The 55268-nt window shown below is 66.7% G+C and carries 57 protein-coding genes and 3 pseudogenes (1 of these 60 running past the window's edge); 33 read left to right on the forward strand and 27 right to left on the reverse strand.

Features of this window, described 5'->3' with window-relative positions:
- The coding region (locus RM531_RS13320) for an ABC transporter ATP-binding protein (protein WP_311659896.1) at window positions 1-430 on the forward strand (430 nt) is incomplete at its 5' end.
- A gap of 53 nt (window positions 431-483) precedes the next feature.
- Window positions 484-1191 carry a hypothetical protein gene (locus tag RM531_RS13325; RefSeq protein WP_311659899.1) on the forward strand — a complete coding sequence of 236 codons (708 nt, stop codon included), beginning with the start codon at window positions 484-486 and terminating at the stop codon, window positions 1189-1191.
- A 144-nt stretch (window positions 1192-1335) separates the two neighbouring features.
- Here the strand turns inward: RM531_RS13325 and ycaC are convergent, their stop codons facing one another.
- Both ycaC and RM531_RS13335 read right to left on the reverse strand, forming a co-directional pair.
- Window positions 1336-1959, reverse strand: a complete 624-nt coding sequence (gene ycaC, locus RM531_RS13330; protein WP_311659901.1) for an isochorismate family cysteine hydrolase YcaC — start codon at window positions 1957-1959, stop codon at window positions 1336-1338.
- Window positions 1960-2066: 107 nt separating this feature from the next.
- The gene (locus tag RM531_RS13335; protein WP_311659904.1) at window positions 2067-2960 is read right to left on the reverse strand and encodes a LysR family transcriptional regulator; all 894 of its coding nucleotides are present in this window, start codon (window positions 2958-2960) and stop codon (window positions 2067-2069) included.
- 97 nt (window positions 2961-3057) lie between these two features.
- Between RM531_RS13335 and RM531_RS13340 the strand changes: the two genes are divergently transcribed.
- Window positions 3058-3930 (forward strand): pirin family protein, encoded by an 873-nt coding sequence (locus RM531_RS13340; RefSeq protein ID WP_311659906.1) that lies wholly within the window; start codon window positions 3058-3060, stop codon window positions 3928-3930.
- 206 nt (window positions 3931-4136) lie between these two features.
- A pseudogene (locus RM531_RS13350) lies at window positions 4137-5076 on the forward strand (pirin family protein).
- A 54-nt stretch (window positions 5077-5130) separates the two neighbouring features.
- Here the strand turns inward: RM531_RS13350 and RM531_RS13355 are convergent.
- Window positions 5131-5607, reverse strand: a complete 477-nt coding sequence (locus RM531_RS13355; protein WP_311659910.1) for a DUF2147 domain-containing protein — start codon at window positions 5605-5607, stop codon at window positions 5131-5133.
- A gap of 117 nt (window positions 5608-5724) precedes the next feature.
- Between RM531_RS13355 and RM531_RS13360 the strand changes: the two genes are divergently transcribed.
- Together RM531_RS13360 and RM531_RS13365 are read left to right on the forward strand one after the other, a co-directional pair.
- Window positions 5725-6507, forward strand: a complete 783-nt coding sequence (locus RM531_RS13360; RefSeq protein ID WP_311659911.1) for a crotonase/enoyl-CoA hydratase family protein — start codon at window positions 5725-5727, stop codon at window positions 6505-6507.
- 66 nt (window positions 6508-6573) lie between these two features.
- Window positions 6574-7329, forward strand: coding sequence for an NYN domain-containing protein (locus RM531_RS13365; RefSeq protein ID WP_311659912.1), 756 nt, complete (start codon window positions 6574-6576; stop codon window positions 7327-7329).
- A gap of 178 nt (window positions 7330-7507) precedes the next feature.
- Here the strand turns inward: RM531_RS13365 and RM531_RS13370 are convergent, their stop codons facing one another.
- Window positions 7508-8152 carry a superoxide dismutase family protein gene (locus RM531_RS13370; protein ID WP_311659913.1) on the reverse strand — a complete coding sequence of 215 codons (645 nt, stop codon included), beginning with the start codon at window positions 8150-8152 and terminating at the stop codon, window positions 7508-7510.
- Window positions 8145-8555, reverse strand: coding sequence for a DUF3015 family protein (locus tag RM531_RS13375; RefSeq protein WP_311659914.1), 411 nt, complete (start codon window positions 8553-8555; stop codon window positions 8145-8147). The genes RM531_RS13370 and RM531_RS13375 overlap by 8 nt, the downstream gene beginning before the upstream one ends.
- A 122-nt stretch (window positions 8556-8677) precedes the next feature.
- Between RM531_RS13375 and RM531_RS13380 the strand changes: the two genes are divergently transcribed.
- Window positions 8678-9565 (forward strand): haloalkane dehalogenase, encoded by an 888-nt coding sequence (locus RM531_RS13380; RefSeq protein ID WP_311659915.1) that lies wholly within the window; start codon window positions 8678-8680, stop codon window positions 9563-9565.
- 39 nt (window positions 9566-9604) lie between these two features.
- Here RM531_RS13380 and RM531_RS13385 read toward each other — a convergent pair whose 3' ends face one another.
- On the reverse strand, window positions 9605-10339 hold the full coding sequence (locus RM531_RS13385; RefSeq protein WP_311659917.1) for a ParA family protein: 735 nt from the start codon (window positions 10337-10339) through the stop codon (window positions 9605-9607).
- Between the two features lie 73 nt (window positions 10340-10412).
- Window positions 10413-10733: a DMT family transporter gene (locus tag RM531_RS13390; RefSeq protein WP_311659918.1), complete on the reverse strand. Its 321-nt coding sequence runs from the start codon at window positions 10731-10733 to the stop codon at window positions 10413-10415.
- A gap of 11 nt (window positions 10734-10744) precedes the next feature.
- Between RM531_RS13390 and RM531_RS13395 the strand changes: the two genes are divergently transcribed.
- Genes RM531_RS13395 through RM531_RS13405 form a run of 3 tightly spaced genes read left to right on the forward strand, consistent with a single transcriptional unit; the run spans window position 10745 to window position 12596 of the window.
- Window positions 10745-11275 carry a metallophosphoesterase family protein gene (locus RM531_RS13395; protein ID WP_311659920.1) on the forward strand — a complete coding sequence of 177 codons (531 nt, stop codon included), beginning with the start codon at window positions 10745-10747 and terminating at the stop codon, window positions 11273-11275.
- Window positions 11275-12111 (forward strand): DNA ligase, encoded by an 837-nt coding sequence (locus tag RM531_RS13400; protein ID WP_311660006.1) that lies wholly within the window; start codon window positions 11275-11277, stop codon window positions 12109-12111. Before RM531_RS13395 ends, RM531_RS13400 begins: the two co-directional genes overlap by 1 nt.
- Window positions 12111-12596, forward strand: a complete 486-nt coding sequence (locus tag RM531_RS13405) for an NlpC/P60 family protein (RefSeq protein ID WP_311659922.1) — start codon at window positions 12111-12113, stop codon at window positions 12594-12596. The genes RM531_RS13400 and RM531_RS13405 overlap by 1 nt, the downstream gene beginning before the upstream one ends.
- 53 nt (window positions 12597-12649) lie before the next feature.
- Here the strand turns inward: RM531_RS13405 and RM531_RS13410 are convergent, their stop codons facing one another.
- The 5 genes from RM531_RS13410 to RM531_RS13430 form a co-directional block, all read right to left on the reverse strand.
- The gene (locus RM531_RS13410) at window positions 12650-12922 is read right to left on the reverse strand and encodes a hypothetical protein (protein ID WP_311659923.1); all 273 of its coding nucleotides are present in this window, start codon (window positions 12920-12922) and stop codon (window positions 12650-12652) included.
- Between the two features lie 162 nt (window positions 12923-13084).
- Complete coding sequence (locus tag RM531_RS13415; protein WP_311659925.1) at window positions 13085-13924, reverse strand: aldo/keto reductase; 840 nt, start codon at window positions 13922-13924, stop codon at window positions 13085-13087.
- On the reverse strand, window positions 13924-14334 hold the full coding sequence (locus tag RM531_RS13420; RefSeq protein ID WP_311659927.1) for a YbaN family protein: 411 nt from the start codon (window positions 14332-14334) through the stop codon (window positions 13924-13926). The genes RM531_RS13415 and RM531_RS13420 overlap by 1 nt, the downstream gene beginning before the upstream one ends.
- On the reverse strand, window positions 14331-15827 hold the full coding sequence (locus RM531_RS13425; RefSeq protein WP_311659928.1) for an SLC13 family permease: 1497 nt from the start codon (window positions 15825-15827) through the stop codon (window positions 14331-14333). The genes RM531_RS13420 and RM531_RS13425 overlap by 4 nt, the downstream gene beginning before the upstream one ends.
- 16 nt (window positions 15828-15843) lie before the next feature.
- Window positions 15844-17985, reverse strand: coding sequence for a S9 family peptidase (locus RM531_RS13430; RefSeq protein WP_311659929.1), 2142 nt, complete (start codon window positions 17983-17985; stop codon window positions 15844-15846).
- Between the two features lie 142 nt (window positions 17986-18127).
- Here RM531_RS13430 and RM531_RS13435 point away from each other — a divergent pair, with 142 nt between their 5' ends.
- Together RM531_RS13435 and RM531_RS13440 are read left to right on the forward strand one after the other, a co-directional pair.
- Window positions 18128-19711: an FAD-binding oxidoreductase gene (locus RM531_RS13435; protein WP_311659931.1), complete on the forward strand. Its 1584-nt coding sequence runs from the start codon at window positions 18128-18130 to the stop codon at window positions 19709-19711.
- A 13-nt stretch (window positions 19712-19724) separates the two neighbouring features.
- Window positions 19725-20258, forward strand: coding sequence for a macro domain-containing protein (locus tag RM531_RS13440; protein ID WP_311659933.1), 534 nt, complete (start codon window positions 19725-19727; stop codon window positions 20256-20258).
- Between the two features lie 32 nt (window positions 20259-20290).
- Here RM531_RS13440 and RM531_RS13445 read toward each other — a convergent pair whose 3' ends face one another.
- A complete protein-coding gene (locus tag RM531_RS13445; protein WP_311659935.1) occupies window positions 20291-20914 on the reverse strand; it encodes a TetR family transcriptional regulator in 624 nt (207 codons plus the stop codon).
- Window positions 20915-21092: 178 nt separating this feature from the next.
- Here RM531_RS13445 and RM531_RS13450 point away from each other — a divergent pair, with 178 nt between their 5' ends.
- From RM531_RS13450 to RM531_RS13480, 7 genes are all read left to right on the forward strand, one after another.
- Complete coding sequence (locus tag RM531_RS13450; protein WP_311659937.1) at window positions 21093-22205, forward strand: ferredoxin reductase; 1113 nt, start codon at window positions 21093-21095, stop codon at window positions 22203-22205.
- A gap of 128 nt (window positions 22206-22333) precedes the next feature.
- Window positions 22334-23434 carry a fatty acid desaturase family protein gene (locus RM531_RS13455; protein WP_311659939.1) on the forward strand — a complete coding sequence of 367 codons (1101 nt, stop codon included), beginning with the start codon at window positions 22334-22336 and terminating at the stop codon, window positions 23432-23434.
- A gap of 4 nt (window positions 23435-23438) precedes the next feature.
- Window positions 23439-23654, forward strand: coding sequence for a hypothetical protein (locus RM531_RS13460; protein ID WP_311659940.1), 216 nt, complete (start codon window positions 23439-23441; stop codon window positions 23652-23654).
- 9 nt (window positions 23655-23663) lie between these two features.
- Window positions 23664-24092, forward strand: a complete 429-nt coding sequence (locus tag RM531_RS13465; protein WP_311659941.1) for an acyl-CoA thioesterase — start codon at window positions 23664-23666, stop codon at window positions 24090-24092.
- Between the two features lie 122 nt (window positions 24093-24214).
- Window positions 24215-24910 carry an SDR family oxidoreductase gene (locus RM531_RS13470; RefSeq protein WP_311659942.1) on the forward strand — a complete coding sequence of 232 codons (696 nt, stop codon included), beginning with the start codon at window positions 24215-24217 and terminating at the stop codon, window positions 24908-24910.
- Complete coding sequence (locus tag RM531_RS13475) at window positions 24907-26118, forward strand: saccharopine dehydrogenase family protein (RefSeq protein ID WP_311659943.1); 1212 nt, start codon at window positions 24907-24909, stop codon at window positions 26116-26118. Before RM531_RS13470 ends, RM531_RS13475 begins: the two co-directional genes overlap by 4 nt.
- 145 nt (window positions 26119-26263) lie before the next feature.
- Window positions 26264-27289, forward strand: a complete 1026-nt coding sequence (locus RM531_RS13480; protein ID WP_311659944.1) for a class I fructose-bisphosphate aldolase — start codon at window positions 26264-26266, stop codon at window positions 27287-27289.
- Between the two features lie 43 nt (window positions 27290-27332).
- On the opposite strand, the gene RM531_RS13485 is transcribed toward RM531_RS13480, so the two are convergent.
- A complete protein-coding gene (locus RM531_RS13485; RefSeq protein ID WP_311659946.1) occupies window positions 27333-28253 on the reverse strand; it encodes a LysR family transcriptional regulator in 921 nt (306 codons plus the stop codon).
- Between the two features lie 159 nt (window positions 28254-28412).
- On the opposite strand from RM531_RS13485, the gene RM531_RS13490 reads away from it, so the two are divergent.
- From RM531_RS13490 to RM531_RS13510, 5 genes are all read left to right on the forward strand, one after another.
- On the forward strand, window positions 28413-29864 hold the full coding sequence (locus RM531_RS13490) for a ribulose-bisphosphate carboxylase large subunit (RefSeq protein ID WP_311659948.1): 1452 nt from the start codon (window positions 28413-28415) through the stop codon (window positions 29862-29864).
- Between the two features lie 12 nt (window positions 29865-29876).
- Window positions 29877-30299, forward strand: coding sequence for a ribulose bisphosphate carboxylase small subunit (locus RM531_RS13495; protein WP_311659949.1), 423 nt, complete (start codon window positions 29877-29879; stop codon window positions 30297-30299).
- A 100-nt stretch (window positions 30300-30399) separates the two neighbouring features.
- Window positions 30400-31338, forward strand: coding sequence for a CbbX protein (gene cbbX / locus RM531_RS13500; RefSeq protein WP_311659950.1), 939 nt, complete (start codon window positions 30400-30402; stop codon window positions 31336-31338).
- 114 nt (window positions 31339-31452) lie between these two features.
- Window positions 31453-33357 (forward strand): propionyl-CoA synthetase, encoded by a 1905-nt coding sequence (locus RM531_RS13505; RefSeq protein ID WP_311659951.1) that lies wholly within the window; start codon window positions 31453-31455, stop codon window positions 33355-33357.
- 55 nt (window positions 33358-33412) lie between these two features.
- Complete coding sequence (locus RM531_RS13510) at window positions 33413-34267, forward strand: class I SAM-dependent methyltransferase (protein ID WP_311659953.1); 855 nt, start codon at window positions 33413-33415, stop codon at window positions 34265-34267.
- Window positions 34268-34279: 12 nt separating this feature from the next.
- Here RM531_RS13510 and RM531_RS13515 read toward each other — a convergent pair whose 3' ends face one another.
- On the reverse strand, window positions 34280-35131 hold the full coding sequence (locus tag RM531_RS13515) for a helix-turn-helix domain-containing protein (RefSeq protein WP_311659955.1): 852 nt from the start codon (window positions 35129-35131) through the stop codon (window positions 34280-34282).
- Window positions 35132-35235: 104 nt separating this feature from the next.
- On the opposite strand from RM531_RS13515, the gene RM531_RS13520 reads away from it, so the two are divergent.
- From RM531_RS13520 to RM531_RS13530, 3 genes are all read left to right on the forward strand, one after another.
- A complete protein-coding gene (locus RM531_RS13520) occupies window positions 35236-35601 on the forward strand; it encodes a hypothetical protein (protein WP_311659957.1) in 366 nt (121 codons plus the stop codon).
- A 187-nt stretch (window positions 35602-35788) separates the two neighbouring features.
- Window positions 35789-36943 (forward strand): acyl-CoA dehydrogenase family protein, encoded by a 1155-nt coding sequence (locus tag RM531_RS13525; protein WP_311659960.1) that lies wholly within the window; start codon window positions 35789-35791, stop codon window positions 36941-36943.
- Window positions 36944-37004: 61 nt separating this feature from the next.
- Entirely contained in the window at window positions 37005-37493 is a 489-nt protein-coding gene (locus RM531_RS13530) for a DUF488 domain-containing protein (protein ID WP_311659961.1), read from the forward strand.
- Here RM531_RS13530 and RM531_RS13535 read toward each other — a convergent pair.
- Together RM531_RS13535 and RM531_RS13540 are read right to left on the reverse strand one after the other, a co-directional pair.
- Window positions 37469-37996: a GNAT family N-acetyltransferase gene (locus tag RM531_RS13535; RefSeq protein WP_311659962.1), complete on the reverse strand. Its 528-nt coding sequence runs from the start codon at window positions 37994-37996 to the stop codon at window positions 37469-37471. The genes RM531_RS13530 and RM531_RS13535 overlap by 25 nt on opposite strands.
- Window positions 37989-38366, reverse strand: a complete 378-nt coding sequence (locus tag RM531_RS13540) for a DnaJ family domain-containing protein (RefSeq protein ID WP_311659963.1) — start codon at window positions 38364-38366, stop codon at window positions 37989-37991. Before RM531_RS13540 ends, RM531_RS13535 begins: the two co-directional genes overlap by 8 nt.
- 48 nt (window positions 38367-38414) lie before the next feature.
- On the opposite strand from RM531_RS13540, the gene RM531_RS13545 reads away from it, so the two are divergent.
- Together RM531_RS13545 and RM531_RS13550 are read left to right on the forward strand one after the other, a co-directional pair.
- On the forward strand, window positions 38415-39359 hold the full coding sequence (locus tag RM531_RS13545; RefSeq protein ID WP_311659965.1) for an alpha/beta fold hydrolase: 945 nt from the start codon (window positions 38415-38417) through the stop codon (window positions 39357-39359).
- Between the two features lie 12 nt (window positions 39360-39371).
- The gene (locus RM531_RS13550) at window positions 39372-40931 is read left to right on the forward strand and encodes a cation:proton antiporter domain-containing protein (RefSeq protein WP_349255446.1); all 1560 of its coding nucleotides are present in this window, start codon (window positions 39372-39374) and stop codon (window positions 40929-40931) included.
- Between the two features lie 8 nt (window positions 40932-40939).
- Here the strand turns inward: RM531_RS13550 and RM531_RS13555 are convergent, their stop codons facing one another.
- Window positions 40940-41980, reverse strand: a complete 1041-nt coding sequence (locus RM531_RS13555; protein WP_311659969.1) for a phosphotransferase family protein — start codon at window positions 41978-41980, stop codon at window positions 40940-40942.
- Between the two features lie 85 nt (window positions 41981-42065).
- On the opposite strand from RM531_RS13555, the gene RM531_RS13560 reads away from it, so the two are divergent.
- Together RM531_RS13560 and RM531_RS13565 are read left to right on the forward strand one after the other, a co-directional pair.
- Window positions 42066-43217 (forward strand): CaiB/BaiF CoA transferase family protein, encoded by a 1152-nt coding sequence (locus RM531_RS13560; protein WP_311659970.1) that lies wholly within the window; start codon window positions 42066-42068, stop codon window positions 43215-43217.
- Between the two features lie 22 nt (window positions 43218-43239).
- Window positions 43240-43779, forward strand: coding sequence for a DUF2058 domain-containing protein (locus tag RM531_RS13565; RefSeq protein WP_311659972.1), 540 nt, complete (start codon window positions 43240-43242; stop codon window positions 43777-43779).
- Window positions 43780-43786: 7 nt separating this feature from the next.
- Here RM531_RS13565 and RM531_RS13570 read toward each other — a convergent pair whose 3' ends face one another.
- From RM531_RS13570 to RM531_RS13585, 5 genes and pseudogenes are all read right to left on the reverse strand, one after another.
- A complete protein-coding gene (locus tag RM531_RS13570; protein WP_311659973.1) occupies window positions 43787-44593 on the reverse strand; it encodes an acyl-CoA thioesterase in 807 nt (268 codons plus the stop codon).
- A gap of 65 nt (window positions 44594-44658) precedes the next feature.
- Window positions 44659-45489 (reverse strand): annotated as a pseudogene (locus RM531_RS16105) (PA0069 family radical SAM protein); the annotation flags it as partial.
- A 207-nt stretch (window positions 45490-45696) separates the two neighbouring features.
- Window positions 45697-46788 (reverse strand): annotated as a pseudogene (locus RM531_RS16110) (LAGLIDADG family homing endonuclease); the annotation flags it as partial.
- Between the two features lie 60 nt (window positions 46789-46848).
- Window positions 46849-47757, reverse strand: coding sequence for an alpha/beta fold hydrolase (locus RM531_RS13580; RefSeq protein ID WP_311659977.1), 909 nt, complete (start codon window positions 47755-47757; stop codon window positions 46849-46851).
- Window positions 47758-47788: 31 nt separating this feature from the next.
- Entirely contained in the window at window positions 47789-48562 is a 774-nt protein-coding gene (locus tag RM531_RS13585; RefSeq protein WP_311659979.1) for an SDR family NAD(P)-dependent oxidoreductase, read from the reverse strand.
- Window positions 48563-48659: 97 nt separating this feature from the next.
- On the opposite strand from RM531_RS13585, the gene RM531_RS13590 reads away from it, so the two are divergent.
- Complete coding sequence (locus tag RM531_RS13590; protein WP_311659981.1) at window positions 48660-49682, forward strand: DUF5924 family protein; 1023 nt, start codon at window positions 48660-48662, stop codon at window positions 49680-49682.
- A 10-nt stretch (window positions 49683-49692) separates the two neighbouring features.
- Here RM531_RS13590 and RM531_RS13595 read toward each other — a convergent pair whose 3' ends face one another.
- The 3 genes from RM531_RS13595 to RM531_RS13605 form a co-directional block, all read right to left on the reverse strand.
- Complete coding sequence (locus RM531_RS13595; RefSeq protein WP_311659982.1) at window positions 49693-50655, reverse strand: acyl-ACP desaturase; 963 nt, start codon at window positions 50653-50655, stop codon at window positions 49693-49695.
- A 161-nt stretch (window positions 50656-50816) separates the two neighbouring features.
- Complete coding sequence (gene gloA, locus RM531_RS13600) at window positions 50817-51296, reverse strand: lactoylglutathione lyase (protein ID WP_311659983.1); 480 nt, start codon at window positions 51294-51296, stop codon at window positions 50817-50819.
- On the reverse strand, window positions 51296-52597 hold the full coding sequence (locus RM531_RS13605; RefSeq protein WP_311659985.1) for a lactate 2-monooxygenase: 1302 nt from the start codon (window positions 52595-52597) through the stop codon (window positions 51296-51298). Before RM531_RS13605 ends, gloA begins: the two co-directional genes overlap by 1 nt.
- A gap of 176 nt (window positions 52598-52773) precedes the next feature.
- Between RM531_RS13605 and RM531_RS13610 the strand changes: the two genes are divergently transcribed.
- Window positions 52774-55161, forward strand: a complete 2388-nt coding sequence (locus RM531_RS13610) for a bifunctional metallophosphatase/5'-nucleotidase (protein ID WP_311659987.1) — start codon at window positions 52774-52776, stop codon at window positions 55159-55161.
- 80 nt (window positions 55162-55241) lie between these two features.
- On the opposite strand, the gene RM531_RS13615 is transcribed toward RM531_RS13610, so the two are convergent.
- A protein-coding gene (locus tag RM531_RS13615) for an MBL fold metallo-hydrolase (RefSeq protein ID WP_311659989.1) crosses the window boundary here: on the reverse strand, window positions 55242-55268 show its 3' end. The gene runs 795 nt beyond the window's last position; 27 of the gene's 822 nt are visible here — the last part of the coding sequence; its start codon lies beyond the right edge, outside the window — the gene reads right to left on this strand; the stop codon is at window positions 55242-55244.

Below are 55268 nucleotides of genomic sequence, written 5' to 3' on the forward strand. Positions count from 1 at the left end.
AATATTAGAGGTGTGCCGGCTGGATTTCAGGGTTGAGCCTCCTCCCTTACACGAAGTTGGCTCATACGAGCCGAAGTTGACTAAACTTTCGTCCGAAGTTGAGATGAGGTTTCAAGACCTCTCTTCTGGTGAGAAAGTACTGATGTCCTTTGCTCTTTGCCTATACAACGCAACTGACGCCAGGCAGGAGAAGCCATTTCCTAAGCTTCTTCTGTTAGATGAAGTTGACGCGCCATTACACCCATCTATGGTTGTTTCTCTTATAGATACAGTGAGAGAAGTTCTGGTGGAGGGGAAAGGCGTTTCTGTCATCATGACAACCCATAGTCCGTCGACCGTTGCTCTCGCTCCTGAGGAAGCTTTGTATGAGATGAATTCAGCCGGTCCGAAGGTCGAAAAATATCAAAAAGTAGAGCGGTTTCTGTCCTAACATTCGGCGTGCCCACTCTTTCAGTATCGCTTGAAGGGCGAAGACAAGTGTTCGTGGAAAGTAAGACCGATGCTCGCCTATATGAGAGGCTTTACCAGAGTTATAAGGAGCACCTGTCTTCCGAAAGATCGCTGATTTTTATAGAAGTGGGAAATACAGGGGCATCGGGTGGTGAGAGTAACGCTGGCTGCGCGCAAGTAGACCGATTGGTAAAGAACTTGAGGGACGGAGGGAATGTGTCAGTGTTTGGGCTCACTGACTGGGATGGCTCCAGACGCTCAACATCTAGGGTTCACGTCCTGTCGCCGGAAATCAGGGACGGGCTAGAGTCAGTCCTTTTGGATCCGGTGCTGTTATGCGCAGCAGCAATACGTGAGAATATGCCTTTTTGTCGCGATAAGGCGATTATTGAGTCAGAGGAGCGGTACACGGACCTTGGTGGCTGGAGTGGCGAGAAATGGCAAAATATTGTTGATAGATTGCAGGCTTACGTACTAGATCGAGACGTTAAAAATGATCAGCGCATAACCATTCAATACTTAAATAATATGAGTCTCAATATATCTAAAAGTTATCTTCACTTAGACGACCACGCTCTCGAGGAAAGAGTGTTAGATAAATTCGGATTCTTTCGGCCGCGCAATAATAATTCTGGTGATTTAATGAAATATATTGTGTCTACCGTGTTGAATGACTACCCTCTCTTGGTGCCTTTAGACTTACTTGAAAGCTTTGGGTCACTACTTGAATCTGATAGTTAAACGTTGTCTCGATAGCTTCAAGAGTATGTGCTTGGAGCTTTTGGGGCCGGCGATGAGCAACAAAAACTGACGTGGGTGGATAACACGCATTACATCGTCGCAGAAAGGGCTCTGATCGTAAGCTTCCCCCGGCAGACGTGACAGTTACTGCCGAGCCGCATAACTGGTCATCAGATTGCGGTAGTTGGGGATGTGCTGGGAGAACAGCGCGCCCAGCCCCTCGATATCGTTGCGCCAGTCACGGTGCAGTTCGCCGGCCATGGCGAACCAGTTCATGAGCTGCACGCCGGACTGCTGCATGCGCAGCCAGGCGGAATGGCGGGTGACCTCGTTGAAGGTGCCGGAGGCGTCGGTGATCACGAACACCTCGTAGCCTTCCTCGATTGCCGATAGCGCCGGGAAGGCCACGCACACCTCGGTGACCACGCCGGCGATGATGAGCTGCTTCTTGCCGGTGGCCTTGACCGCGTTGACGAAGTCTTCGTTGTCCCAGGCGTTGATGTTGCCGGGGCGGGCAATGTAGGGGGCGTCCGGGAAGGTCTCGATCAGTTCCGGCACCAGCGGGCCGTTGGGGCCTTCCTCGAAGCTGGTGGTCAGGATGGTGGGCAAGCCGAAGTACTTGCCGCAGGCGGCGGTGGCCAGCACGTTGTTCTTGAACTCGCCGGGCGAGAAATCCTGTACCAGCGAGATCAGCCCGGACTGGTGATCCACCAGCAGCATGGCGGCGTCGTTCTTGTCGAGGCGGCGATATTGGTATTCGGCAGTCATGAGAATCCCCGTCATCGGTGAATGGCAGGGATAACTGTGCCGGCATTGCGCGGTCGCGGGAAGTCGGATTACCGCAACGCGGCGTTCGCGGTGGACGAACGCTGGTGTCAGATCGTCTGCAACGTTCGCTGCAGGTACTCGATCAGCGCGCGCACCTTGCGTGCCGGCTGGCGCTGGTAGGGATAGAGGGCGTGGATGCCGTAGGACTCGGGCCTTGCATCGGGCAGCACCGCCACCAGGCGGCCGTCGGCCAGGGCATCGGCGAGGATGAAGCGGGGCAGCAGGGCCAGGCCCAGCCCGGCGAGCACGGCGTCGCGCATGGCCTCGCCATTGTTGACCACCAGCCGGCAGGTCATGGGCACGTGCCGGGCGGGGCCGTCGTCGCCATGGAATCGCCACAGCTCGGTGGCGGCGACATGGGTGTAGCCGATCGCCGGATGCTGCGGCAGTTCGTCCAGGCTGGCGGGCAGGCCGTGGGTGTCGGCGTAGTCGCGACTGGCGACGATCACCCGCTCGACGGTACCGAGCTTCCGCGCCACCAGATTGGAGTCGCGCAGGTGGCCGATGCGGATGGCCAGGTCGAAGCCGCCCACGGCGATGTCGGCGGCGCGGTCGTCCAGGTCCAGGTCGAGTTGCAGGCCAGGGTGATCGCGCAGGAAGGCGAACAGGGCGGGGCCCAGAATCAGGGTGGAGAAGCTCATCGGCGCGGCGATACGCAGGCTGCCGCGCAGGGCCTGTTCGTCAGTGGCCAGGTCCTCGCCCGCGGCGTCCAGTTCCGCCAGGGCGGCGCGGGCCCGCCGGTAGAAGTCGCGGCCGGCGTCGGTGGCGGTCATCCCGCGGGCCGAGCGGTGCAGCAGGCGCACGCCGAAGGCGGCTTCCAGCGCGCTCACCCGCTTGCTGACCACCGACTTGGTCCGCTGCAGGCGCCGGGCAGCGGCGGAGATGCTGCCGGTTTCCACCACCCGCAGGAAGGCTTCGATGTCGTCGAGGGCGTACGCCATCGTTGCATCATAACGAACACTGCGTTCGCGGTGACGGCCCTTGCTCGCCGCCGGTTCGTCCCGATTATGATGGCCAAAGCGAACGCAGGAGAACGCCATGACCACAACCGCCGAGATCAACGATGTGCGCACGCCGCGTCCGGTGACCCGGGTGATCACCGGCCAGCCCACCACCGAGGGTGGCGGGGTCAATCTCACCCGCGTGCTGGGCCAGCCGGCTTTGTCCGAGCTGGATCCGTTCCTGTTGCTCGACGAATTCCGCTCGGACGATTCGGCCGACTATCTGGCCGGTTTTCCGGAGCACCCGCACCGCGGCTTCGAGACGGTGACCTACATGCTGGCCGGGCGCATGCGCCACGGCGACAACCACGGCCACAGCGGGGTGATCGGCCCCGGCGGGGTGCAGTGGATGACCGCCGGCCGCGGCATCGTGCATTCGGAAATGCCGGAGCAGGACGAGGGCCTGATGTGGGGCTTCCAGCTCTGGGTGAACCTGCCGGCGGCCGACAAGATGGGCGAGCCCGGCTATCAGGAGCACGCCGCGGACGCCATTCCGGAGGTCGGCCTGCCGGGCGGTGGGGAAGTCCGGGTGATTGCCGGGCGTTTCGGCGATGCCGTGGGCCCGGTGGCCGCGGCGGCGACCGCGCCGGTGTATCTGGACGTGCGGCTTGATGCGGGCGAAACGTTCTCGACCGCCGTGCCGGCCGGCCACAACGCCATGCTGTATGTCTATGACGGTGCGGTGGACGTGGCCGGGCAGTCGCTGACCCGCGGTCAGTTGGCGCAACTCGGCCAGGCCGCCGGCAGCGAGGATGGTGTGGCGTTCACCGCCGGCGACGACGGTGGCCGGGCGCTGCTGATTGCGGGGGCGCCACTCAACGAACCGGTGGCTCGGTACGGGCCCTTCGTGATGAATCACGCCCACGAAATCCGTCAGGCGGCGCTGGATTTCCAGGCCGGACGGTTCTGAGGTGCGGGCCCCTCGTCCGCTTGCGGGCGAGCTTTGCGAGGGGAGCGAAGCGAACCGGGGTTGGGGAGAGGGCGCCCGGATTGTCGCCCCTCGCCCTGGCCCTCTCCCCCGTTGTCGGGGGAGAGGGATGGTGGTGATCGGCCTTTTCGTTCGGTCGCCGGGGATGGCGCTATGGCTGGGTTAAGCTTGCGACAGGAGGTGGACCCATGAGCAACATCGAACCCCAATGCCGGCTGTCCGACTCGCGGGACTGCCCCGCGGCCGCGGGTGCACCGGTCAGCGAAATTATCGCGGCGCGCGAGGCGGTGCTCGGCAGGGACATGGTCATCCGGCGCGCGCTGCCCACCCGGCACCGGCGCATGATCGGGGCCTGGTGTTTTCTCGACCACGCCGGGCCGGCGGATGTGTCGGCCAATCCGGTCGACGTGGGCTCGCATCCGCATATCGGGTTGCAGACCTTCACCTGGCCGGTGTCGGGCCAGTTGCTGCACTAAGGATTCGCTGGGCAGCAATCAGGTGATCGATCCGGGGCAGGTCAACCTGATGACCGCCGGGCGCGGGATCACGCATTCCGAGGAATCTCCCCATGGCGGCCCGGCCTGTTTCGAGGGGGCGCAGCTATGGATTGCCCTGCCCGATGCCAATCGCCATATCGAACCGGCGTTCGAGAACTATCCTAAGCAGCCGCAGTTCGACCGCGACGGCTTCCGGATCACGGTGCTGGCCGGCGAGGCCTTCGGCGAACGGGCGCCGGCGCGCATCTATTCGCCGCTGGTCAGCGTGGACTTCACTACGGACGGCGACGCCGCCACCGACCTGCCGCTACGCAGCGATTTCGAGTACGGCCTGCTGGTGCTGCAGGGTGCGCTGACGGTCGCCGGGCAGGCGCTGGTGCCGGGGCAGTTGCTGTATCTCGGCCGCGGCCGGGAATCCCTGCCGGTGCGGGCCGATGGCGCCGCCCGCGTGCTGCTGATCGGCGGCGAACCCTTCGGCGAGGAGATTCTGCTGTGGTGGAATTACGTGGCGCGCACGAAAGCCGAGATCGCCGAGGCGGACGCGGCCTGGAAGCGTCATGACGCCCGGTTCGGTGAGGTGCCCGGTTATGCCGGGGCGCCGCTGACGTCGCCGGCGCTGCCCTGGCGATAGGGCGATCTGAAGACGGCTTGAAAGCCGCCCTACTGGCGGAATCGGCCGGGCCGCCTATTCGGTTTCGACCAGTACGCTCTGGTCCACCCCTTCGGCATCGCGACCGGCCCGGGTCCAGATTTCGGTGCGGCCCAGCAGCGAAATGCCGATGTAACCGCGCAGCTTGAGCTTGTCCGGTTCCGGCGTTTCCATCCACGCGGAATAGGTCTTGCCATTGTTGGGGTCGTAGGCCTCGCCATCTTCCCAGCGGCGCTCGCCGTTGTATTCGAAGCCCTTGAGAATGCGGATGCCCAGCAGGGACCGGTCGCGTTTCGCCGGGTCCGGGTTGTTCACATCCTTCTCCGGACCGTCGTTGTCGCCGCTACCGGGCGGCTCGCCCACGGTCTTGCCGAAGTAGGCGCCGTTTTCCTCGAATACCTGGATGTAACCGTCTTCCGCGGCGGTCAGCCACACGCCGGTGATGGCGTCCGCCTCGGGCTGGGCGCTGGCAGCGGTGGCCAGCGCGAAAAGCAGGGCGGCGACGAGGGGCATCGGCTGTCGGGTGATCAATGCAGTCATGTCGGGGTGCGGCGGTTTCAATGTCGGTGCCGATATTCTAGCCTGCGGCCAGTAGCCCGCATCATCAAACGCCCGTCAGCAGGAGTGGCCATGTCCAACATCAGCGTCGAAACCCGGGGGCACGTGCTGTGCATCGGCATCAACCGGCCGGACAAGCGCAATGCGTTCAGTCTGGATATGTACCGGGACATGGCGGCCGCCTACGGCCGGCTCGACCGCGATCCGGAACTGCGCTGCGGCCTGCTGTTCGCCCACGGCGACCATTTCACCGCCGGGCTGGATCTGTCGGAGTGGGCCTCGGAGTTCGCCGCCGGCCGGTTTCCGCCCATTGATGACGACGCCGTCGAGCCTTTCGGCCTGGATTCCGACAACCGGCTGAGCAAGCCGCTGGTGGTGGCCACCCAGGGCATCTGCTTCACCGCCGGCATCGAGTTCATGCTGGCCGGGGACATCCGCGTGGCTGCGGACAACACCCGCTTCGGCCAGATCGAGATCAAGCGCGGCATCTACCCGGTGGGCGGCGGCACCATCCGTTTCATCCAGAGCATCGGCTGGGGCAACGCCATGCGCTATCTGCTGACCGGCGACGAGATCAGCGCCGACGAGGCGCACCGGATGGGCCTGATCCAGGAACTCACGCCGGTGGGCCAGCAGTTCGACCGCGCCTTCGAGATTGCCCGGCGGGTGGCGGCCCAGGCACCGCTGGGGGTGCAGGCTACGCTCAAGAGTTCGCGGCTGTCACTGGATTCCGGCGAGCGCGCCGCCATCGAAAAGCTGCTACCGGACCTGATCCCGATCATGAACAGCGAGGACGCCCGGGAGGGTGTGCAATCGTTCGTGGAGCGGCGCGAGGCGGTCTTCAAGGGGCGCTGATAGACTGCCGCCAAGGCATTCCGGTGGGATGGCATTCGCTGCCCGCCTCGTCAACAAGGAACCGCAATGGCCGACGAACCGCTGATCGCCGTCTTCGTCGATTTCGAGAATCTGGCGCTGGGCGTCAAGGACGTGCCCGGCGGCGATTTCCAGATGGAACTGGTCACCAAGCGTCTGCTGGAAAAGGGCCGCATCGTGTTCAAGCGGGCCTACTGCGACTGGACCCGCTACAAGAACACCATGCACGCGTTCCACGCGATGGGGGTCGAGATGATCGACATTCCCCAGTCACGCGTGTCCGGCAAGAACAGCGCGGATATCCGCATGGTCGTGGATGCCATCGACATGTGCTATGCCAAGAGTCATATCGACATCTTCGCGCTGGTGTCGGGCGATTCCGATTTCTCGCCGCTGGTGTCCAAGCTCAAGGAGAACGACAAGCGGGTGATCGGCTGCGGGGTGAAGTCGTCCACCTCCGATCTGCTGGTGGCCAACTGCGACGAGTTCATCTACTACGACGATCTGGTTCAGACCGCCCGCAAGAGCGGTTCGCGCCGGGCCAAGCGTGGCAACAAGCCGACCGACAAGAGCGCCGAGGCGCGCGAGAAGATTCTCGAGATCGTGCAGTCGCTGGAGTCGGATTACGACCCGGTCTGGGGCTCGCAGATCAAGCAGACGATCAAGCGCGTGTACCCGAGCTTCAACGAGACCCACTACGGCTACAAGGGCTTTTCCGAACTGCTGCAGGACGCGGAAAAGCAGAAGCTGCTGGCGCTGGAATACGACGCCGACCGCGGCAACTACAAGGTGCGCTCGATCTGACGCAGGTTGGTATGCCGGCTGGCCGCTTGAAAGCGGCCCTACGCAGGAATCGGGTTATTTCGCCAGCCGTTACCTCGAGGTAGGGCGCGATTCATCGCGCCGGTTCAGCCGCAGCGCCACGAAAAAGGGCCCGCAGCGCGGGCCCTTCTCATTGCCGATAAAGGCAAAGCCAGTGTGGCTAGTTGATCACACCGCAGGCAATCCGCCCGCCGGCGGCGCCGGCCGGGGGTTCCGTGGGATCGTTACCCTTGGCATGCACGACCACGGCCTTGCCGCGGACCGCGTCCAGTGACAGGCCTTCCAGGGTGATCAGTTCGTTGTCGCTGCCGGTGTCGGCCACGTTGAACTCGCCCAGATTGCCGTGGATCACGTCGTCCCCGTCGGTGGGGAACTTGAGATGTGGGCCGGCGGCCTGGGCGTTGTCGCCGCAGTCACCATTGGCGTGGACGTGGAAGGCATGCTTGCCCGCGCTCATGCCGCTGGCCTCGGCGTACACCTGGATGTCTTCACCCATCGCGGTGAACTCGACCTGGCCGGTTACGCCGCTGCCGTCCACTTCCTCGAGCGTGGCGGTTACCTGGTTGTCGCTGGCGGTCGGCTCTTCGGCCATCGCCTCGTCGGCGGCATCGTCCATGTCGTCCATGGCTTCGCCGGCGTCATCCATGGCCTCTTCCGTTGCCTCGGCGGCATCGTCGGCCGCTTGTTCGGCGGTGGCCTGGGCGTCTTCCATGGCCTCTTCGGCCTGTTGCTGATCGCCCTCGCTGCAAGCGGTGATGGTGAAGGCGCCCGCGCAGAGGGCGGCGATCATCCAGAAATTACGCATTGTCCTGGCTCCCGATTGGTTCGAGCTTGGCACGGTGAGCGCTGATGCGCGTCACCAGGTCCCCGTGATTTTCGAGGTCGGAGAATAACACTCCGTAGTTGTTCTGCATCCAGTCACCGAAGGCCTGCGGGTCGTTTTCCCCCATCAGGCGGGCCAGTGCCGCGGTGTGTTCACCGCCACCGGCGGCGGCCTCGCGGCGGACGATGTGGAACTGGGAATCCACGAACTCACGCGCCTGGGCGTACTCGGTATTCGGGCCTTCGGTGGTGGCGTCCGAACTCTGGGACGTGGTGTCGGTGACCTGTTCCAGCGCCTTGGCGGCCGTATTGGTGGTACTGGTGACGGCACTGCAGCCGGCCACGATCGGCAGCGTGAACAGTAGGGAAAGAAGTACGCGTTGCATCGGCTTGTCCTCGCGTTGGGGAGGTTCCGAGTCTAGCCCTGTTGGGCCGTCCGCGTCGAAGGAATTTGACCGGACGGGAAGGATGCCCGATTTTCGGGGCAGGATTTCACTGCCGATTTGCCATGGACGTTCTGCGAACTCCCGACGAATGCTTTGCCGGCCTGCCCGGTTACCCCTTCGAGCCCCGTTATGCCACTGTTGGCGACCTGCGGCTGCACTACCTGGATGAAGGCAATCCGGATGGCCCCGTGGTGCTGCTGATGCACGGCGAACCGAGCTGGTCGTATCTGTATCGCACCATGATCCCGCCGCTGGTCGGCGCCGGCTGTCGCGTGTTGGTGCCGGACCTGATCGGCTTCGGCCGCTCGGACAAGCCGGCCGCGGTGGACGATTACAGCTACCAGCGGCACGTCGACTGGATGCTGGACTGGTTGCGGCAGCTCGATCCCGACCGGGTCACGCTGTTCTGCCAGGACTGGGGCTCGCTGATCGGCCTGCGGCTGGTGGCCGCCGAGCCGGATCGGTTCGCCCGGGTGTTCGTGGGTAATGGCGGGCTGCCCACCGGCGACGAAAGAGTGCCGGCCGCGTTCAAGCTCTGGCGGGCGTTCGCGTTGTACAGCCCGATCTTCCCGGTCGCCGGGATCATGCGCGTGGCCACCCGCGCGCCCATGGACAAGGCCACGGCGCGTGGCTACGCGGCGCCATTTCCCGACAAACGCTATCTGGCCGGCGCTCGCGCCTTCCCCGCGCTGGTGCCGATCACGCCGGACGACCCGGCCAGCGAGCCCAACCGCGAGGCCTGGACGGTGCTCAGGCAATTCGACAAGCCGTTCCACACCTGCTTTTCCGATGGCGATCCCATCACCCGCGGTCTGGACCGTGGCCTGCGCCGCCGGGTGCCGGGCGCGGAAGGTGTGGAGCACACCACCATCGAGGGGGCCGGCCATTTCCTGCAGGAGGACAAGGGACGCGAAATCGCCGCCTTCATGCGGCGGCAGATGGGTTGTTGAGCAGTCGTCTCTCGGCTGGAATGGTTGCCGAGTCCCGATCTATGCCAGTGCCTTCCAGAGCGCTCTGAACTGTGTCGCCGCGCGCGACCTTGGCGCGAAGCAGGCAACCGGCGCCTGGTATTCGCCCATGCGTTCCACGTCCGCCGAGTAGCCGATCCACGCGGTCGGCGCGTCGCGCATGATGGCCGGTGGGTCGCTGAGCATGTCCCGGTGCAGCCCCTTGCGGCGGTCGACCATGGAGAAGAACGGCTGCACCCGGGCGGCCTTGCGGCCTTCCTTGCCGGCCAGCGTCTCGATCTGATCCAGCGCCCGGAGTGACAGGGGGCTGGGCACGACGGGCACCACCAGGGTATCCGCCGCCCGCAGTACGGCGGTGGCGAGGCTGCCGAGACCCGGTGGGCAGTCGAGTACCACAAGCGTGTAGGTCTCTGAGAAGGGTTCGATCAGGTCGGCCAGCCGTTTCTTGCTGCCGGACGCGGCTCGCAGCAGGGCGTCCATGTGGCGGAAACTGGTATCGCCGGGGATCGCGTGCAGCCTTTCATGATGCGCGGTTCGCCGTACGAAGCGCCCCAGCGGGCGGTCGCCGTCCACCACCTTCCGGGCGGCCAGCTTGCGGTCCGTATCCACCTGCAGGTACCAGCTGGCGGCTGACTGCGGGTCCAGATCCCAGAGCAGCACGTGCTCACCGGCCCGGGCCGCCTCCCAGGCCAGATTGACGGCGGCGGCGGTCTTGCCGACGCCGCCCTTGGCGCTGTGCAGGGCCCATATATGCATGGCGGCAGCCTCGCGTCGGAATGTGACAAAAAGATGACAGTCGGGTTTCGGCGACCACCGCGCCGGGCGGCGTTCAGTCGCCGGCGGTCAACTTCAGGCCGATCACCGCGATGATCAGCAGCGCCAGACACAGCAACCGCGCGGTTTCGCGCGGCTCGTCGAAAAGCAGCATGCCCAGGATGGTGGTGCCGGCGGTGCCGATGCCTACCCATACGGCATAGGCGGTGCCCAGCGGCAGGGTCCGTACCGCCAGCGCCAGCCCGTACAGGCTTGCCACCATCGCCAGACCGGTGAGCAGACTGGGCAGGGGGCGGGTGAATCCGTCGGTGTATTTCAGTCCGATTGCCCAGGCAATCTCGAAGACTGCCGCGATGATGAGAATGAGCCAGGCCATGACGCGCAAGGATGACGCGCCGCCCCGGATTTGCAAGCGCTGCGTGGCTACTCAATCATGCCGCCATGCGCGTGGCACTGATCAGCGATACCCATGGCCATCTCGATGACCGGATCGCGGCGGTTCTGACCGATTGCGACCGGATCGTGCACGCCGGCGATGTGGGCGCCGGAGTGGCCGACATTCTTGCTGCCCTGGATCTGCCGGTGACGGTGGTGACGGGCAACAATGATCCGGCAGACGCCGGGTGGCCGGTCTCGGCCGAGCTCGATCTGCCCGGCGGCCGGCTGGTGGTGATCCATGGGCACCAGTGGCCGGCGGCCCGGCGTCATCAGCGCCTGCGCGCGGCGTACCCCGGGGCCCGCGCGGTGGTCTGCGGGCACAGCCATCGCCAGGTGGTGGATCAGGACGAGTCCCCCTGGATTCTCAACCCGGGCGCCGCCGGCCGCACCCGGACCTACGGCGGCCCCGGTTACATCATTCTCGACGCCGACGCGCAGGGCTGGCGGGTTGACGCCCGGCAGTTGTCCCGCCAGCCGTGATGCGGTGGGCCGGGTTGCTCGGGCTCGCGCTCTGGTGCCTGGCCGGCGCCGCCGAGCCGCCGGCGCTGACGCTGGCCGAGGATTACGAGCGGGGACCGGATGTCGCCGACTACTGGGTCAGCGAGAAACTCGATGGCGTGCGCGGCTACTGGACCGGCGAGCGGCTGATCACTCGCGGCGGGCATCCGGTCCATCCGCCCGACTGGTTTGTGGCTGATTTCCCGGACGTGCCGCTGGACGGCGAACTCTGGCTCGGCCGCGGCCGTTTCGCCGAAACCTCGGGCATCGTGCGCACGGAGGAACCCGTGGATGCCGAGTGGCGGGGCATGCGTTTCATGGTGTTCGATCTGCCGGCGCACGATGGCCGTTTCACCGAGCGGCTGGCGGCGCTTGAATCGCGTATGAATGAACTCGACATCGACTGGCTGCAGCCGGTGAAACAGTTTCGGGTGGCCGACCACGCCGAACTGCAACGGCGGCTCGAGGCCGTGGTAGACCGCGGCGGGGAAGGGCTGATGCTGCGCCGGGCTGATTCGCGGCATGAAAGCGGTCGCAGCGACGATCTGCTCAAGGTCAAGATGCATCGGGATGCCGAGGCCCGCGTGATCCGGCACCTGCCGGGCGACGGCAAATACGCGGACATGATGGGCTCGTTGCTGGTGGAAACCCCGGACGGCCGACGCTTCCGGCTGGGCACCGGTTTCACCGACGAGCAGCGGGCTGACCCACCGCCGGTGGGAAGTTGGGTAACCTATCGCTTCAACGGCTTCACCACCAACGGACTGCCACGATTCGCCCGCTTCCTGCGCGTTCGTCCCGGTTACACACCGCCCTGATGCGCCAGCTCGCCGCCGCGGGTCTGATACTGCTGGTCGGCGCCTGCAGCAGCACGCCGGATCACCGGGTGCCGGCGGTGCGGGTGTCCGATGCGGGGGTGGCGATGGACGACACCGCCGCGGTACGCGAAACGCTGTATGCGCAGCTGGATGACTGGCGTGGCACGCCCTACCGGCTGGGCGGCATGACTCGCGACGGGGTGGACTGCTCCGCCTTCGTGCTGCGAGTGTTCCGGGACGCTTTCGGCATCCGGCTGCCGCGCACCACCGAGTTGCAGGCCTTCGTCGGCCAGCCGGTCGAAGATCACACCGCCGGGGATCTGGTGTTCTTCAAGACCGGCTGGAAGCAGTGGCACGTGGGGATTTATGTGGAGGAATACCGGTTCGTCCACGCCTCGACCAGCCAGGGCGTGATTCTCAGCGATCTGCGCAACCCCTACTGGGCCGGCCACTACTGGCATTCGCGACGTCTGCGCGTGGATTGACCGCCCCCGGCGACGCGGCCGGGGACGGTCGGGCCGTCAATGCATATGACCGATCAGTAGGCGCCGGAATCGTCCTTTTCGGCGTCCTCGACGACGTCCTCCTGGTGTTCGGAGGCCGGCATTTCGCCGGTCGAACGCTCGCCTTCGCTGCGTTCGGCTCCTTCGGCCTTGTCGGTCACACCCTTGGTGGCTTCCGCCTGGTGCTCGCTGGCCGGCATCTCGGTTTCCTTGTCCCGATCACCGGCCCAGGCCGGGCTCAGGGTCAGGGCGCTGCCGAACAGCAGCGTGGCGATGGTGGTCTTGATGGCATGCTGTTGCTTGAACATGTTGGCGAACCTCTCTTCAGAAGCGAATGTCGGTTTGCCCTCGTACACAACACACCCTGCGGACGATGGTGGCGTTTTAAAGGGGCGGCATACCGATAACAAATCCGACATGCCGGAGCGCCGGTGAAAGCGGCGGATTGAAGTCCGCCCTGCAACGCGACGCTAGACGATATCCAGCGCCTGCTTGCGCGTGGGCGGCGGGAAGCAGGTTTCCAGCGCCGCCAGGGTTTCCGGGGCCAGTTGCAGCCCGGCGGCGCCGGCGTTGTCGGCCACATGGTCGAGCGTGCCGGCCTTGGGGATGGCTATCACATCCTTGTTGCGCATGACCCAGGCCAGCATCAGCTGCGCGGGACTCATGTCGGCTTCGGCGGCCAGTCGTTGCAGGCGCGCATCCTGCAGCGGGCCACGGCCCTGGCCCAGCGGGCAGTAGGCCATGACCGGCAGCGCCTGGTCGCGGCACCAGGGCAACAGGTCGTATTCGATGCCGCGGGAGCCGAGGTGGTACAGCACCTGGTCGGTGGCGCAGGCACTGCCACCGGGCAGGTCGAACCAGTCGCGCATGCCGCCCACGTCGAAGTTGGACACACCCCAGCGGCGGATCAGCCCGTCGTCCCGCAACCGCTCGAAACCGGCCAGGGTGTCGGCCAGCGGCACGCCGCCCGGCCAGTGCAGCAGGTAGAGGTCGATGCAGTCCGTGCCCAGGCGCTGCAGGCTGGCCTGGCAGGCCGCGCGCATGCGCTTCAGATCCGCGTTGTGCGGGAATACCTTGGACACCAGGAACACCTCGTCACGGCGGCCGGCGATGGCCTGGCCGGTGACGCGCTCGGCGCCGCCGCTGCCGTACATTTCGGCGGTGTCGATCAAGGTCAGGCCGTGATCGATGCCGGCCTGCAGGGCGTAAACCTCGGCGGCGCGGGCGGCTGCGTCCTCGCCCATGTGCCAGGTGCCCTGGCCGAGCGCCGGGACGGCGGTCCCGTCCGGCAGGGTGACGGTTGCGGTCATCAGCGGTCCTGTGCGGTTGCGCGCGGTTGCTCGGGGCGGGTGGCCAGATACAGGCCGACGCCGGTCAGCGTGACGGCCACCACCGGCGGTACCCACCACACCGGTGCGGTCAGCCAGACGATCACCCAGCTCAGTGCCATCAGGGACAACGACATCAGCTTGGCGCGGCGTGAAATCACCCGATGATCCTGCCACGCCACCAGCGCCGGCCCATAGGTGGGGTGTTCGCGCAGACGGCGGCGCAGCTCGGGCGAACTCTTGCCGGCGGCCCAGGCGGCAACGATCAGGAACGGGGTCGTGGGCAGCACAGGCAGTACTGCACCCACGGCCCCGAGTGCCACGAACAGCATTGCCACGCCCAGCCAGATCCGGCGCGTCAGCGCGGATGACGCGCCGCCGTCGTTGCTCACGGCCCGCTCGCCCACGCCGGGACCTGTCCGAATACCACCCCGAACAGCAGTGGCAGCAGGCTGTAGACCAGCGCCGTGATCAGCACCAGAAAACCGATGTTCAACCACAGCCCGGTGCGTGCCATCTGCGGCAGCGAGACATGCCCGCTGCCGAAGGCGATGGCATTGGGCGGCGTGGCTACCGGCAGCATGAACGCGCAGGAGGCCGCCAGCGCGGCCGGCACCGCCAGGGTCAGGGGGTTCTCGCCCAGGCCAATGGCCAGTGCCGCCAGCACCGGCAGGAAGGCCGCGGTGGTGGCGGTGTTACTGGTCAGTTCGGTGAGCAGCAGGATGGTGGCGGCCGCGGCCAGCAGTACCAGCACCAGCGGCAGTTGATCCAGGCCGCCGAGCAGATTACCGATGTAATCCGCCAGCCCGGTGGCCTGGACCGCGGCCGCCAGCGACAGCCCGCCACCGAACAGCAGCAGCACGCCCCAGGGCAGGTCGGCGGCGGCGTTCCAGTCCAGCACCGGCCGCCACGGCCGCCGCTGCGCCGGCAGAATGAACAGCAGCAGCGCCCCGGCCATGGCGATGCCGGCGTCGGACAGCCCCGGTACGTAGGCGGTTATCAGCGGGGCCGAAATCCAGGTTGCCGCCACCCCGCCGAATACCACGGCCACCGTGATCTCCGGGTCAGTCACCGGGCCCAGTTCGCGCCGCCGGGCGGCGATGGCATCCCCGCCTTCGGCCAGCATGACGCCGCGCAGCGGGTAGCAGCGCATCAGCACCGCGAACACCAGCGGCAGCCCCAGGCCCACCAGCGGCAGACCGAAGGCCAGCCACTGGGCGAAGCCGATCTCGACCCCGTAGGTCTTGCGGAAGAAGCCGGCGAGCAGGGCGTTGGGCGGGGTGCCGATCAGCGTGCCCAGGCCGCCGACGTTGGCGCCGTAGGCGATCGCCAGTACCAGGGCAGTGGCGAAAGCGCGGCCGCCGGCCTCGCCGGTGGCTGCCAGCCCGGCCACGCTGACCGCGATGGGCAGCATCATCATGGCGGTGGCGGTGTTGCTCACCCACATGGACAGAAAGCCGGTGGCCAGCACGAACCCCAGCACGATGCGCTGCGGCCCGCTGCCCACCGCGGCTACGATTGCCAGCGCCAGCCGCCGGTGCAGGCCGTGGCGCTGCATGGCCAGGGCCAGCAGGAAACCGCCCAGGAACAGGAAGATGATGGGGTTGGCGTAGGGCCGCGCGGCGGCGTCGATGTCGGCCACGCCCAGCAGCGGGAAGGCGGCCAGCGGCACCAGCGCAGTGGCCGGAATCGGGATCGCCTCGGTGATCCACCAGGTCGCCATCAGCAGCGCGACCACCGCGCAGTGCCAGCCGGCGGCCGACAGGCCCGCGGGCGCCGGCAGTGCCAGCAGCAGGGTGGCTCCGACCAGACCGCCGACCAGGCCGGCGAGGCTCAGGCGCCTTGTGGAATCGGGTTCGGATCGGTCCGGAGGCGACGCCGGCATGGCGGTGATCCGGTGGTCAGCGCCCGGCCGTGGCCGGCTCTCCCGCGCGCTGCCGGTTGGCCGCCAGGGTGTCCAGCAGGAAGGCGTAGATCAGTGCGGTTTCGTCCAGCGCCTCGAAGCGGCCGGGCCGGCCGCCGTGGCCGGCGGCCATGTGGGTCTTGAGCAGCAGGACGTTGTCGTCGGTCTTGGTGGCGCGCAGTTTCGCCACCCACTTGGCCGGCTCCCAGTAGGTCACCCGCGGGTCGGAAACCCCGGCGATGGCCAGGATCGGCGGATAGGCCTGGGTGGTGACGTTCTGGTAGGGGCAGTAGCCGCGAATGGTGGCGAAGGCCTCGGGATCCTCGATCGGATTGCCCCATTCCGGCCACTCCGGCGGGGTCAGGGGCAGGCTGGGATCGAGCATGGTGTTGAGCACGTCCACGAACGGCACGTCGGCCACCGCCGCGCCCAGCAGGTCGGGCCGGCGGTTTAGCACCGCGCCCACCAGCATGCCGCCGGCGGAGCCGCCCAGCGCGGCGATGCGCCCGGCGCGGGTGTAGTCCTGCGCGATGAGGTATTCGGCGGCCGCGGCATAGTCGTCGAAGGTGTTGGTCTTGTGGGCCGCCTTGCCCTGGCGGTACCAGGCATAGCCCTTTTCCATGCCGCCGCGGATGTGGGCGGTGGCGTAGACGAAGCCGCGGTCGACCAGCGACAGCCGGTTGCCGGAAAACGCCGCCGATTCCGACACCCCGTAGGCGCCGTAGCCGTACAGCAGGCAGGGGACGCTGCCGTCGATGGCGGTGTCGCGGTGATGCAGGATGGTCACCGGCACCGTCTCGCCGTCGGCGGTGGGCGCGGCCAGGCGGCGCACCACGTAGGCATCCGGATCGTGGCCGCTGGGAATTTCGCGGCGCTTGCGCAGCACGCGCTCGCGGCTGGCCATGTCGTAGTCCCAGGTCTCCGGCGGCCGGGCCGGGGAGGTATAGACGAAGCGCAGGTCGTCGGTGTCGTATTCCAGACCCGGGGCCATGCCCAGGGCGTAGGCGGCTTCGTCGAAGGCGATGGCATGTTCGTCGCCGCTGGTCTTGGCCGTGATCACGATGCGCGGCAGCGCGTCCACCCGTTCCAGCCGCACCCGGTGGCGGGCGAACTCAACGTTGTCCAGGATCAGCCGGCCCGGCTGGTGCGGGACGAGGTCGGTCCAGTTGGCCCGGCCAGGATCGGCCAGCGGGGCGGTGACCAGCTTGAAGTCCTCGGCGTCGTCGGCGTTGGTGACGATCACCAGCCGCCCGGCCTCGCGGTCGTGGTCGACGTCGTATTCCACCCCCGGATCGCGCGGCGCGACCACCCGCGGCGCGGCGGTCGGATCGCGGGCGTCGATCAGCCGGACCTCGCTGGTCTCGTGATCGTGGGCGTCGATGAGCAGGAAGTCCCCGCTCTGGGTTTCGCCCAGGCCGACGAAGAAACCGGCGTCGGCCTCCTCGTAGACCAGCGTGGCCGATTCGGGCGGATCGCCCAGCGCCAGCCGCCAGATGCGGCAGGGCCGGTGGTTGTCGTCCAGGGTGGTGTAGAACAGCCAGTTCGAGTCGGCCGACCACAGCACGTTGCCGGCCGTTTCCGGCACCGGCGGCTGGATTTCCTCGCCGGTCGCCAGGTCGCGCACGTGCAGGTTGAACACCTCGGCGCCGGACTCGTCGACGGTAAACGCCAGCTTCGCGTGGTCGTTGCTGTGGGCCACCGTGCCGATGTTGAAGTAGTCGCGACCGGCGGCCTCGGCGTCGCCGTCCAGCAGTATCTGTTCGCCGTCGTCGGCGTCGCGTGGCCGGCGGCAGAACACCGCGTGCTCGCCGCCCTCGCGGAAACGGCTGTAATAGGCCCACTTGCCGTCGGGCACCGGCACGCTGGCGTCGTCCTCGAGGATGCGTCCGCGCATCTCCGCCACCAACTCTTTCTGCAGATGCTGAAGGTGGGCGGTGGCGGCCTCGGTGTAGGCGTTCTCGGCTTCCAGATAGGCACGGATTTCGGGCGCCAGCTTGCCGGGATCGCGCATGGCCTCGCGCCAGTTGTCGTCGCGCAGCCAGGCGTAGTCGTCAATCAGGGTGACGTCATGAACCGTCCGACGATTTGGCTGTGGCTCGGCCACGGGCGGGTGCGATCGATCAGCGGAATCCGGCGTCATTCAGTGTCGGGCGGCAGGGGCATGGGGCTGGCAGTCTTGCCGAATCACCGGGGCAGGTCAAAGCGGCGACTGCCCGCGCATGGCGTCCGGGCGGGTGCCGCGCTAGTCTCGGCGGCCACGACCACACGCGACCAGGCAAGCGATGACCAAGACCCGCAATCCCATCGGCTGGGGCTATCTCGAGGACCGGCTGGAGGACAAGCAGCGCGAGCGGATCCTGCCCGCGATCCAGATGTTTCTCGGCGGCGAGCTGGCCGAACACCGCCCGCCGCCGGACGATGCGGACGTGGCCATTCTCCGGGCAAAGCTGACCCCGCCCGACTCGTTGCGGGAGGTGATTGCCACCGACCACGCTTCGGCACTGCTGCATGCCGCCGGGCGCAGCTTTCGCGATCTGGCCACGCTGCGGGCCGGGAACCCGGTGCCGGCCCCCGATCTGGTGGCCACCCCGCGCGACGAGAATGAACTGGCGGAAGTGCTGGCCTGGGCCTCGGATCAGAGCATCGCGGTGATTCCGTTCGGCGGCGGTTCCAGTGTCGTCGGCGGGGTGAACCCGGAAGGCCTGGAGGACCGCAACGGCGTGGTCAGCCTGGACCTGCAGCAGTTGAATCAGGTGATCGAGGTGAGCGAGCGCGATCGCGTGGTGCATGCCCAGGCCGGCATTCTCGGCCCCGACCTGGACGCTGCGCTCAAGCCCCACGGACTGGCCGTTCGGCATTATCCGCAGTCCTACTTTCATTCCACGCTGGGCGGCTGGGTGGCCACCCGCGGGGCCGGCCATTTCTCCACCCTGCGGGCCAAGATCGAGGACCGCGTCCAGGCGCTGTCGGTGATGCTGCCGGATGGCCGCATGGTGGAAACGCGGCCGCTGCCGGCCTCGAGCATCGGACCGGATCCCAACCGCCTGTGGTGCGGCAGCGAGGGGGCGCTGGGGGTGATTGTCGACGCCCGCCTGCGAGTGGTGGCCGACCCCGAGCACAAGCTGTCGCGATCGGTGGCGTTCGACGATTTCCCGGCGGCGCTGGAGGCCACCCGGGCCATTGTCCAGGCCGATCTGTGGCCGTCGCAGATGCGTGTGCTCGACCCCTACGAGAACCTGGTCTCCGGCGCGCTTTCCGGCAACCCCGGACAGGGCGCGCTGATGATCCTGGGCTTCGAGGGCGAGCGGGACCGCTCGCGCGACCTGGACGATGCCCTGGCCATTGCGCAGGATCACGGCGGCAGACCCAATCCGCCAGCGGACAGCAGCGGCAGTGGCGCCTGGCGCGATACCTTCTTCCGGCAGCCTTACTTGCGCGACGCGCTGCTGGATTACGCCCTGATCATGGACACCTTCGAAACCGCTGTGCCGTGGTCGGCGCTGCCGACCTTCTATCACGAGGTGCGCCAGGCCACGCTGGACGCGGTCAACGAGGTGGGCGGCACCGGCGGCGTGACCTGCCGGGTCACCCACGCCTATCCGGACGGGGTGTGTCTCTACTTCTCGTTCTACGCGCCCGGCCGCCACGACTCGCTGGTCCAGCAATGGCGTGAAATCCGCGACGCGGGCGCCGACGCCGTGAACGCCGGCGGCGGCACCCAGAGCCATCATCACGCCATGGGCCGCGACCACCAGCGCTGGGCCCGCGAAGAGATTCCCGCCGCCTTCCGCGGCGCGGTGCGGGCGGCGCGCCAGGAGCTGGATCCCCGTGGCATCATGAACCCGGGGCTGTGGTTCGATACCTGACGGGGACATCGCCATGCGTGTGAAGGCGGAAAACCTGACGATCGACTGCGAAGTGGGCGACATCGCCGCCCAACCGGATATGGACGCGGTGGTCAACGCGGCCAACGCGCAGCTGATGATTGGCGGCGGCGTGGCCGGAGCGATTCATCGAGCAGCTGGCAAGGGCCTGGCCGAGGAATGCGCCCCGCTGGCCCCGCTTGCGCCGGGCGAGGCGGTGGTCACCAGCGGCCATAACCTGCCCAATCCCCACGTGATCCATTGCCTGGGGCCCGTCTACGGCCGGGACGAGCCGGCCGACCGGCTGCTGGCGGATTGCTATCGCAATGCCTTGCAGTTGGCCGAGGAGAACGAACTGAAATCCCTGGCGTTTCCGGCGATTTCAACCGGGGCGTTCGGCTATCCGCTGCGGGCCGCCACCGAGATTGCCGTCGCCACCGTGCTGGATGCGGCGCCGAGACTGCACCGCGTGCGCCATGTCCGCTTCTGCCTGTTCAGCGAAGGCGACTACGATGTTTATGCCGAGATTCTGGCAAGCCGGACCGGTTAACGCGCGTCCGGCCTGTTCCATCCCGTAGTGGCCTAGCTGCTACGCCACTGCGGCACCGCCAGCACGATCAGCCGTAGCTGTCGGGTGGTGGTGTTGATGATCTCCGCTTCGGCGTCGGCATCGTCCTCCGGCGCATTCAGGATCAGATCGGTGGCTTCCGTCACGGCGGCCACGATCAGCCCGGCAATCATCCGCAGATCGCCGGCCGACCAGCGATCCAGCACCGGGAAACGTCCCAGGTCGGTGGCTAGTTCGCTCACGAACAGCTGGATGCCGTTGTGGATGCCGTGGCGCAGGGTGGCCACGCCGCCGAAGCGCTCACGCATGATGAAGTGGAAGTGCAGCCGGTTGGCCTGGACGTAGTGAACGTAGGTGGTGACTGAACTGCGGATCACCTGCTCATGGGGCACCGGCTGTTCCCGGGCCTCCCGCATCATCCGGCGCAGGGTGCGCAGGCTCTCGTCCACCAGCGCCAGCCCCAGCGCCTCCATGCTCTCGAAGTGCCGATAGAACGCGGTCGGCACGATGCCCACCGACTGCGTGAGCTTGCGCAGCGACAGGGCGTCGAAGCTGCGCCCGCGGGCAACCTGGCGCAGCGCCGCGTCCATCAGCGCCTTGCGGGTGGTTTCGCCGCGGCCGGCCCGGCGCGCGGTCATCGCTGTGACCTTTTCCTGTGAATGACTGTTGACACGGCTGGGTGGTGTCTTTGCGAGCGCAGTGACTGTTGACATAAAGCTATCGTTACCTGCCGTAATTGGCAAAGTGAACAGGTGTTGACATTATGCATTCCGGGCTGCATTGTGTACACACGTTCACAAACGATCGTGACTCTCGATGCTGACCACCACAACCCGTCTGGCCCGCGCCACCGCGACCACGCTGCTGCGTTCCCGTCTGACCCGGGCACTGGCGTTTCCGCATGATGTGGACCGTTACCTGGAACTGGTCGATCCGCTCTGGGCTCACGGCGAAATCCGCGCCCGTCTGCTGGCGCGCGACGTCGAAACCGACGACTGCGTCACGCTGACGCTGGCGCCCAACGGCCGCTGGCCGGGCATTGCGGCCGGCCAGCACGTGCAGGTCGGTGTGGAGATTGACGGCCTGCGGCATACCCGCTGCTTCACGGTGTCCAGTTCCGCCCACCGGGCGGATGGCTGCATCACCCTGACGGTGAAGGCGCAGCCGGATGGCCGGGTATCGCGTCATCTGGTTGACGCGGCGCAGCCGGGAAGTGTTGTCACGCTCTCGGCGCCGGCCGGGCAGTTCGTGCTGCCCGACGAGCGCCCGCGCCGGCTGCTTCTGATCACCGGCGGCAGCGGCATCACGCCGGCCATGGCCATGCTGCGCACGCTGATCGACGAGGGCCATGACGGCGAGGTGGTTTTCATCCACTACGCGCGGCGCTATGAGGATCTGATCTTCGGCGAGGAACTCGCCGGGGCCGCCGCCCGGTACCCGTGGCTGCGCCTGATTCGCGTGATCACCGGTGAGCCGCCGCGGGGTGATGACCTCGGCGACCGTTTCTCGGCCGAACAGCTCGCCGACGTGCTGCCGGACTGGCGCGACTACGCCGCCTATGCCTGCGGGCCGGCGCCGCTGATCGAGGCCGTGCAGACGCACTGGCGCGAGCAGGCACCGAACAAAACACTGCAGATCGAGTTTTTCCAGCCGCCCCGGTCCACGGGCCCGGTCAGCGGCGGTCGGGTGGCGTTCGCCGGCAGCGATCTCGCTGTCACCGACAACGGGGCGTCCCTGCTGGAACAGGCCGAAGCCGCCGGGCTGACACCGGAATACGGCTGCCGCATGGGCATCTGCCATAGCTGCACCTGCCGCAAGACGGCCGGCCGGGTGAAGAACATGATCTCCGGCCGCGAGTCCGGCGACGGGGACGAGGAGATTCAGCCCTGCGTATCCGTGCCCGTGGGTGACGTGACGCTGAACCTCTGATCACGAATCTAAGTCCTCTCCTTCGATGGGGGAGGGTCCGGGCGAGGGTGAGGCCAAGTCGTTTCCCCTCTCCCCAACCCCTCTCCCGCGGGGAGAGGGGCTTCGAACCGGAACCTGGGAGTCTGACAATGACCGACGAAATCCCGAACCTGACCAACGAACAGCTCGACGCCTTCGGCGCCGAACTGGACGCTATCCGCGAACGCGTGCTCGACGACCTGGGCGAACGCGACGCCGATTACATCCGCGGCATGATCCGCACCCAACGGGGACTGGAAGTCTCCGGACGGGCACTGCTGTTCGCCTCGATCTTCCCCCCGGCCTGGCTGGCGGGCACCGCTGCACTGGCCGCGTCCAAGATCCTGGACAACATGGAGATCGGCCACAACGTCATGCACGGCCAGTACGACTGGATGAATGACCCGGCCATCCACTCGGCCAATTTCGAGTGGGACACCGCCTCGCCGGCGTCGCAGTGGAAGCATTCCCACAACTACCTGCACCACACCTTCACCAATATCGTGGGCAAGGATCGCGACGTGGGCTACGGCATCCTGCGGATGTCCGACGAACAGCGCTGGCGTCCCTATTACCTGGGCAATCCGGTCTACGCGTTCTTTCTTGCGGTGCTGTTCCAGTGGGGCGTGGCGCTGCACGATCTGGAAGTGGACCGCATCGGCCAGAAGGACGACATGGGCCGCGCCGAGCGTCTCAAGCGCGCCGGTCAGATCTGGCGCAAGTCCCGCGGCCAGCTGGCCAAGGATTACGCGCTGTTCCCGCTGCTGGCCGGTCCGTTCGCGCCGCTGGTGTTTGCCGGCAATCTGGGCGCCAACCTGAGCCGCAATCTCTGGTCGTTCATGATCATCTTCTGTGGCCATTTCCCGGACGGGGTGGAGCAGTTCACCGAAGAAGGCACGCGGGAGGAGACCCGCGGGCAGTGGTATCTGCGCCAGCTGCTGGGCTCGGCGAACATCCGCGGTAGCAAGCTGTTCCACGTGATGTCCGGCAATCTCAGCCATCAGATCGAGCATCACCTGTTCCCGGATCTGCCGGCTCACCGCTACGCCGAGATCAGCGAGGAGGTGCAGGAAATCTGCGGGCGCTATGGCATCGCCTACAACAGCGCCAGCCTCGCCCGACAGTTCGGCACCACGGTGAAGCGCATCGCCAAGCTGGCGCTGCCGCCGCGGTCGGCGCTACCCTTCGCGAGACAGCCTGTTGCCGCCTGATGCCATGCCCGGAAAAATCGAGATTGCCAAGGACGTCGTCGAGGTTGCCGTGCAGTCCGGCGCCGAGCGCGCCGGGCGCATCGCCGGCGCGGTGACGCGCACGGTGGGCGAGATCACCGGCGAGGTAGGCGGCTGGTTCACCGACATCTTCGAGATGATGGATGCCGCCGACCGGGCGGAGGCGGATCGCGAGGCGGACGAGACCGACCACGATCGGTAGACTGCCCGCATGGCAGATGCCGATGCGACATTCCGCTTCTCCCACCCCCTGCGCGTGCGCTGGGCCGAATGCGATCTGCAAGGGATCGTGTTCTTCGGCCGCTACTACGAATATTTCGATATCGGTATGACCGAGTACCTGCGGGCCCTGGGCGTGGCCTACCCGCGGGACTTCCTGGCCGCCGGCGGCGATCTGTTCATCAAGCACAGCGAGTGCGATCACCAGGGCTCCGCCCGCTTCGACGAAATCGTCGACATCGACACTCGCATCGCCCGGCTCGGGCGATCCTCCATCGTGTTCGAATTTCGCGTGGCGCGCGCCGGCGAGGCGCTGGCGACAGGGCAGATCGTCTACGTGTTTGCCGATCCGGAGGCGCGCGAAACCCTGGCATTGCCGGCCGAATTCAGGGACGCCGTGGAACGATTCGAGGCGGATTGATCCAACAGGGAAGATCACCGCTTATTTGCGGGCCATTCGAAGCGACCGGGTTGTGCAATCATCGCCGATAGCGGTCTGACTGTACTGACCTGAATTCGCAAGCAATCCGACGCGAGGAAATCATGACGAACGCTGACGATCGGGTACTACTCATCACTGGCGCCTCCAGCGGCATCGGCGCGGCGACCGCCCGGGCGGCCGTGACCGCCGGCTTCCGGGTGGCACTGGCCGCCCGCCGCCGGGACAAACTGGTCGATCTGGCCGCGGAACTGGGGGGTGACGAGCATGCCCTGGCCATCGACTGCGACGTGACCGACTACCCCGCCCAGGAGGCGATGGTGGCCGAGACCGTGGCCCACTTCGGCCGGCTGGATGCGGTGTTCGCCAACGCCGGTCGCGGTGGCGAGCCTGGTGGTTTCTCCGGCGCCGACCCCGATGTGTGGCGCGACATGACGCTGATCAACGTGCTCGGCGTGGCCTACACCCTGCGCGCCGCGATGGCCGAACTGAAGAAGACGAAGGGTCATATCCTTCTGACCAGTTCCGCGGCCGGCCGGGCCACGATTCCGGGCTCCATGTATTCCGCCACCAAGTGGGCGGTGACCGGCATGGGCTACAACGTGCGTGAGGAGGTCAAGGACGAGGGCATCCGCACCACGCTGATCGAGCCGGGTATGGTCGATACCCCGTTCTTCGACGAGCCGAAGCCGGGCGTGCTGCAGGCCGAGGATGTCGCCGACGCTGTGGTCTGGGCGCTGACCCGGCCGCGCCGGGTGGATGTGAACGAGATATTCCTGCGGCCGGCTCCCGTCTCGTGACGGCGGACGATCGGTCGTCGCGCCGGTTCGATTTCATCCTGTTCGGGGCCACCGGTTTCGCCGGCGGCCTCACCGCCGAATACTTGGCGACCCAGCCGGATTGCGCCGGGCTGACCTGGGCGCTGGCCGGGCGCAATCTGGCCCGCCTGGAGGATGTCCGAGCAAAGCTGGCGGCACTGAATCCCGATCTCGCCGAACTGCCACTGATCGAAATCGATCTGGCCGATGCCGATCGGCTGCAGGCGGTGGTCGCCGAGGCCCGGGCCGTGGCCACGACGGTCGGGCCCTACATCCATTACGGCGAGCCGCTGGTGGCCGCTGCCGCGGCGGCCGGCACCGATTATCTGGACCTGACCGGCGAACCCGAGTTCGTGGACCGGATGCTGGCGACCTACGACCAGCCGGCCCGTGAGAGCGGGGCGCGCATTGTGCACTGCTGCGGATTCGATTCCATTCCGCATGATCTCGGGGCGCAGTTCACCGTCGAGCAACTGCCGACCGATCAGCCGCTGACCGTGGAGGGTTTCGTGCGCGCGGGCGGCCGGCCCTCCGGCGGCACCTGGCATTCCGCCATCCACGCCTTCAGCCGGGCGCGGGGCTATGCCGCCCAGCGCCGACGTCAACATCGGGATTCACCGGGGAGCAACGGCGCCCGGCGCGTGCGGGGCACGCCGCCCGGGGTTCGCTGGGAGGCTCGACTGCAGGTCTGGGTCTGCCCCTTTCCCAGTATCGACCCGCAGGTAGTCAAGCGCTCGGCCCGGGTGCTGACGGCGTACGGCCCGGATTTCCGCTATGGCCACTACGTGGCAGTGCGACGACTGCCGATGCTGGCGGCCGGGGTGGCGGGAGTCGGCGCCCTGTTCATCGGCGCCCAGGTGCCGCCGGTGCGCAAGGCGCTGCTGGCGATGCGGGCCCCCGGCGAGGGGCCGGACGAGGCCGAGCGCGCCCGCGGCTGGTTCGAGGTGCATTTCCTGGGGCGCGCGGCGGATGGTCAATCCGTGCATACCCGGGTCAGCGGCGGCGATCCCGGTTACGACGAAACCGCCCGCATGCTGGGCGAATCGCTGCTCTGTTTGGCCCATGACGAAGCGGCGGCGCGTCCCGGCATCGGCACCCCGGCAACCGTGCTGGGACTACCGCTGCGGCAACGGCTGCAACGCGCCGGCATGGGATTCGACGTGGTCTCGACCTGGCGCGATCTGACCTGACGGCCGGCGCAACCAGGCCGAACAATAAATAAAACATATGCAATAACTAATGAACTTTAATTTTTATTTATACAAATGCTGCGCTAATTTCGCCGTCCACTAGTGGAGGCTGACCTCCCCGAAGTCCACAGCGCTGGAGGACGCGATGAATCACGCAGCACTGGAAACGATTGCACAGGACCTGGTTGGCGGCGGCCGGGGCATCCTCGCCATCGACGAAAGCACACCCACCTGCGGCAAGCGCCTGGCGGACGTTGGCGTCGACAACACCGACGACAACCGCCGCGACTACCGCGCCCTGCTGCTCGGCGCCGCGGGCCTGTCGGAGTCCGTCAGCGGCGCCATTCTCTACGACGAGACCATCCGCACCGCGGATGCCGGCGGCACGCCGTTCCCGCAGGTCATGACCGACAACGGCATGATTCCGGGAATCAAGGTGGATACCGGGGCCAAGGATCTGGCCGGCCATCCGGGTGAGAAGATCACCGAGGGCCTGGACGGCCTGCGCGAGCGTCTGGCCGAGTATTACGAGATGGGCGCGCGCTTCGCCAAGTGGCGGGCCGTGATAACCATTGGCGACGGCATTCCCAGCGACGGCTGCTACGAGGGTAACGCCCACGCGCTGGCCCGCTACGCGGCGTTGTGCCAGGAAGCCGGCATCGTGCCGATCGTGGAGCCGGAGGTGCTCTACGACGGCGAGCACGATATCGACCGCTGCTTTGATGTGACCTGCGAAACCCTGACCCGGCTGTTCGCGCATCTGCGCAGCCAGCGGGTGCATCTGCCAGGGCTGATTCTCAAGGCCAGCATGGTGCTGGATGCCAAGGATTGCCCGCAGACCTCGGACGTGGCCACGGTGGCCGAGTACACGCTGCGCTGTCTCAAGAACACGGTGCCGGCCACGGTCAGCGGGATTGCGTTCCTGTCCGGCGGTCAGTCGGACGTGCTGGCTACCGAGCATCTCAACGAGATCAACCGGCAGGCCGATGATCACACGCCCTGGCCGATCACCTTTTCCTACGCCCGCGCCCTGCAGGGCCCGGCGCTCAAGCACTGGGCGGGCAAGCCGGAGAACGTGGCCGAGGCGCAGCGCCTGCTGGTGCACCGCGCGGCCATGAACAGTGCGGCCGCCCGGGGTGAATATCGCGCCGACCAGGATCAGGCGGCCTGATCTGCCGGCCATGACGCACGCTGTCCACCAACGCGCATTCGTGTCAGCTGCCGGCAGCGATAGTCGGCCAGACGTTAGCGGCTTCGTCGATCACGAACTGGCGAAAGGCCTGGGCGATGGGCGACAGCCGCTTGCCCTGGCGATGCACCACGAACCACTGGCGCACGATCGGGAAATGGGCCACGTCCAGCTCCACCAGCTGACCGGCCTGGAGTTCCGGCTGCAGGGTGTGGCGGGAAGTCACGCCCAGCCCCAGGCCGGCGGCCACCGCCTGCTTGAGGGCTTCGTTGCTAGTCATCTCCATGCCGATGGTGATGTCCAGCCCGTGTTCGGTGAGGAAGCGCTGCATGGCCGCACGGGTGCCGGAACCGGTCTCGCGCACTACGAAGCGTTCGTCGGTGATCGCGTTCAGCCGCAGGCGCCGGTCGCCGGCGGCCAGCGGATGGTCGGGCGCGGCAATCACCACCAGCGGGTTGTCCATGAACGGCTCGCCAACCAGTTCGAGTTCAGCCGGCGGCCTGCCCATGATGACCATGTCGGTTTCGTTGTTGCGCAGCTGGCGGATCAGGCTGGTGCGGTTGGTGACGTCGAGGCTGAGCACGGCATTCGGATAAAGACGGCTGAAGGCAGCCAGCAGATGGCTGGCGAAGGAGTTGGCGGTAGTGGCCACGGCCACCCGCAACTGGCCGCGGCTGGCGTCCTTGAGCTGGGCGAACACCTCGCGGGCGTCGTCGAGCTGCTGGGCAATGCTCTGGCTGTAGTAACGCAGCTCGGAACCGGCCTCGGTCAGGAAGAGCTTCTTGCCGATGCGCTCGAACAGCGGCAGGCCGATGGACTCCTCGAGATGCTTGACCTGGATGGAGACCGCCGGCTGGGTCAGGTGCAGTTCGGCCGCGGCCTTGCTGAAACTGGCATGTTCGGCCACGGCGGCGAAGACCTGGAGTTGACGCAGGGTGAGATGCAAGCGGTTGCTCCCTGTTTACTGAATAGCGCTTATGAGATAGGTATTTTGCATTAAGTTTACTTATGTCTGATCCGGTTACTTCCGGCAAGTCGCCCCGGCGACGGTTCCGGCGGCAAGCGGCAGACCCACACTGGCACGAGAAACAGCTTCGGAGGCGACATGTCCGAGACAATACGCGGTAAGGAACGCTACGAATCCGGCGTTATCCCCTACAAGAAGATGGGCTACTGGGAGCCCGACTACGAACCCAAAGATACGGACGTGATCTGCCTGTTCCGGATCACCCCGCAGCCGGGCGTGGATCCCGAGGAAGCCGCCGCGGCGGTGGCCGGCGAATCCTCCACCGCCACCTGGACGGTGGTCTGGACCGACCGTCTGACGGCCTGCGAGCTGTACCGTGCCAAGGCCTACCGGGTGGACCCGGTGCCCAACAACGAGCAGCAGTACTTCGCGTACATCGCCTATGACCTGGACCTGTTCGAGGAAGGCTCGATCGCCAACCTGACCGCGTCCATTATCGGCAACGTGTTCGGGTTCAAGGCGGTGGCAGCCCTGCGTCTGGAAGACATGCGCATGCCCGTTGCCTACCTGAAAACCTTCCAGGGCCCGCCCACAGGGATCGTGGTCGAGCGCGAGCGACTCGATAAGTTCGGCCGCCCGCTGCTGGGTGCCACCACCAAGCCCAAACTGGGCCTGTCCGGGCGCAACTACGGCCGCGTGGTCTATGAGGCGCTCAAGGGCGGTCTGGACTTCGTCAAGGACGACGAGAACATCAATTCCCAGCCCTTCATGCACTGGCGCGACCGCTTCCTGTACGTGATGGAAGCCGTGAACAAGGCCAATGCGGCCACCGGCGAGGTCAAGGGCCACTACCTGAACGTGACCGCCGGGACCATGGAGGAGATGTACGAGCGGGCCGAATTTGCCAAGGAGCTGGGCTCCTGCATCATCATGATCGACTTGGTCATCGGGTATACCGCGATCCAGTCGATGGCCAACTGGGCGCGCAAGAACGACATGATCCTGCATCTGCACCGGGCCGGTCATTCCACCTATACGCGTCAGAAGAATCATGGTGTGAGCTTCCGCGTGATCTCCAAGTGGATGCGCATGGCCGGGGTGGATCACATCCACGCGGGCACCGTGGTCGGCAAGCTGGAAGGCGATCCCAATACCGTGGCCGGCTTCTACGACATCCTGCGCGAGCCATACAACGAGCAGAACCTGCCGCACGGCATCTTCTTCGATCAGGACTGGGCCTCGCTCAAGAAGGTCATGCCGGTCGCGTCGGGTGGTATCCACGCCGGCCAGATGCACCAGTTGCTGCACTACCTGGGCGAGGACACGGTCCTGCAGTTCGGCGGCGGCACCATCGGGCATCCGGACGGTATCGCCGCCGGCGCCACCGCCAACCGGGTGGCGCTGGAAGCCATGATCATGGCCCGTAACGAGGGCCGCGATTACCTGGAAGAGGGACCGGATATCCTGCAGAAGGCGGCCAAGGACTGCTCGCCGCTGCGGGCCGCCCTGGACACCTGGAAGGACATTACCTTCGAGTACACGTCCACGGATACGCCGGACTTCGTCCCCACCGCCACCGCCAGCTCCTAAGGAGACGCTGCCATGCGCATTACTCAAGGCACCTTTTCGTTCCTGCCCGAACTCACCGACGAGCAGATCAGCAAGCAGGTGAAATACTGCATCGACAATGGCTGGTCGGTGGGCATCGAGTACACCGACGACCCGCATCCCCGCAATACCTACTGGGAAATGTGGGGCCAGCCGATGTTCGACCTCAAGGACCCGGCCGGCGTGATGATGGATCTGGACGAGTGTCGCAAGACCTATCCCGAAACCTACATCCGCATCGTCGGTTTCGACAGCACCCGCGGCTGGGAAACCCCGCGGCTGTCGTTCATCGTCAACCGTCCTTCCACCGAACCCGGTTTTGGCGTCGTACGCCAGGAATGCGAGGGCCGCAAGGTGCGCTACACCGTGCACAGTTACGCCACGGACAAGCCGCACGGTCAGCGCTACACTGGCTGAATCGCCGTTCCCCATTCCCGGCGTACCCTCTCCCCCGCCGGGGGAGAGGGGCAGGGAGCGGGGGCCGAATCCATCACCCTCCATTCGCCACGTCGATACCATGACTGACACCGACGCCCAGGATCAGGACACCACCGAGACCCCGCAGCCCCTGCCGGACGACACCGAGATCAACCTGCAGGAAATCTACGAGCAGTCCCGGGTGCAGGAGGTCTTCGAGGACCTCGACCGGACGCTGGTGGGCCTGAAACCGGTCAAGACCCGCATCCGCGAGATTGCCGCCCTGCTGGTGGTGGACCGGGTACGGCGGGATTTCAATCTGGAATCCGGCGCGCCCACGCTGCACATGTCGTTCACCGGCAACCCCGGCACCGGCAAGACCACGGTGGCCGAGCGCATGGCCGAAATCCTGCACCGGCTGGGCTACGTGCGCGAGGGGCACCTGGTCTCGGTAACGCGCGATGATCTTGTCGGTCAGTACATCGGCCACACCGCGCCCAAGACCAAGGAAGTGATCAAGAAGGCCATGGGCGGGGTACTGTTCATCGACGAGGCCTACTACCTGTACCGCCCGGAGAACGAGCGGGATTACGGCCAGGAAGCGATCGAGATCCTGCTGCAGGTGATGGAGAACCGCCGCGACGATCTGGTGGTGATCCTGGCCGGCTACGGCGATCGCATGCAGAAGTTCTTCACCAGCAATCCGGGCTTTCGTTCGCGCATTGCCCACCACATCGACTTTCCGGACTACGAGCCGGACGAGCTGCTGGCGATCGGCGACATCATGCTGGCCGAGCAGAGCTACCACCTCAGCGAGGACGCGCGCACCGCCTTCGCCGAATACGTGGAGCGGCGCATGCAGCAGCCGCATTTCTCCAACGCCCGGTCCATCCGCAACGCGCTGGACCGCGCCCGGCTGCGCCAGGCCAATCGATTGTTCCAGCGTGGCGGCACCATCACCAAGGGCGACCTGGTGACCCTGACCGCCGACGATATCCGCGCCAGCCGCGTGTTCGACGATCCGGTCGATTCCGCCTGACCGCCGTAGCGCCGCACTACCCATTCGGGCACTTGCGGGTCGCCGCGCTTCGTCACACTCTGTTCGCATGGGCGGCCCGATCGCCCGGCACAAAAACAGCAGGAGGAGACGACCATGGCGGCAGGTGACTACCGCAGAAGCTATGACCATGCCCGGACCGATCCGGAAGGTTTCTGGGCCGAGGCGGCGCAGGCGCTGCACTGGGATCAGCCCTGGGATCGGGTGCTGGATGACAGCAACCCGCCGTTCTACCGCTGGTTCGCCGGCGGCCGGCTGAATACCTGCTACAACTGCGTCGACCGCCATGTCGATGCCGGCCGCGGCGACCAGGCCGCGCTGATCTACGACAGCCCGGCCACCGGCAACCAGCAGACTCTGACCTTTACCCAGCTTCGCGACGAGGTGGCCCGGTTCGCGGGCGTGCTGGCCGGGCTGGGCGTGACCGCCGGCGATCGCGTGATCATTTACATGCCGATGATCCCGCAGACGGTGATCGGCATGCTTGCCTGCGCCCGGCTGGGCGCGGTGCATTCGGTGGTGTTCGGCGGTTTCGCCGCCAACGAGCTGGCCACCCGTATCGACGACGCCAAGCCCAAGGCGGTGCTGGCCGCCTCCTGCGGTATCGAGCCGGGCCGGGTGGTGGAATACAAGCCGCTGCTGGACAAGGCGATCGAGCTGTCCACCCACAAGCCCGATGCCTGCGTGGTGTACCAGCGGCCGCAGGCCGAGGCCGATCTGATGGACGGGCGGGATCATGACTGGGCCGCCAGCCTGGGCCAGGCGCAGCCGGCCGACTGCGTGTCGGTCGCGGCCACCGATCCGCTCTATATCCTCTACACCTCCGGCACGACGGGACAGCCCAAGGGCGTGGTGCGCGACAACGGCGGCCATGCCGTGGCCCTGCAATGGTCGATGGCCAACATCTACAACGTGCAGCCGGGCGAGGTGTTCTGGGCGGCGTCCGACGTGGGCTGGGTGGTCGGCCACAGCTACATCGTCTATGCGCCACTGCTGGCCGGCAATACCACGATTCTTTACGAAGGCAAGCCGGTGGGCACGCCGGACGCCGGAGCGTTCTGGCGGGTGATTGCCGATCACGACGTGAAGGTGCTGTTTACCGCCCCGACCGCCTTCCGCGCGATCAAGAAGGAAGACCCGAGGGGCGAGCATGTCGGCCGCTACGACCTGTCCGGTTTCCGCCATCTGTTCCTGGCCGGCGAGCGCTGCGATCCGGACACGCTCTACTGGGCTCGCGACATGCTCGGCGTGCCGGTGATCGATCACTGGTGGCAGACCGAAACCGCCTGGTCGGTGGCCGCCAACTGCATGGGCATCGAACCGCTGGATATCCCGGCCGGCTCCGCGGGCGTGCCGGTGCCGGGTTACGACATCCAGGTGCTGGACCCGCAGGGCAACGAACAGCCGCGTGAGTCCATGGGTGATATCACCGTCAAGCTGCCGTTGCCGCCGGGTTGCCTGCCCACGCTCTGGGGCAACGACGAGCGCTTCAAGTCAGCCTATCTGGAGCGCTTCCCCGGCTACTACCGCACCGGCGATGCCGGCTATTTCGACGCCGAGGGCCGGGTCTGGGTGATGGCCCGCACCGACGACGTGATCAACGTGGCCGGCCATCGTCTTTCCACCGGTGCCATGGAGGAAGTCCTGGCCGCCCATCCCGACGTGGCCGAGTGTGCGGTGATCGGCGTGGCCGACGCCATGAAGGGTCAGTTGCCGCTGGGCCTGGTGGTGCTGAAAAGCGGCGTCGACCGTGGCAAGGAGGAACTGGTGGCCGAACTGGTCGCCAAGATCCGCGACGAGATCGGACCCGTCGCCGCATTCCGCCAGTGCGTGATCGTGGACCGCCTGCCCAAGACCCGCTCCGGCAAGGTGGTGCGGGCCACCATGCGCCAGATCGCCGACGGCGACGAGGTGAAGATTCCGGCCACCATCGACGACCCGGCGATCCTGGACGAGATCGGCCAGGCGCTGGGGCAGGTGGGCTATCCGGCGGGAAACTGAATCCGGGCCGGCCGGTCCAAGCGTAACGCGACCGGTACAACAAGAGGGGGCACGAATGAGAGCTGGGATAGTGGCAGCCGCGATGGCTGCGGCATGGTGCGTGACCGGTTGTGCGGGAACGCCGACGGCTGACGACGGCGACCAGTCGGCGACAGCGGCAGGGAAGCAGCTGGCCCGGGTCGCCGCGGGCGATCATCGGTCCGAGACCAACATCGCCCGCAACCAGTATCGGCATCCGGTGCAGACGCTGCAGTTCTTCGGCGTCGACCCGGACATGACCGTGGTGGAAATCTGGCCCGGCACCGGTTGGTATACCGAAATCCTTGCCGCCTATCTGCGCGACAACGGCACCTTCTACGCGGCCGGCTTTTCCCTGCGTTCGGTGACCGTTCCCGAATACCGGGAGCGTATCCAGCGCGAGTACGTGGCCAAGCTGCGCGATCGCCCGACGATCTATGACCGGGTCAAGCTCACCGCCATGGGCCCGCCGGAAGACTGGTGGGTGGCCCCCGACAACAGCGCCGATCGGGTGCTCACGTTCCGCAACGTGCACAACTGGATGAAGGACGGCTACGCATCACTGGTGTTCGATGGCATGTACGACGCCCTCAAGCCCGGCGGCATCCTCGGCGTGGTGGAACACCGGGCCAGCCCCGGCACCTCGCTGGAAACGATGGAGACCAGCGGCTACGTCACCGAGCAGCACGTCAAGATTCTGGCCGCCCGCAGCGGCTTCGAATTCGTCGAGTCCAGCGAGATCAACGCCAACCCGAAGGACATGAAGGACCATCCCGAAGGCGTCTGGACCCTGCCGCCCAGCCTGCGCCTCGGCGACAAGGATCGCGAGAAATATCTGGAAATCGGCGAATCCGACCGGATGACCCTGAAGTTCCGCAAGCCGGCGGGGTGATCCGAACGCCGATCAGGTAGTTGCCAGGGCCTCGAGTAATTGCCGGCTGGCCGTATTCGCCGGGAAAAATGTCTCCACTCTCACTTCCTCCGCCGTGATATCCAATGGCGTGCCGAAACTCGACAGCATCGAGAACAGGCTCAGACGGGCCTCGCCGATGCCGTATTCCAGCGGCAGGATCGGCGGCGGCAGGCCGTCCGGATGATCCAGCGCCCGCCAGTCGGTGGGAATGCCGTCATACGCCAGAATCTCGTCGACTACCGCATGCAGCTCCGCATTGGCGGTAGCGTCGGCCTCACGCCGGCTGCGCCAGAGCAGCAGATTGGCCACTTCCTCCCAGTTGCGGATGAACGGCCGGGCGCCGTCCGGATGGAATGTCAGCTTGAGCAGATTGCGTGGCCCCTCGCCACAAACCCGGCGCCAGAGATCGTCCGGATCACCTAGTAGCGCCAGCATTCGGGTCATCGCATCGTTGCTGCGCAGCATGTTCCAGGTGCGGTCCAGCACCAGCGCGGGGTTGGGTTCGTGGTGGGTCAGGATCAGTTCCAGCGCCTGGTTGACGGACGCCATGTCGGGATCGGCGAGGTCGCGCTGGGCGTAGGTGGGGGCGAAGCCGGCGGTTACCAGCAACTGGTTGCGCTGTCGCAGAGGCAGGTCCATGGCCTCGGCCAGTTGCAGCACCATGTCGCGGCTGGGGCGTGACCGCCCGGATTCCACGAAGCTCACGTGTCGTTGCGACACCCCGGCGGACAGGGCCAGTTCCAGTTGCGACAGCCGCCGTTCATTGCGCCAGCGCCGAAGCGCTGGTCCGAAGCCGCCTTGGTGGCCCCGATCCTGAGGAAGCTTGGCACTGAGACTCGGCATGCTCGCGCGGTAGTCCACGGTTGTTGATTTCGGCCAAGATTGCGCCCGCCGCGAGCATGAAACAACTACCTCCCGGGTAATTGCGGCGATGATGCCGCCGGCCGATGCTCGTTCACGCCCATTCATTGATGGAGAACGACATGGACTGGAAGAAGTGGCTTCTGTTGCTGGTACTGGTGGATTTTCTGGCCATCACCGGCTACGCCATGATGCAGGTCGGCTATCTCGGCATCTGGCAGGCCGGGCTGTCGGACTGGGGCAGCATGCAGATTCTGGCTGATCTGGTGATTGCCGCCGGGCTGATCTGCGTCTGGATGGTTGCCGACGCGCGGGCACGGGGTGCCAACCCATGGCCGTACGTGGCGGTGACCCTGACGGGCGGCATGCTCGGCCCGCTGCTCTACCTGTTGCTGCGGCCGTCAACCGCGGCTCGGGGCGCGGCGGCATCGGCTGCGGCTGGCAGGGCCTGACTGGTCTGGCGATCGGGGTCGGGCTGGCCACTGTGCTGGCTCTGGTGCCGGGGAGGTCGGCGACGAGCGCCGGCTTGCCCGGCAGGCCAGCGTCGCGTTCCCGATCGCCGCCACCCCGACGTCCGGGCGGGCGTTCGGCGGGGTGCCCCTGCTATGATTTGCGCCCCGATTTCTGCCGGAGACCGCCATGCACGCTGCCGCCGAGAGCGCCAACCCGGAACTCGACCTGTTCCGCGACACCGTCCGCCGCTACGCCGAAAATGAACTGGCGCCGCAGTACGCGGCCTGGGAAGAGGCGGAGCACATCCCGCGGGAGATCTGGAATCAGCTGGGCGAGTCCGGCCTGCTGTGCGTCGACATGCCCGAGGAATACGGCGGTGGCGGCGGTGATTTCGCCATGTCGGCGGTTATTGTCGAAGAGCTGTCACGGCAGGGGCTGACCGGTCTGGCGACCGGAGTCACGGTTCACTCGGACATCGTGGCGCCCTACGTGTTGCACATGGGCACGGAAGAGCAGAAGCAGGCCTGGCTGCCGCGGCTGGCCAGCGGCGACGCCATCGGGGCGATCGCCATGACCGAGCCCGGCGCGGGATCGGACCTGCAGGGCATGCGCTCACAGGCGGTGGCGGACGGCGAGGACTGGATCCTGAACGGCGCCAAGACCTTCATCACCAACGGCGGGCAGGCCGATCTGGTGATCGTGGCGGCCCGCACCGAGCCGGGCGGCGGCGCCCGCGGCACCAGCCTGTTCCTGGTGGATACCTCGCTCGATGGTTTCCGACGTGGCCGCAATCTGGAAAAGATCGGCCAGCATGCCGGCGACACCGCCGAGCTGTTCTTCGATGATCTGCGCCTGCCGGGCAACGCCCTGCTGGGTGCCCGCAATGGTGGTTTCGGCCATCTGATCGACGAGTTGCCGCGCGAGCGCCTGGCCCTGGCGATCGGCGCCATCGGCGCCGCCGAGGGGGCGCTGGCCATCACCATCGATTACGTCAACGAACGCAAGGCCTTTGGTCAGCCCATCGGCAGCTTCCAGAACACCCGTTTCTCCCTGGCGGAAATGCAGACCGACATTCAGCTCAATCGGGCGTTCATGGAAAAGTGCCTGGCCAAGTTCGAGGCCGGCACCATGGATGTCACCGACGCCGCCATGGTCAAATACGCCGCCACCGAAATGCAGTGCCGGGTCGCCGACGGCTGCCTGCAGCTGTTCGGTGGCTACGGCTACATGCGCGAGTACCCCATCGCCCGCGCCTTCGTGGATGCCCGGGTGCAGCGCATCTACGGCGGCACGTCCGAAATCATGAAGGAGCTGATCGCCCGGTCGCTGGTCGGCAAGTAGACCGCCGACGGCGGGCGCGCACGTGGTGACCCTTTACTCCATTGGTCATTCCGACCGGGGCATGGCCACCCTGCTGGACCTGCTGCGTGTACACGGCATCCGGCGGCTGGTGGACGTGCGTCGCATCCCGCGCTCCCGGCGGCATCCGCACGTGAATCGGGAGGACTTCGCCGACAGTCTTGCCGACGCCGGCATTGGCTATCGGCACGCGCCCGCACTGGGCGGTATGCGGGAGCGCGCGCCGGATTCGATCAATCAGGGCTGGTCGGCACCGGGCTTTGCCGCCTACGCCGACCACATGCAGACTGCCGACTTCGACACCGCGCTGCAGGCCCTGCTGGCTGATGTGGCGGATACCACCACGGTCATGATGTGCGCCGAAGCCGACCCGCGGCAGTGTCACCGCTGGCTGATCGCGGATGCGGCCGATGCTCGCGGTTGTGCCGTCCGGCACATCCTTGAGCAAGGTCGGACCGAGTTGCACCGGCCCACCTCGTTCGCCCGGGTGGACGACGGCCGGGTGAGCTACCCCTTTGCGCTGACCGGCTGAGCCATCAGGTAATCGTCCATGACGAAACCGCCGCCGATGTCCTGCACGTGTCCGGCGGCGACGTTGAAGCCCAGCCGGCGGTAACTGGCTACCGCCAGGTGGTTGTCGCGGTTGACCCGCAGCCAGAGCTGTTCGCAGTCCTGTTGTCGGGCGTCTAGCAGCGCCGCATTCACCAGCTGCCGGGCCAGGCCCCGGCCACGCTGTGCCCGGTCCACGTATAGCTTGTGCAGCCAGAAGCGGCTGGCGTCGGTCTCATCCGGTCCATGCGCCGCGAACGCCACCGCCGGTTCGGTCGGGTCCGTATGGGCCATGACATAACGCACGTCCGCCGCGATGTCCGCCCGCAACCGGTCGCGGCTGTAGCCGTGCGCCAGCATGTAGTCGATCTGCTCGCGGGTGATGATGCCGGGATAGTGCTCATGCCAGATGCGATGGGCCAGGGCGGTGATGTGGTCCAGATCCGCATCGGTTTCGGCGGTACGCAGGGTGATAGCGTCAGTCACGGCGCCCCAGGCGGCGATGCAGCTCGCTCTCGTAGGCCGCGCCGGCCCCGCGCAGCCCGCGGCCCAGGCGGGATTCGCCCAGCCGGGTCTGCAACAGGACCAGCCGCTTGCGGGCCCGATCGCGTTCGGCATTTGCCAGATCGGCGCGAGCCAACAGGCTTTCCACGCTTTGCAGTTCGCGGCGAATTTCCAGCTCCGGCGGCAGGAAGCCGCTGTTCTTCAAAAGACGGTAACCGGCCCGCAGGGCCGGCGGCACGTCCCGGTCGTCATCCAGGACCAGCGGCTGGCCGGCGCCGGGCAGATCATCGAACACGCCGTCGCGTTCGGCCTGGTTGATGCGCTCCTCGGCGAGGCGGTCGAGTACATCCATGCCCGGTCACGGTATCCTGAGACAAAACCGATGGGGGAACATTGCCCGATGAGTGATAACGCGTCGAGCCCGGCCGCGAGCGGTATCCGCAGCGGCCGTGTTGAAGCCAATGGCTGGCAGCTGGCCTGGGAAGAGCGCGGGCCGGGGGACGGTGAGCCGGTGCTGCTGATCATGGGCCTGGGCACCCAGCTGCTGGGCTGGCCGGAGCCGTTCTGCGACGCGCTCTCGGCGGCCGGCTACCGGGTCATCCGCTTCGATAACCGCGATATCGGCCTGTCCGACAAGTGGACGCGGCGGGGCGATTACACCAGCGTGCGAACCGCATTCCTGCGCTCAAGCTTCGGCCTGCCGGTGCGGGCGCCCTACACGTTGGCGGACATGGCCGCCGACACCGTCGGCCTGATCGAGGGCCTCGCGCTGGGCCCGGTGCATCTGGTGGGGGCCTCGATGGGCGGCATGATTGCCCAGATGGTGGCCGCCGATCATCCGGACCGGGTGCGCAGCCTGACCTCGATCATGTCCACCTCGGGCGCGCGCAGTCTGCCGCGAGGCAAGCTCAGGGTGCTGATGCGCATGGGCTCCCGGCCGGCTTCCAGTGACCGTGCGGCGATCATCGAGCATCTGACCACCACCATGCGCATGATCGGCAGCCCCGGCATCCAGAACAGTCGCGAGCAGTGGGCCGAGCTGATCGGCCGGGGGCTGGACCGCAGCTATCACCCGGCCGGCACCGCGCGTCAGCTACTGGCGATTCTGGCCTCGGGTAGCCGTGAAACCCTGCTGCGCCGCATCCGCGTGCCCAGTCTGGTGATTCACGGCGATGCCGATCCGCTGGTCCCGCTGGCCCACGGTCGGCACACGGCTGCCTGCATTCCGGATGCCCGTCTGTGGGTGGTGCCCGGCATGGGCCACGACCTGCCGCCACCCCTGCACGGCGATCTGGCGGCCGGCATTGCCGAACATGCCGCCGGCACCGACCGCGACGCTGCCTGAGCCCGTGCCATGCTGTTCGAGGTCGTCTGCATCAGCTTTGCCTTTCTGCTGGGCCTGCTGGTCCGGCTGATCGGACTGCCGCCGCTGGTCGGGTTTCTTGCCGCCGGCTTTGCCATCAATGCGCTGAGCGGCCCCCTGCAGCTACCGGCGGAGGCCGGGGCGGTGCTGTCGCACCTCAGCCATCTCGGCGTCCTGCTTCTGCTGTTCACCCTCGGGCTGAAGCTGCATGTACGTAGCCTGACCCAGCCACCGGTGGTAGGTGGGGCTCTGCTGCATTTCGCGGTGTCCTGTCTGCTGTTCGCCCCGGGGCTTTATCTGCTGCTGGACCTGGATGCCCGCACGGCGATGCTGCTGGGCATGGCACTGGCGTTTTCCAGCACCGTGCTCGCGGCCAAGTTCCTGGAGGCCAAACACGAACTGCGTGCCTTCCACGGCCGGGTGGCCATCGGCATTCTGATCGTCCAGGACCTGATTGCCCTGGGCGTGCTCAGCGTGTTCGGTGATCACACGCCGTCGGTCTGGGCGCCGGTGGTGTTGCTGGCACCGCTGCTGCGGCCCGTTCTCATGCGCCTGCTCGACTGGATGGGCCACGACGAGCTGCTGGTGCTGATGGGGCTGCTGCTCGCCCTGGTGGTCGGGGGCGTCGGCTTCGAGCAGCTGGGTCTCAGTCCCGAGCTGGGGGCGCTGGTGATGGGCATGCTGCTGGCGGGTCATCCCCGGGCGCAGGAGCTATCCAAGGCGTTATGGAGCCTCAAGGAAGTCTTTCTGGTGGGCTTCTTCCTGCAGATCGGCATGTCCGGCCTGCCGGACTGGTCGGCGGTGATTTTCGCCACCTCGCTGGTGCTGCTGCTACCGGTCAAGGCGGGGCTGTTCTTCGCCGTGCTGCTGCTGTTCCGGCTGCGGGCCCGCAACGCGTTTCTCGCCGGGGCGACGCTCACCTGCTACAGCGAGTTCGGGCTGATTGTTGCCGCCGGGCTGATCCCCGAATGGCTGGTGCCGCTGGCCCTGGCGGTAGCGCTGTCCTTCGTGGTGGCGGCGCCCTTCAACCGCCTGGCGCATCCGCTGTTCGAGCGGCTGGAAACCCGGCTCAATCGTCTGGAAGGCAGCGCCCGGCACCATCCCGACGAACAGCCCACGACGCTCGGGCACGCCAGCGCCATGGTGCTGGGCATGGGGCGGACTGGCACCTCGGCCTATGACGCGCTGACCGAACGCGGCGCCCGGGTCATCGGGATCGACGCCGATCCCGGCAAGGTGGCCGCCCACCGGGGCCGCGGGCGCCGGGTGGTGTACGCGGATGTGGAGGACTCCACTTTCTGGCACGGAGCCGATCTGGCGCACATCCGGGCGGTGATCCTGGCCACCGGCTCGCGCGAGGCCAGCCTGTTCGCCACCCGGCAGCTGCGGTTGGCCGGGTTCGAGGGCCTGATCATCGCCCACGCCTTCTATCCCGACGAGGCCGAGGCCATTCGCGCCGCCGGCGCCGATCAGGCCTACCAGACCATGGCCGAGGCCGGCGTGGGGCTGGCCGGCCATGCCTGGACAGCGCTCGAGGCCGACAAGCCCACCTGACGGCGGGCTCAGGCCTCGGTCTCGAGAAGCTCGCGGGCCCGCTCGAACATCCGGGGCACGCACAGCGCCATCTGCTCCCACAGTGGGTCCACACGCTGGCCCTTGCGATGCAGCCGCACGTTCAGACAGGCGATGGAGGCGAAGCGGTAGGCCGCCAGCGCCTCGAACCAGAAGGCATCGGGCACCGGTTCGCCGCGGGCGGTTTCGTAGGCCTCGCGGATGTCCCCGGCCGGGGGCGGGCAGACCGCGCCGAACTCCGGATGCCACATGGCCGGGTCGGCAATCATCAGCATCCAGCCGAGGTCCAGCGCCTGGGCGCCGATGTGCGCCAGTTCCCAGTCGATCACCCCGGTGACGCGCCCCTGGTTGAACAGGATGTTGCCGGGCTGGTAGTCCCCGTGCACCAGCCCGATCGGCGACGAATCCGGAATGCGGTCGGCAAGCAGATGCCGCACCTGGGCTGCCGCCTGCGCCCAGGCCGGTTCCGGCGCCTTCTGATAGATCGGTTCCCAGAAGGCGATTTCGGTGGCCAGAGAACGCGGCGTGTCCCAGTCCGGCAGATGGCGCTGGCAGTCGAAGGCATGCAACCGGGCGAGGGTCGCGGCGGCCTCGCGGTAGAGCGGCCGCATGGCCGCGACCGTGCGGGGGAAGACAGGATCGGGATCCCAGACCAGCAGATTGTGACCCGACAGTCTTTCCATGATCAGGAAGGGCAGGTCGAACCAGCCCTCGTCGGCCTGCGCCCACGGCACGGCCGGTACGGGCAGGCCCTCCGCATGCAATGCGCGCAGCAACGGGGCCTGGCGATAGACGTCGGTATTGCCGCGGCGTTTGACCCCCGGCGGCGGCAGGCGCAGCACGTAGCCTTGCCGGTCGCTGTCCTGTTCGACGTCGAACAGGAAGGTCAGGCCGGCATGGCCGTCCGCGGCGCGCAGATCACGTACCTGCGCGTGCTCGCCCAGTTGGTGCCGAATGAAGCCGGTCAGTTCCTGCTGCAGCCAGTCGAGGTCCATCATCGGAGTGGTCGGGTGGCGGATCGAGAGCGTCATCCTGCCCGAGTCCGCCGGCCTTGACAGCCCGGCGGCCGGCGGGAATGCTCGCGGGCCTTTGTGGTGCGTCGGAAAGGAGAACAACATGGGCCCACTCGAGGGGACCACGGTGATCGAACTGGCCGGACTGGGCCCGGCACCGATGGCCGGCATGATGCTGGCGGACATGGGCGCCCGGGTCATCCGGGTGGAGCGCGGCACCCGGCAGGCACCCGGGCAGAGTCACGACGCCAGCCTGCGCGGCAAGCAGTCGATCGCCCTGAATCTCAAGACCGACGCCGGACTGGCCGCCCTGCTGCGGCTGATTGATGACGCGGACGCGTTGATCGAGGGCTTCCGGCCCGGGGTGGCGGAACGCCTGGGCGTGGGGCCGGAGGTTTGTCGTGACCGCAATCCCCGGCTGGTCTACGGCCGCATGACCGGCTGGGGCCAGGACGGCCCGCTGGCCCAGGCCGCCGGCCACGACATCAACTACATCGCCCTGTCCGGCGCCCTGCATGCGATCGGCGAGCCTGGCGGCAAGCCGGTGATCCCGCTGAACCTGGTCGGCGATATGGGCGGCGGCGGCATGCTGCTGGCATTCGGCGTGGTCTGCGCCCTGTTCGAGGCGGCCCGTTCCGGCGAGGGCCAGGTGGTGGACGCCGCCATGGTCGACGGCACCGCGCAACAGCTCTGGATGCAGATGGGCATGATGGCCGCCGGGCTTTGGAACCCGCGCCAGAGGAGCGCCAACCTGCTGGACGGCGGGGCGCCGTTCTACCAGGTCTACGAGACCGCCGACGGGGGCTACGTGGCGCTGGGCGCGCTCGAGCCGCAGTTCTACGCGGAGCTGGTCGAGCGGGCCGGGCTTGATCCCGAGCGTTTCGGCAAACAGATGGACACGGCCGCCTGGCCGGACATGCGGGCGGTGCTGGCTGAGGTCTTCCTGACCCGCACGCGCGATCAGTGGTGTGCCATTCTGGAGGGTACCGACGCCTGCTTCGCGCCGGTGCTGGCCATGGACGAGGCGGCCCGGCATCCGCACAACGCCGCCCGCGGCACGTTCCTGGAGGTTGACGGCTGGACCCAGCCGGCGCCCGCGCCGCGGTTGTCGCGGACACCGGGCGAGGTTCGCCACGGACAGCACCGGCCGGGCGCGGACGGCGTCGCGGTGCTGCGTGCGGCCGGCTTCGAGGATGCCGAGATCGACCGTCTGCGGGCCGCGGATGCGCTGCTCGAGGCGACGCCGGCATCATGACCGCAATCCGGAGATAGCAGCGATGAGTCAGTCACTACAGGATCAGCTTCTGAAGGCCGGCGCGGTCAAGCCCAAGCAGGCGAAGAAGGCGCGGCGCGAGAAGGCGCAGGAACAGGCGGCGGCCCGCAAAGGCAATTCGTCGACGGACAATGCGTCGCTGCAGACCGAGATTGCCGCGGCGGAAGCCGCCAAACGCGAGCGCGACCGGCAGCTCAACGTCGAACGGAAGGCGCGCCGCGAAGCGCAGGAGCAAGACCATGCCATCGGGCAAATCATCGAGCGCAATCGAATCGAAGCCGATGGCGACGTCGCCTACAACTACAACCTGGGCAATCGGATTCGGCGCTTGGCGGTGAGTCAGTCACAGCAGCGTGATCTGGCGGCAGGCAGGCTGGCGATCGTTCGCCATCGGGAGCAGTCCGCCATCGTGCCCGCCGCCGTGGGCCGGCGGTTGATGGAAAAAATCCCCGCGCAGGTCTGGCTGGTCACGGCGGCTGACGAAACGCCCGATCCCGACGATCCCTATGCCGACTACCCGGTGCCGGATGATCTGATGTGGTGAGGCCGGTTCAGGCCGGCTTGTTCCGTTCGTCGGGCAAGCGCACCAGCGCCAGTTGGCGCGAGCGGGCCACCAGCTGGTCCTCGGTATCCCAGATTTCCCCGTCTTCCTCGGCATAGCCGCCGGAAATGAAACGGGTGACGAAGCGGCAGCGCAGCGGGCCGGGGGCCGGCCGTTGCCGGATGTGGGTGGTCATCTCGATGGTCGGCACCCAGCCGACCGGGCCGATCTGCCGGAGCACCGGCGGCGGGAAGGCGTCGGCGAACAGCGCCAGCGACAGCACGTCGGGTTCGCGGTAATCGGCGAACGAGACCCAACCGGTCAGTTCGCAGGTGTCGTCGTACTCGCCGCGTAGCCAGGCGGCCGTCTCGGGCGCCAGCCGGATGTCCAGATTCTTGAAGATGCGGAAGCCGATATCCGCGTGCACGCAGTCCTCCAGCCGGGGCACGCGCGGCGGGCTGCCGGCGATGTGGTCGAGGCCGTCGCGGCGGTCCAGGTCGCCGAAGGCGGCGGTCACCCGCAGGCAGTCCTCGCCGTCCTGACACAGGGTGGCGTCGGCATAGGTCAGTTTCTTGCCCGACTTCAACGGCGTCACGCGGATGTCTACCTCGCGGCATACCACCGGCCGGAAGAAATGCGCCGTGATCGAGAACGGGTCCGGGTGGGGCAGGGCCTCACTCAGCGCTCGCGCGGCCACGGCCATCAGGTAACCGCCGTTGGGAATGTCGCCGATGTTCCAGTTCTGGTTGATGCTGGCGCGAAAAGTATGCGCGTCGAGGCGTTCGAGCGCAAGGTCGTCATCGAATCGAAAGGTCATGATGGCCGGAGTTGATGGGGTCGGGGCGCCGCGGTGGGCCCGCGAAATTTACCATGCCTGTCGGATCACAGGAGCGGGAGCTGGTCTCCCGTACGTGGTGGCAGGCGAAAGTGCTCGGTTGTCAGATTGGGGCGCGCGCTCCGGTTGAGGCCGTTCTTCCGGCAGGCCAGGGCAAAGCGCTGGGCAATCAGGTCGGCGAACTTGCCGGTGCCGGTCAACCGCTGCCCCCAGGCAGCGTCGTAGTCCCGGCCGCCGCGCGACTGCTGGATCAGGCTCATGACGTGGGCCGCACGGTCGGGAAAATGCGCCGCCAGCCAGTCGCGGAATATCTGCTTGACCTCCCAGGGCAGCCGCAACAGCACGTAGCCCGCGCCGCGGGCACCATGCTCGGAGGCCGCCTGCACGATGGCCTCCAGCTCATGGTCGGTGATCGCCGGGATCACGGGTGCGGCCATCACCGACGTGGGCACCCCGGCGGCAGCCAGCTGCCGCACGGTGTCGAGCCGCGCGGCCGGCGAGGCGGTGCGGGGTTCGAGAATCCGCTTGAGCGAGGCATCCAGCGTGGTGATCGAGACTGCCGCCGACACCAGATTGTCGGCCGCCATGTCGCCGAGAATATCCATATCCCGCAGGATCAGTCGGCTCTTCGTGAGCAGGCTCACCGGGTGTCGGTGGGCTGCCAGCACTTCCAGAATGTCCCGGGTGACCCGCAGCCGCTTTTCCACCGGCTGATAGGCATCGGTATTGATGCCCAGCGAGATTGGCGTGGGCTGGTAGCCCGGCTTGCGTAGTTCGGATTCGAGCAGCGCGGCCGCATTCTCCTTGTAGAAGATGCGGGTTTCGAAATCCAGCCCGGGCGACAGATCCAGATAGCTGTGGCTGGGGCGAGCGAAGCAGTTGTGACTGACCACGCCGTTGGCGATGAAATCGCCGGTTCCGGTGGTGATGTCGAACAGCTCCCGTTCGCCGGGCAGGCGTTCGACCGTCCGGATACCGAGATCGGCCTCGCTCTTGATGGCGATACCGGCTGGCGAACATTTCCGCCGGATGGCCGGGTCGACGGTGTGGATGAAACGCATCTGCTCGCCGAGACCGCCGACCAGGCGAATGACGGTCATGTCGCGGCCACCGGGACGAGGGCCATGCTCCCGGCAGTGGGTGAACCCCAGGTGGTCCAGGCAGGTGACGAGGGCCCCGAGGATGGCCGGGTCGCTGTTGCTGATGCGCAGATTGTTCCCCGCGCGGTGACCTTCGGCATCGAACAGGCCGGCAACGAAGCCCTTCCGCCAGGACCCGCTCGGGTCGGTCGGCCAATCGATGAGGCCATGGACGGTTTCGAAGGCCTGCCGGCTTGATGCCCGCAATCCGGCAATCTCGGCTCGGCCTGCTGCTGCCTGCTGAAATACGAAGCGTTTCGTAGCCACGCCGAATTCATGCAGATAATCGTGGCTGCGCTGCAGCCCGTCGGCGTCCTTCAGCGCGAGCCGGCAGCGGTAAACCTTGCTCGGGCCGCGACCGGGACGGTCGTAGATATAGCGTCCCAGATGCCCGTCGCCGCGAAGCATGCCGGTCAGATAGCCGCGTCGATAATCGGTGTCGTGGACCGGTTGCGCGGAAAATCGGCCGGTTCCCATCAGCTTGTTGTTGCCGGTCAGATATGGCCTTTGCTCGCCGCGGACGACGGGCGGCGTGACATGTTTCCAGCCTCGTTCGGTCAGAAAGCGGTGATCGCTGCTGGCGTTCAGCACCGTGCCGTCAGCCAGCGTGACGCGAAAGGCCGGCTTGCGGGACGACCAGTGCGCCCGAACGCGCGTGGGCACATAGCGCCGGTACCAGCCGTCGCGCTGTGTGCCGATGATGATGTCGCCGACCTGCAGTTTGCGCAGGGGCCGGTGCCGGCCGTCGGCCATCAGGATGGGCGTGTCCCCGTCCAGACAGTAGGGGCACCCATGCTCGCAGCCACGATAGGGATTGATCGAGGCGTCGAATGGAATGTCCGGTGATTGGTTGCGGCTGATCAGCCGTCGGGCGGGGTCGGCTCGGACGATCGTGGCGGGGGCGGAAGTCCCGGCTTCTTCGTCGTCACCCGGCCAGCCGTCGTCGAACGCCTCGCGTTCGTCGCGCGCGAAGCGGCCGGCGCGGTTGCCGGTGGCCCCGCGGCCCTTGGCCGCATTCGGTTGGTGGCGTGCTGCCATGCCGATAACTGTAAATTAATACAGTTATCGGCGCCAGCGTTTTCCGGCTTGCCGGGCGTCTCAGTGTTGGTCGAAAAAGCGCAGGATGGCGGCGGCGCCGGTCTGCGGGATCTCGGTCTGCCAGAAATGGCCGGCGAAGGGCAGCATTTCCGGGTTGTCGTCGGCGCCGGGAATGGCCTGCGCCAGTTCCACCGCCCAGGAGGCCAGCAGGAAACGGTCTTCGGCGGCCCAGATCACGTGGGCGGGCTTGTCCCAGGCTTTCAGGGTGGCCACGGCGTCCTGGGTCCAGTGATTGGTCTGGGCGGTGGTGTAGGCAATCCAGTGGTCGAGCCGTTCGCCACCCTCGTTCAGGGCGGCATGCCAGTCCTGCAGGAATGCCTCCGGGATTCGCCGCCGGAAGGTGGTCTGGGGCCAGGGGAACAGCCGCATCAGCACCTGCGGGATGCGGGCGGCCGCGAGCGGCTTGATCGCCCGGCCCATCGCCATCAGTCCGTCGATGATCGGCACCGGCCAGTTGTCGAAGCAGACCACGTCGGTGAGCACCACGGCGTCGATGCGCTCGCCGTGACGCTTGAGCATCTGACCGCCATGGGCGCCACCCTGGTCGTGGAAGACGGCACGACAGGTGTCGATGCCCAGGTGATCGAGCAGGGCGGCCAGCATGTCGGCCTGACCGGGGCTGGCAAGATCGGCATCGGCCGACGGCGTTGATTCGCCCAGGCCAAGCAGGTCCGGAACGATGCAGTCGTAATGTTCGCCGAGCGCCCCGAGCAGCGGTTCCCACAATCGGCAGGAGGTGGGAATACCGTGCACGAGCAGCAGGGGCGGCGCTTCGCCATCCGGCCCGTGGCGCAGATAGGCCACCCGGCCCATGTCGAGGTCGGCGAACTGCCGCTCGAGGGTGCCCGGGGTCAGGGTGTCGGCTTCGGCGCGGAAGCGGCGAGTCGGTTTCTTCGGATAGGTTAGCATGGCTTGATGCTACGCCGGCATCCGGGTGGGCTCAATACGGAATCCGCTCGCCGTCCCAGGCGAACAGTCCGCCGGAGTCGTCCGGCGTGAGTCCGGCGATCACGGCCAGCAGCCGCGTGGCGGCGAACGCCGGGGTGAACAACTTGCCGGCCGGTACGTTGCGCTGGAATGGCCGCGACAGCTCTGTGTCGGTGGTGCCCGGATGCAGACCCACCACGATGGATTGCTTGTTGCGGCGACGCATTTCGATTGCCGCCGTGCGGGTGAACTGGTTCTGCGCGGCCTTGGCGGCGCGATAGCTGTACCAGCCGCCCAGGTGATTGTCGGCGATCGAGCCGACGCGGGCGGACAGGCTGGCGAACACCGCCCGTCGTTCGTGGGTAAGCAGCGGTTCAGCGTGCTTGAGCAGCAGAATGGGCCCGAAGGCGTTGACCGCAAACCCGGCGGCCAGCCGATCGGGCGTGATGTCGGCCAGCCGCTTTTCCGGCCGGAGACCGGTATCCCGGTCATGCAGCAGTCCGGCGCAGACGATGATCATATCCAGCGCGGGCGTGTGTTCTTCTACCCGTTCCATCGCGCGCTGAATGCTGTTCTCGTCGGTGAGGTCCAGCGCCAGTGGCAGCACGCGCTTTTCGTCGGCGCGGACCAGCTCGGTGAGCCCGGGACTGTCGGCATCGCGACTGGTGACGATCAGCGTCGCCACGTGCTTGTCTTGTAACAGTTGCTCGGCAAGTGCCCGGCCCAGCCCGCGGGCGGCGCCCTGCACCATGACCCGGGCATTTTGGGGCAGCTGCTCAAATGCCATGACGGGTGGTCCGGTTGCTGATATCGGTGCCGGGCATGTCCGGCTGGCGTAGAGTGTGCGCCCGCGTCGCGTCGACGTTCTTCTGCGGTCCGTGTTGTTGCAAGTTCATCGTCATCAATCCCTGCTGCGTGCGGCGCGCATTTTCTGGCGACATATTCTGCGTTACCGCCGCCTGTTGCCGGTGGCCAGCTTCGCCGCCGGCTTGGCCAGTTTCTTTCTGGTCGAGCGCCAGGCCCAGCTGGCGCAGTGGCTGACGGCCTTTCTGCTGCTGGGCTGGATCTGGCTGATCGGCGAGGGCCTGTTCGGCCGGCTGCTGTCGCGCTGGCTGCGGCCGCAGTGGTCCGAGGCCGCTACCCGGCTGGCGGCCCAGTCGCTGCACCAGGAAACGCTGTTCTTCACGCTGCCCTTCTTCCTCGCGACCACCACCTGGGCCAGCGGCCAGGTGCTGTTCACCGGCACGCTGATGCTGGCGGCAGCGGCGTCGATCGTGGATCCGATCTATCTGGGTTTGATTGCCTGTCGGCGATGGCTGTTTCTGGGTTTTCATGCCTTCACCCTGTTCGTGGCCCTGCTCACGGCGCTGCCCATCATGCTGCAGCTGACCACCGGCGAGAGCCTGGGGCTGGCCACGCTGGCGATGATGATCTTCGCCCTGCCGGGCGTGGCCGGGGTGCTGGACGTGCGCCGCACCCGGCGCTGGCTCACGATGGGGATACTCACCCTGGCGCTGGGCGGATTCGCCTGGACCACCCGCGGCTGGATTCCGCCGGCGACGCTGCGCGTGACCGACGCGGCCATCACCTTCCGGGTGACCGAGCAGCAGCGTATTCACGGGGAACATCGACCGCTGGTCGATGCGGACCGCCTTGCCGAGGGTCTTTACGCATTCACCGCCATCCGTGCGCCACGCGGACTGCATCAGCCGATCATCCACGAATGGCGGCACGAGGGCCGAGTGGTCGACCGCATCGAGATCGAGATCGTCGGCGGCCGCGAACAGGGTTATCGCGCCTGGAGCCACAAAACCGAGTTTCCGCCGAATCCGCATGGGGACTGGCAGGTGGTGGTGCGGACCGACGACGGTCAGTTGATCGGTGTGATCCGCTTCAGAGTGGTCTGAGGCCCTCGGGTCAGCCCAGTTCCATCGCCCGGTGGTACACCACCTGGAAGCTGAAGGTCTTGGACTTGGTGCGCTTTTCCAGCAGTGCCGCCAGCTTGTCGAGCCGATCGGGCAATGCCATGAGTTTGTCCTGGGCTTCGCGGCCGGCACCGTCGTCGGGCTTCAGGTTGGCGATGCCCCAGGCCTCGAGGCATTCCTCCACCAGCTTGCGGTAGTCGCCGGGGCCATAGATGCCGGCGCGCCGCACCACATCCGCCATCTCGGCATAGCCGTCGATGGTGTGGCCGGGCATGGACAGCCGCGGCAGCACCTTGAGGGCGGCTTCCAGCGCCCGGGTAGAGTCGATTTCCAGCAGGCCGCGGAACACGTCGCGGTAGAAGCGGAAGTGACGCGCCTCGTCACTGGCCACGTGGGCCAGCAGGCGCTGGATCACCGGTTCGTACTGCCCGGCGATGCGGGCGGTGTTGGCGTGGGCGGCCTGGGTGGCCCGCTCCTGCAGGCTGGTGTAAGCCAGCAACTGGTACGGGTCGCCATTCCATTCCGGATCGAAGCCGGCCTCGATGTACTGGTACTGCAGCTTCTCGAACGCGCGCATGTCCAGGATGCGGGCGTCGCGCACGTAATCGTGCAGTACGCAGCCGTGGCGGTCTTCCTCCGCCGTCCAAAGGTAATTCCAGCGCGACCAGGCGTTGTCCTCGCCCAGGTAGACCGCCACCAGCCGATGGAAATGCGGCAGGCCCTCCTCGGTGAGCAGATTCAGGGCCAGGGCCACGCGCACCTCGTCGGGAATCCCGCGGGCGCGGTCGGGCAGGGCGGCCATGTCGCGGGCCTGCTCGTCGGTCATCTGTTCGCTGGCGGGCAGGAAATCACTGGGCCACCACAGGCGGCGTTCGCTGATGTGGCGCTCCATGAGCTCACCCACCAGCGGCTCGATGGCGGCCAGCGCCTCCGACTTGGCGTTGATCGAATTCATGTTGGCTGCGGACGTGGCGATGGCGGTCTCCTTCCAGTCACACCGGTTTGCAGGCCCGACCTTCCGTCAATGCCTGGTTGACGGGCTATGGGTCAGTTGGCCGAGATGTTCGAGATTACCATTACCGGCGGTCACTGTCGTGACAGTCGGTGGTAAGCGCCCTAGGCCATTCGGGAGGACGACAGAATCTCGATCCAGTAGCCGTCCGGGTCGCGGATGAAGGCGATATGGTTCATCCGTCCGTCCTCCGGCCGCTTCTGGAAGGTGACGTTGTTGGCGTCGAACCAGGCCACGGCCGCGTCCAGGTCCGGCACGTCGAATGCGATGTGGCCGTAACCCTGGGGTTCGCTGTTGCCGTCGTGATAGGCCACGTTCGGGTCGTTCTCGCTGCCCCAGTTGTGGGTCAACTCGAGCACGCCGCGCTGGGCAAAGGTCCAGCGGGCTCGTTCGGCGGCGTCTTCCGGCGGCGTTTCGCCGGGCTGCAACTTGCCCAGGAAGTAGAGGCAGAATTCGGCGCCCTCGAAGTCGGCCTGGTGCAGGAGGGTCATGCCCAGCACGTCACGGTAGAAGTTCAGCGACTTCGCCGGGTCCTTGATGCGCAGCATGGTGTGGTTGAAGGTGAAGCCGTCGGTCTCGGCCATCATGCGTCTCCTGTGTCGGGGCCGGCGATGCGGCGGCGGTCGATTTCGGCGACGCTGCGGCAACCGGCCAGGGCCATGGTGAGCTGGAAGTCGGCGTGGAAGTTGGTCAGCACCTCCCGTACGCCGGCCTCGCCCGCGAGCGCCAGACCATAACAGTAGGGCCGACCGATGCCCACGGCCGTCGCGCCCAGCGCCAGGGCCTTGAACGCGTCCGCGCCGCCGCGGATGCCGGAGTCCATGATCACGGGGATGCAGCCGTCCACGGCGGCGACGATGCCGGGTAGCTGTTCGATGGTGGCCACCGAGCCGTCCACCTGTCGCCCGCCGTGGTTGGACACGAGCAGACCGTCGACGCCGTAATCCAGTGACTTGCGGGCGTCTTCGGGGTCGAGAATGCCCTTCAGCAGGATCGGCAGCCTGGTGCGTTCGCGCAGGAAAGCGAGATCGTCCCAGGTCAGTGTCGGGCGCGAGTAGGTGGCGATGAAGCGCCGAACCGCGGCCAGGGCCTGCCCGGAGCGCAACCCATCGAGCATGCCATCCGGCCACTTGCGCAGCACCTGCATCAGCACCCGCAGGGTGTGGCGGTTGAGTGGCTGTTTCGCGTCCGGTCCGGGCAGCGGGTCGGCCAGCTGGCGCCGGAACACCGGGTCCGAGGTGTACTGGGCAATGCCCTTGCCGTGCAGGAACGGCAGGTGGGCCAGTTCGAGGTCGCGGGTGCGCCAGCCTAGAAGCGTGGTATCCAGCGTAACCACGATCGCTTCGCAGCCGCAGGCCTCGGCGCGCGACACGAAGCTCTCCACCATCTCGTCCGACTTGTTCCAGTAGAGCTGGAACCAGCGTGGCGCGTCGCCCATGGCCGCAGCGCAGTCCTCCATCGTGCGGCTGGCCTGGCTGGAAAAGATGTAGGGCATGCCGGTATCCGCCGCCGCGCGGGCCACTGCCACGTCGGCATCCGGATGCGCCATTTCCAGCACGCCGATCGGGCACAGCAGGAAGGGTGTGGGCAGCCGCCGCCCGAATAGTTCCACCGAGGTGTCCTGTTCCGCCACGTCGAACAGCATGCGCGGCTTGATCTGCCAGTGACCGAAGGCCGACAGATTGCGGGCCATTGTGTCCTCGCGGCCCGCGCCGCCGGCGATGTAGGCGTAGCCCTCCGCGCTCATGCAGCGGGCGGCCGCGGCTTCCAGATCGGCCATGCCCACCGGCACCGTCGGCCGGCGTCCGGCCAGGCCGCCCATGTAGATGGCGCGCTGGCGTTCCACCGGGCCGGTGAGGCGTGTGCTTCGCGGGTCATCAGACATTGGCTGGCCCCTCGGGCGCGGGAATGGTGCCGACATTATGCCTGCCGACACATCGGCCGCCATGGTCAGCGGACTGTCATGCCCGGGTCACGGGGCCGCCAACTTCCGGTAACCAACGGCAGGTTAGTTTCCCGTTTCGACAATTCGTCCCAAAACATCGAATCCGGGGAAGCAGCATGTTCAATTCGGGGAGCCGGGCCGCGACAGGCCTTTGCGTGATTCTGACAGCGGTACTAGCCGGCTGTGGTGGCGATGACAGTGGCACACCGGGTAACGGTGACGCCGGCGGTCAGCTGTCGGCGGCCGTGCGTACATCCGTGGTCACGACCGATGACTGCGCCAGCGGCAGTGGTATCGAGGTCGATAGCGGCATCGACGAGAACGGCAACGGCACGCTTGACGACGGCGAAGTCGACGACACGCAACTGGTCTGTGACGGCACTGCCGGCACTGACGCGCTGGTGGAAACCGAAACGGTTCCCGCCGGCGATAGGTGCCCCGATGGCGGCGTGCTGGTGCGCGCCGGTCAGGATGACGACGGGGACGGCATGCTCGGCGACAGCGAAGTCGACAGCACCGACACCGTCTGCAACGGCGAATCGGGCCGCTTCGCACTGCAGTTGCTGCATCTAGCCGATATGGACGGCGCCCCCGAAGCGCTGCAGAACGTGAACGGTTTCTCGGCGCTGGTCGATGCTTTCCGTGACGACATGCCGGCGAGCACGCTGGTGTTGTCATCGGGCGACAATTACATTCCGGGACCCCGCTACTTTGCCGCCAGCGACGACGCGCTGGTCGAGGAACTCGGGGCGCCCGGCAACGGCCGCGGCGACATCGCATTCGTGAACGCCCTGGGTGTCCGGGCCGCCGCGCTCGGCAATCATGATCTCGATGACGGCACCGAGGCCTTTGCCGGCATCATCGCCCCGGATGGCGACTACCCCGGCGCGGCTTTCCCCTATATCTCGGCCAACGTGGACTTCTCCACCGACGCGAATCTGTCGGGCCGGGTGGTCGACGACGGCCTGCTGGCCGAGGACGGCGCCGGTGCGGTGGCCGGATCGGCTGTGGTCCTGGTCAACGGCGAGCGCATCGGTATCGTGGGGGCGAGCACGCCCGCCCTGGCCAGCATCACCAGCACCGGCGGCCTGACCATCAACCCGCCGCTGGTCGACAACGACGAGCAGCTGTTCGACGATCTGGCGGCGGCCATCCAGCCGACCGTCAATGCCCTGCGCGCCAGCGGTATCGACAAGATCGTGCTGCTGGGCCACATGCAGCAGATTGCCATCGAAAAGGCGCTGGCCGTGCGACTTGAAGGCGTCGATATCATCGTGGCCGGCGGCTCCAATACCCTGCTGGCCGACGGCGACGATATTCTGCGCGACGGCGATACCGCAGCCGATACCTATCCGTTGCTGTATACCTCGCCGGCCGATGAGCCGGTCCTGGTGGTCAATGTCGATGGCGATTATCGCTATCTCGGTCGCCTGGTGGTCGAATTCGACGGCAACGGTGTGCTCGATCTGGACAGCCTGGATCCGGCGCTGAACGGCGCTTGGGCGTCGACGCAGGCAGTCGTGGACATGGTTGGCGGCACGCCCATTCCGCGGGTGGCCGAGGTCTCCGAGGCCCTTGCCGAGGTGCTGGTGGCCCGCGACGGCAACGTGCTGGGTAACACGGCGGTGTTCCTCGACGGCCGCCGCAGCGAGGTTCGCACCGAGGAAACCAACCTCGGCAATCTGACCGCGGACGCCAACCTCTGGTACGCGCAGCAGGCCGATCCGGAGGTCGATATCTCGCTGAAGAATGGCGGCGGCATCCGCTCGGCCATCGGGCAGGTGCTGGTGCAGCCCGGCAGCAACGAAGCGCCGCAGCTGCTGCCACCGGCGGCCAACGAGGCCGTGGGTAAGCCGGCGGGCGGTGTGTCCCAGTTCGATGTGGAAGGCTCGCTGCGATTCAACAACAGCCTGACTCTGCTCACCGTGACCGCTGACGAGCTGCTGGACATCATGGAACACGGCGTATCGGCGACGGCGCCCGGCGCCACGCCGGGGCAGTTCCCACAGATCGGCGGCATGCGCATCGCCTTCGATCCGAACGCCACCGCCCGGCAGGGTGGCGATACCAACGGCGGTGCCGCGGTAATGGGCGAGCGTATCCGCACGCTTGAGATCATCGACGAAAACGGTGCGGTGCTGGAGACGGTGGTAGCCAACGGCATTCTCCAGGTGGACCCCAACCGCAGCTTCCGCATGGTGACCCTGAACTTCACCGTCAGCTGTGTGGCTGGTACCGACAACATGGCCTCCGATGCCTGCGGCGACGGCTATCCGTTCAAGAATCTGACCGCACCCGACCGGGCCGATCTGCCGCTGGCGGCTGATTTCGATCCGGCCTTCGATCCGGGCAATGCCGACTTCGCCGGGATCGGCACCGAGCAGGACGCGTTCGCCGAGTATCTGTTCAACTTCCATCCGGATGCGGCCATGGCCTTCGATCAGGCCGAGACCGATCCGGCCGCCGACATGCGCATCGAGAATCTGGGCGCCAGCGCGCCCTGATCGATTCGTCCGGCGGATTAATTACCCGGCGGCGGTCGTCTGACCGTCGCCGGGTTTTTCATGACGGGGTGGATGGGCGTTCAGCCCGACAGCTGCACCAGGTCCAG

Origin of the sequence: Spectribacter acetivorans (assembly GCF_031846305.1) — a bacterium.
GTDB lineage: Bacteria > Pseudomonadota > Gammaproteobacteria > Nevskiales > Salinisphaeraceae > Spectribacter > Spectribacter acetivorans.

Excerpts from the sequence above, each read along its gene's own strand:
- RM531_RS13415 (WP_311659925.1), bottom strand. The coding sequence starts at position 13,924 with ATGACCGCAACCGTCACCCTGCCGGACGGGACCGCCGTCCCGGCGCTC.
- RM531_RS13515 (WP_311659955.1), bottom strand. The coding sequence starts at position 35,131 with ATGCCGAGTCTCAGTGCCAAGCTTCCTCAGGATCGGGGCCACCAAGGC.
- RM531_RS13530 (WP_311659961.1), top strand. The coding sequence starts at position 37,005 with ATGGCCACCCTGCTGGACCTGCTGCGTGTACACGGCATCCGGCGGCTG.
- RM531_RS13410 (WP_311659923.1), bottom strand. The coding sequence starts at position 12,922 with ATGTTCAAGCAACAGCATGCCATCAAGACCACCATCGCCACGCTGCTG.
- RM531_RS13510 (WP_311659953.1), top strand. The coding sequence starts at position 33,413 with ATGAGAGCTGGGATAGTGGCAGCCGCGATGGCTGCGGCATGGTGCGTG.
- RM531_RS13400 (WP_311660006.1), top strand. The coding sequence starts at position 11,275 with ATGCGGTGGGCCGGGTTGCTCGGGCTCGCGCTCTGGTGCCTGGCCGGC.
- RM531_RS13585 (WP_311659979.1), bottom strand. The coding sequence starts at position 48,562 with ATGGCATTTGAGCAGCTGCCCCAAAATGCCCGGGTCATGGTGCAGGGC.
- RM531_RS13580 (WP_311659977.1), bottom strand. The coding sequence starts at position 47,757 with ATGCTAACCTATCCGAAGAAACCGACTCGCCGCTTCCGCGCCGAAGCC.
- RM531_RS13555 (WP_311659969.1), bottom strand. The coding sequence starts at position 41,980 with ATGACGCTCTCGATCCGCCACCCGACCACTCCGATGATGGACCTCGAC.
- RM531_RS13445 (WP_311659935.1), bottom strand. The coding sequence starts at position 20,914 with ATGACCGCGCGCCGGGCCGGCCGCGGCGAAACCACCCGCAAGGCGCTG.
- RM531_RS13540 (WP_311659963.1), bottom strand. The coding sequence starts at position 38,366 with ATGGATGTACTCGACCGCCTCGCCGAGGAGCGCATCAACCAGGCCGAA.
- RM531_RS13560 (WP_311659970.1), top strand. The coding sequence starts at position 42,066 with ATGGGCCCACTCGAGGGGACCACGGTGATCGAACTGGCCGGACTGGGC.
- RM531_RS13430 (WP_311659929.1), bottom strand. The coding sequence starts at position 17,985 with ATGACGCCGGATTCCGCTGATCGATCGCACCCGCCCGTGGCCGAGCCA.
- RM531_RS13610 (WP_311659987.1), top strand. The coding sequence starts at position 52,774 with ATGTTCAATTCGGGGAGCCGGGCCGCGACAGGCCTTTGCGTGATTCTG.
- RM531_RS13375 (WP_311659914.1), bottom strand. The coding sequence starts at position 8,555 with ATGCAACGCGTACTTCTTTCCCTACTGTTCACGCTGCCGATCGTGGCC.
- RM531_RS13365 (WP_311659912.1), top strand. The coding sequence starts at position 6,574 with ATGGCCGACGAACCGCTGATCGCCGTCTTCGTCGATTTCGAGAATCTG.
- RM531_RS13490 (WP_311659948.1), top strand. The coding sequence starts at position 28,413 with ATGTCCGAGACAATACGCGGTAAGGAACGCTACGAATCCGGCGTTATC.
- RM531_RS13605 (WP_311659985.1), bottom strand. The coding sequence starts at position 52,597 with ATGTCTGATGACCCGCGAAGCACACGCCTCACCGGCCCGGTGGAACGC.
- gloA (WP_311659983.1), bottom strand. The coding sequence starts at position 51,296 with ATGGCCGAGACCGACGGCTTCACCTTCAACCACACCATGCTGCGCATC.
- RM531_RS13360 (WP_311659911.1), top strand. The coding sequence starts at position 5,725 with ATGTCCAACATCAGCGTCGAAACCCGGGGGCACGTGCTGTGCATCGGC.
- RM531_RS13465 (WP_311659941.1), top strand. The coding sequence starts at position 23,664 with ATGGCAGATGCCGATGCGACATTCCGCTTCTCCCACCCCCTGCGCGTG.
- RM531_RS13470 (WP_311659942.1), top strand. The coding sequence starts at position 24,215 with ATGACGAACGCTGACGATCGGGTACTACTCATCACTGGCGCCTCCAGC.
- RM531_RS13570 (WP_311659973.1), bottom strand. The coding sequence starts at position 44,593 with ATGACCTTTCGATTCGATGACGACCTTGCGCTCGAACGCCTCGACGCG.
- RM531_RS13460 (WP_311659940.1), top strand. The coding sequence starts at position 23,439 with ATGCCCGGAAAAATCGAGATTGCCAAGGACGTCGTCGAGGTTGCCGTG.
- RM531_RS13440 (WP_311659933.1), top strand. The coding sequence starts at position 19,725 with ATGCGTGTGAAGGCGGAAAACCTGACGATCGACTGCGAAGTGGGCGAC.
- RM531_RS13505 (WP_311659951.1), top strand. The coding sequence starts at position 31,453 with ATGGCGGCAGGTGACTACCGCAGAAGCTATGACCATGCCCGGACCGAT.
- RM531_RS13390 (WP_311659918.1), bottom strand. The coding sequence starts at position 10,733 with ATGGCCTGGCTCATTCTCATCATCGCGGCAGTCTTCGAGATTGCCTGG.
- RM531_RS13380 (WP_311659915.1), top strand. The coding sequence starts at position 8,678 with ATGGACGTTCTGCGAACTCCCGACGAATGCTTTGCCGGCCTGCCCGGT.
- RM531_RS13355 (WP_311659910.1), bottom strand. The coding sequence starts at position 5,607 with ATGCCCCTCGTCGCCGCCCTGCTTTTCGCGCTGGCCACCGCTGCCAGC.
- RM531_RS13565 (WP_311659972.1), top strand. The coding sequence starts at position 43,240 with ATGAGTCAGTCACTACAGGATCAGCTTCTGAAGGCCGGCGCGGTCAAG.
- RM531_RS13395 (WP_311659920.1), top strand. The coding sequence starts at position 10,745 with ATGACGCGCCGCCCCGGATTTGCAAGCGCTGCGTGGCTACTCAATCAT.
- RM531_RS13545 (WP_311659965.1), top strand. The coding sequence starts at position 38,415 with ATGAGTGATAACGCGTCGAGCCCGGCCGCGAGCGGTATCCGCAGCGGC.
- RM531_RS13405 (WP_311659922.1), top strand. The coding sequence starts at position 12,111 with ATGCGCCAGCTCGCCGCCGCGGGTCTGATACTGCTGGTCGGCGCCTGC.
- RM531_RS13435 (WP_311659931.1), top strand. The coding sequence starts at position 18,128 with ATGACCAAGACCCGCAATCCCATCGGCTGGGGCTATCTCGAGGACCGG.
- RM531_RS13340 (WP_311659906.1), top strand. The coding sequence starts at position 3,058 with ATGACCACAACCGCCGAGATCAACGATGTGCGCACGCCGCGTCCGGTG.
- RM531_RS13455 (WP_311659939.1), top strand. The coding sequence starts at position 22,334 with ATGACCGACGAAATCCCGAACCTGACCAACGAACAGCTCGACGCCTTC.
- RM531_RS13480 (WP_311659944.1), top strand. The coding sequence starts at position 26,264 with ATGAATCACGCAGCACTGGAAACGATTGCACAGGACCTGGTTGGCGGC.
- RM531_RS13495 (WP_311659949.1), top strand. The coding sequence starts at position 29,877 with ATGCGCATTACTCAAGGCACCTTTTCGTTCCTGCCCGAACTCACCGAC.
- RM531_RS13525 (WP_311659960.1), top strand. The coding sequence starts at position 35,789 with ATGCACGCTGCCGCCGAGAGCGCCAACCCGGAACTCGACCTGTTCCGC.
- RM531_RS13385 (WP_311659917.1), bottom strand. The coding sequence starts at position 10,339 with ATGCATATATGGGCCCTGCACAGCGCCAAGGGCGGCGTCGGCAAGACC.
- RM531_RS13450 (WP_311659937.1), top strand. The coding sequence starts at position 21,093 with ATGCTGACCACCACAACCCGTCTGGCCCGCGCCACCGCGACCACGCTG.
- RM531_RS13370 (WP_311659913.1), bottom strand. The coding sequence starts at position 8,152 with ATGCGTAATTTCTGGATGATCGCCGCCCTCTGCGCGGGCGCCTTCACC.
- RM531_RS13520 (WP_311659957.1), top strand. The coding sequence starts at position 35,236 with ATGCTCGTTCACGCCCATTCATTGATGGAGAACGACATGGACTGGAAG.
- cbbX (WP_311659950.1), top strand. The coding sequence starts at position 30,400 with ATGACTGACACCGACGCCCAGGATCAGGACACCACCGAGACCCCGCAG.
- RM531_RS13425 (WP_311659928.1), bottom strand. The coding sequence starts at position 15,827 with ATGCCGGCGTCGCCTCCGGACCGATCCGAACCCGATTCCACAAGGCGC.
- RM531_RS13335 (WP_311659904.1), bottom strand. The coding sequence starts at position 2,960 with ATGGCGTACGCCCTCGACGACATCGAAGCCTTCCTGCGGGTGGTGGAA.
- ycaC (WP_311659901.1), bottom strand. The coding sequence starts at position 1,959 with ATGACTGCCGAATACCAATATCGCCGCCTCGACAAGAACGACGCCGCC.
- RM531_RS13595 (WP_311659982.1), bottom strand. The coding sequence starts at position 50,655 with ATGAATTCGATCAACGCCAAGTCGGAGGCGCTGGCCGCCATCGAGCCG.